The 55,068-nt window shown below is 61.8% G+C and carries 53 protein-coding genes and 1 tRNA gene (1 of these 54 only partly in view); 22 read left to right on the top strand and 32 right to left on the bottom strand.

What is annotated here, in order from left to right; all coding sequences use genetic code 11:
- From BLS51_RS28630 to BLS51_RS28595, 8 genes are all read right to left on the bottom strand, one after another.
- On the bottom strand, positions 1-175 hold the start of the coding sequence (locus BLS51_RS28630; RefSeq protein WP_373994329.1) for a lysophospholipid acyltransferase family protein. The gene continues 518 nt to the left of window position 1, outside the view; 175 of the gene's 693 nt are visible here — the first part of the coding sequence; it begins with the start codon at positions 173-175; the stop codon falls past the left edge of the window.
- 68 nt (positions 176-243) lie between these two features.
- Complete coding sequence (gmhB, locus tag BLS51_RS28625) at positions 244-825, bottom strand: D-glycero-beta-D-manno-heptose 1,7-bisphosphate 7-phosphatase (protein WP_229207557.1); 582 nt, start codon at positions 823-825, stop codon at positions 244-246.
- Positions 826-2,934 carry a glycine--tRNA ligase subunit beta gene (glyS, locus tag BLS51_RS28620; RefSeq protein WP_090183323.1) on the bottom strand — a complete coding sequence of 703 codons (2,109 nt, stop codon included), beginning with the start codon at positions 2,932-2,934 and terminating at the stop codon, positions 826-828.
- A 15-nt stretch (positions 2,935-2,949) separates the two neighbouring features.
- The gene (glyQ, locus tag BLS51_RS28615) at positions 2,950-3,870 is read right to left on the bottom strand and encodes a glycine--tRNA ligase subunit alpha (protein ID WP_090183325.1); all 921 of its coding nucleotides are present in this window, start codon (positions 3,868-3,870) and stop codon (positions 2,950-2,952) included.
- An 80-nt stretch (positions 3,871-3,950) separates the two neighbouring features.
- Positions 3,951-5,522, bottom strand: a complete 1,572-nt coding sequence (gene lnt, locus BLS51_RS28610; RefSeq protein ID WP_090183327.1) for an apolipoprotein N-acyltransferase — start codon at positions 5,520-5,522, stop codon at positions 3,951-3,953.
- The gene (locus tag BLS51_RS28605) at positions 5,522-6,406 is read right to left on the bottom strand and encodes a CorC family transporter (RefSeq protein ID WP_090183329.1); all 885 of its coding nucleotides are present in this window, start codon (positions 6,404-6,406) and stop codon (positions 5,522-5,524) included. The genes lnt and BLS51_RS28605 overlap by 1 nt, the downstream gene beginning before the upstream one ends.
- A 92-nt stretch (positions 6,407-6,498) precedes the next feature.
- Complete coding sequence (gene ybeY, locus BLS51_RS28600) at positions 6,499-6,966, bottom strand: rRNA maturation RNase YbeY (protein ID WP_090183332.1); 468 nt, start codon at positions 6,964-6,966, stop codon at positions 6,499-6,501.
- On the bottom strand, positions 6,950-8,062 hold the full coding sequence (locus BLS51_RS28595) for a PhoH family protein (RefSeq protein ID WP_090183334.1): 1,113 nt from the start codon (positions 8,060-8,062) through the stop codon (positions 6,950-6,952). The genes ybeY and BLS51_RS28595 overlap by 17 nt, the downstream gene beginning before the upstream one ends.
- 106 nt (positions 8,063-8,168) lie before the next feature.
- On the opposite strand from BLS51_RS28595, the gene BLS51_RS28590 reads away from it, so the two are divergent.
- Together BLS51_RS28590 and BLS51_RS28585 are read left to right on the top strand one after the other, a co-directional pair.
- A complete protein-coding gene (locus tag BLS51_RS28590; RefSeq protein WP_139168815.1) occupies positions 8,169-8,492 on the top strand; it encodes a hypothetical protein in 324 nt (107 codons plus the stop codon).
- Positions 8,493-8,803: 311 nt separating this feature from the next.
- A complete protein-coding gene (locus BLS51_RS28585; protein WP_090183338.1) occupies positions 8,804-9,142 on the top strand; it encodes a hypothetical protein in 339 nt (112 codons plus the stop codon).
- 60 nt (positions 9,143-9,202) lie between these two features.
- On the opposite strand, the gene BLS51_RS28580 is transcribed toward BLS51_RS28585, so the two are convergent.
- On the bottom strand, positions 9,203-10,048 hold the full coding sequence (locus BLS51_RS28580; RefSeq protein ID WP_090183341.1) for an HDOD domain-containing protein: 846 nt from the start codon (positions 10,046-10,048) through the stop codon (positions 9,203-9,205).
- A complete protein-coding gene (locus tag BLS51_RS28575) occupies positions 10,041-10,388 on the bottom strand; it encodes a hypothetical protein (protein WP_090183342.1) in 348 nt (115 codons plus the stop codon). The genes BLS51_RS28580 and BLS51_RS28575 overlap by 8 nt, the downstream gene beginning before the upstream one ends.
- Before the next feature lie 119 nt (positions 10,389-10,507).
- On the opposite strand from BLS51_RS28575, the gene BLS51_RS28570 reads away from it, so the two are divergent.
- Together BLS51_RS28570 and BLS51_RS29900 are read left to right on the top strand one after the other, a co-directional pair.
- Positions 10,508-12,088 carry a sensor histidine kinase gene (locus BLS51_RS28570; RefSeq protein WP_090183344.1) on the top strand — a complete coding sequence of 527 codons (1,581 nt, stop codon included), beginning with the start codon at positions 10,508-10,510 and terminating at the stop codon, positions 12,086-12,088.
- A gap of 16 nt (positions 12,089-12,104) precedes the next feature.
- Positions 12,105-12,272 (top strand): hypothetical protein, encoded by a 168-nt coding sequence (locus tag BLS51_RS29900; RefSeq protein WP_175472717.1) that lies wholly within the window; start codon positions 12,105-12,107, stop codon positions 12,270-12,272.
- Positions 12,273-12,318: 46 nt separating this feature from the next.
- Here the strand turns inward: BLS51_RS29900 and BLS51_RS29895 are convergent, their stop codons facing one another.
- Positions 12,319-12,666 carry a PEP-CTERM sorting domain-containing protein gene (locus tag BLS51_RS29895; protein WP_090183346.1) on the bottom strand — a complete coding sequence of 116 codons (348 nt, stop codon included), beginning with the start codon at positions 12,664-12,666 and terminating at the stop codon, positions 12,319-12,321.
- A 255-nt stretch (positions 12,667-12,921) separates the two neighbouring features.
- Between BLS51_RS29895 and BLS51_RS28560 the strand changes: the two genes are divergently transcribed.
- The 6 genes from BLS51_RS28560 to BLS51_RS28535 all read left to right on the top strand — a co-directional run bounded on the left by BLS51_RS28560 (position 12,922) and on the right by BLS51_RS28535 (position 19,152).
- A complete protein-coding gene (locus BLS51_RS28560) occupies positions 12,922-13,761 on the top strand; it encodes a ChaN family lipoprotein (protein ID WP_090183349.1) in 840 nt (279 codons plus the stop codon).
- Positions 13,762-13,793: 32 nt separating this feature from the next.
- Complete coding sequence (locus BLS51_RS28555; RefSeq protein ID WP_090183352.1) at positions 13,794-14,114, top strand: thioredoxin family protein; 321 nt, start codon at positions 13,794-13,796, stop codon at positions 14,112-14,114.
- Between the two features lie 68 nt (positions 14,115-14,182).
- Positions 14,183-15,442, top strand: a complete 1,260-nt coding sequence (locus BLS51_RS28550) for an MFS transporter (RefSeq protein WP_090183354.1) — start codon at positions 14,183-14,185, stop codon at positions 15,440-15,442.
- Positions 15,443-15,581: 139 nt separating this feature from the next.
- Positions 15,582-16,985: an MFS transporter gene (locus BLS51_RS28545; RefSeq protein ID WP_090183356.1), complete on the top strand. Its 1,404-nt coding sequence runs from the start codon at positions 15,582-15,584 to the stop codon at positions 16,983-16,985.
- Entirely contained in the window at positions 16,985-18,079 is a 1,095-nt protein-coding gene (locus tag BLS51_RS28540) for an aldose epimerase family protein (RefSeq protein ID WP_090183359.1), read from the top strand. Before BLS51_RS28545 ends, BLS51_RS28540 begins: the two co-directional genes overlap by 1 nt.
- An 80-nt stretch (positions 18,080-18,159) precedes the next feature.
- A complete protein-coding gene (locus BLS51_RS28535) occupies positions 18,160-19,152 on the top strand; it encodes a LacI family DNA-binding transcriptional regulator (RefSeq protein ID WP_090183361.1) in 993 nt (330 codons plus the stop codon).
- On the opposite strand, the gene BLS51_RS28530 is transcribed toward BLS51_RS28535, so the two are convergent.
- From BLS51_RS28530 to BLS51_RS28515, 4 genes are read right to left on the bottom strand one after another with little or no spacing between them, the layout of a single operon-like run.
- Positions 19,149-20,411: an FAD-dependent oxidoreductase gene (locus BLS51_RS28530; protein ID WP_090183364.1), complete on the bottom strand. Its 1,263-nt coding sequence runs from the start codon at positions 20,409-20,411 to the stop codon at positions 19,149-19,151. The two genes, BLS51_RS28535 and BLS51_RS28530, sit on opposite strands and share 4 nt — an antisense overlap.
- Positions 20,408-20,668: a 2Fe-2S iron-sulfur cluster-binding protein gene (locus BLS51_RS28525; RefSeq protein WP_090183366.1), complete on the bottom strand. Its 261-nt coding sequence runs from the start codon at positions 20,666-20,668 to the stop codon at positions 20,408-20,410. Before BLS51_RS28525 ends, BLS51_RS28530 begins: the two co-directional genes overlap by 4 nt.
- A complete protein-coding gene (locus tag BLS51_RS28520; RefSeq protein ID WP_090183368.1) occupies positions 20,661-21,767 on the bottom strand; it encodes an NAD(P)/FAD-dependent oxidoreductase in 1,107 nt (368 codons plus the stop codon). The genes BLS51_RS28525 and BLS51_RS28520 overlap by 8 nt, the downstream gene beginning before the upstream one ends.
- Entirely contained in the window at positions 21,764-22,696 is a 933-nt protein-coding gene (locus BLS51_RS28515) for a 4-hydroxyproline epimerase (protein ID WP_090183371.1), read from the bottom strand. Before BLS51_RS28515 ends, BLS51_RS28520 begins: the two co-directional genes overlap by 4 nt.
- Positions 22,697-22,788: 92 nt before the next feature.
- Between BLS51_RS28515 and BLS51_RS28510 the strand changes: the two genes are divergently transcribed.
- Entirely contained in the window at positions 22,789-23,556 is a 768-nt protein-coding gene (locus BLS51_RS28510) for an AraC family transcriptional regulator (RefSeq protein WP_090183374.1), read from the top strand.
- On the opposite strand, the gene BLS51_RS29890 is transcribed toward BLS51_RS28510, so the two are convergent.
- Positions 23,536-23,673: a hypothetical protein gene (locus tag BLS51_RS29890; RefSeq protein WP_175472716.1), complete on the bottom strand. Its 138-nt coding sequence runs from the start codon at positions 23,671-23,673 to the stop codon at positions 23,536-23,538. The genes BLS51_RS28510 and BLS51_RS29890 overlap by 21 nt on opposite strands.
- A gap of 59 nt (positions 23,674-23,732) precedes the next feature.
- Between BLS51_RS29890 and BLS51_RS28505 the strand changes: the two genes are divergently transcribed.
- The 5 genes from BLS51_RS28505 to BLS51_RS28485 are packed head-to-tail and all read left to right on the top strand — an operon-like array spanning position 23,733 to position 29,659.
- Positions 23,733-26,366 carry a type VI secretion system Vgr family protein gene (locus tag BLS51_RS28505; protein WP_229207558.1) on the top strand — a complete coding sequence of 878 codons (2,634 nt, stop codon included), beginning with the start codon at positions 23,733-23,735 and terminating at the stop codon, positions 26,364-26,366.
- A 2-nt stretch (positions 26,367-26,368) separates the two neighbouring features.
- On the top strand, positions 26,369-27,178 hold the full coding sequence (locus BLS51_RS28500) for a DUF4123 domain-containing protein (RefSeq protein WP_090183377.1): 810 nt from the start codon (positions 26,369-26,371) through the stop codon (positions 27,176-27,178).
- A gap of 3 nt (positions 27,179-27,181) precedes the next feature.
- On the top strand, positions 27,182-27,781 hold the full coding sequence (locus BLS51_RS28495) for a DUF3304 domain-containing protein (protein WP_090183381.1): 600 nt from the start codon (positions 27,182-27,184) through the stop codon (positions 27,779-27,781).
- Complete coding sequence (locus BLS51_RS28490; protein ID WP_090183383.1) at positions 27,772-29,385, top strand: T6SS phospholipase effector Tle1-like catalytic domain-containing protein; 1,614 nt, start codon at positions 27,772-27,774, stop codon at positions 29,383-29,385. Before BLS51_RS28495 ends, BLS51_RS28490 begins: the two co-directional genes overlap by 10 nt.
- Positions 29,285-29,659, top strand: a complete 375-nt coding sequence (locus BLS51_RS28485; protein WP_307188174.1) for a PAAR domain-containing protein — start codon at positions 29,285-29,287, stop codon at positions 29,657-29,659. Before BLS51_RS28490 ends, BLS51_RS28485 begins: the two co-directional genes overlap by 101 nt.
- Before the next feature lie 26 nt (positions 29,660-29,685).
- Here BLS51_RS28485 and BLS51_RS28480 read toward each other — a convergent pair whose 3' ends face one another.
- From BLS51_RS28480 to BLS51_RS28455, 6 genes are all read right to left on the bottom strand, one after another.
- Complete coding sequence (locus tag BLS51_RS28480) at positions 29,686-32,052, bottom strand: beta-galactosidase (protein WP_090183388.1); 2,367 nt, start codon at positions 32,050-32,052, stop codon at positions 29,686-29,688.
- Entirely contained in the window at positions 32,052-33,332 is a 1,281-nt protein-coding gene (locus BLS51_RS28475) for a DUF2264 domain-containing protein (RefSeq protein ID WP_090183391.1), read from the bottom strand. The genes BLS51_RS28480 and BLS51_RS28475 overlap by 1 nt, the downstream gene beginning before the upstream one ends.
- A 13-nt stretch (positions 33,333-33,345) precedes the next feature.
- Positions 33,346-34,476, bottom strand: coding sequence for a glycoside hydrolase family 88/105 protein (locus BLS51_RS28470; protein WP_229207559.1), 1,131 nt, complete (start codon positions 34,474-34,476; stop codon positions 33,346-33,348).
- Between the two features lie 3 nt (positions 34,477-34,479).
- Positions 34,480-37,353 carry a TonB-dependent receptor gene (locus BLS51_RS28465; RefSeq protein WP_090183394.1) on the bottom strand — a complete coding sequence of 958 codons (2,874 nt, stop codon included), beginning with the start codon at positions 37,351-37,353 and terminating at the stop codon, positions 34,480-34,482.
- A 466-nt stretch (positions 37,354-37,819) separates the two neighbouring features.
- Positions 37,820-38,035 (bottom strand): hypothetical protein, encoded by a 216-nt coding sequence (locus BLS51_RS28460; RefSeq protein ID WP_090183396.1) that lies wholly within the window; start codon positions 38,033-38,035, stop codon positions 37,820-37,822.
- Positions 38,036-38,164: 129 nt separating this feature from the next.
- Positions 38,165-38,241 (bottom strand) — tRNA-Met (locus BLS51_RS28455).
- Positions 38,242-38,373: 132 nt separating this feature from the next.
- On the opposite strand from BLS51_RS28455, the gene BLS51_RS28450 reads away from it, so the two are divergent.
- Positions 38,374-38,778 carry a VOC family protein gene (locus BLS51_RS28450; RefSeq protein ID WP_090183399.1) on the top strand — a complete coding sequence of 135 codons (405 nt, stop codon included), beginning with the start codon at positions 38,374-38,376 and terminating at the stop codon, positions 38,776-38,778.
- Here BLS51_RS28450 and miaA read toward each other — a convergent pair.
- The 3 genes from miaA to BLS51_RS28435 are packed head-to-tail and all read right to left on the bottom strand — an operon-like array spanning position 38,775 to position 42,805.
- Positions 38,775-39,722: a tRNA (adenosine(37)-N6)-dimethylallyltransferase MiaA gene (miaA, locus tag BLS51_RS28445; RefSeq protein ID WP_090183402.1), complete on the bottom strand. Its 948-nt coding sequence runs from the start codon at positions 39,720-39,722 to the stop codon at positions 38,775-38,777. The two genes, BLS51_RS28450 and miaA, sit on opposite strands and share 4 nt — an antisense overlap.
- Before the next feature lies 1 nt (position 39,723).
- Positions 39,724-41,880 (bottom strand): DNA mismatch repair endonuclease MutL, encoded by a 2,157-nt coding sequence (mutL, locus tag BLS51_RS28440; protein WP_090183405.1) that lies wholly within the window; start codon positions 41,878-41,880, stop codon positions 39,724-39,726.
- A gap of 7 nt (positions 41,881-41,887) precedes the next feature.
- Entirely contained in the window at positions 41,888-42,805 is a 918-nt protein-coding gene (locus BLS51_RS28435) for a peptidylprolyl isomerase (RefSeq protein WP_090183408.1), read from the bottom strand.
- A 146-nt stretch (positions 42,806-42,951) separates the two neighbouring features.
- Here BLS51_RS28435 and BLS51_RS28430 point away from each other — a divergent pair, with 146 nt between their 5' ends.
- Together BLS51_RS28430 and BLS51_RS28425 are read left to right on the top strand one after the other, a co-directional pair.
- Positions 42,952-43,596 (top strand): VTT domain-containing protein, encoded by a 645-nt coding sequence (locus BLS51_RS28430; RefSeq protein WP_090183411.1) that lies wholly within the window; start codon positions 42,952-42,954, stop codon positions 43,594-43,596.
- A gap of 128 nt (positions 43,597-43,724) precedes the next feature.
- Entirely contained in the window at positions 43,725-44,753 is a 1,029-nt protein-coding gene (locus BLS51_RS28425) for a carbonic anhydrase (protein ID WP_175472715.1), read from the top strand.
- Here the strand turns inward: BLS51_RS28425 and BLS51_RS28420 are convergent.
- The 3 genes from BLS51_RS28420 to tsaE are packed head-to-tail and all read right to left on the bottom strand — an operon-like array spanning position 44,750 to position 47,414.
- Positions 44,750-45,589, bottom strand: a complete 840-nt coding sequence (locus BLS51_RS28420) for a D-hexose-6-phosphate mutarotase (protein ID WP_090183414.1) — start codon at positions 45,587-45,589, stop codon at positions 44,750-44,752. The genes BLS51_RS28425 and BLS51_RS28420 overlap by 4 nt on opposite strands.
- Positions 45,590-45,600: 11 nt before the next feature.
- Entirely contained in the window at positions 45,601-46,965 is a 1,365-nt protein-coding gene (locus BLS51_RS28415) for an N-acetylmuramoyl-L-alanine amidase (protein WP_090183416.1), read from the bottom strand.
- A complete protein-coding gene (gene tsaE / locus BLS51_RS28410) occupies positions 46,929-47,414 on the bottom strand; it encodes a tRNA (adenosine(37)-N6)-threonylcarbamoyltransferase complex ATPase subunit type 1 TsaE (RefSeq protein WP_090183418.1) in 486 nt (161 codons plus the stop codon). Before tsaE ends, BLS51_RS28415 begins: the two co-directional genes overlap by 37 nt.
- A gap of 54 nt (positions 47,415-47,468) precedes the next feature.
- Between tsaE and queG the strand changes: the two genes are divergently transcribed.
- Complete coding sequence (gene queG / locus BLS51_RS28405) at positions 47,469-48,593, top strand: tRNA epoxyqueuosine(34) reductase QueG (RefSeq protein ID WP_090183563.1); 1,125 nt, start codon at positions 47,469-47,471, stop codon at positions 48,591-48,593.
- Here the strand turns inward: queG and BLS51_RS28400 are convergent.
- Together BLS51_RS28400 and BLS51_RS28395 are read right to left on the bottom strand one after the other, a co-directional pair.
- Complete coding sequence (locus tag BLS51_RS28400; RefSeq protein WP_090183420.1) at positions 48,525-49,376, bottom strand: CPBP family intramembrane glutamic endopeptidase; 852 nt, start codon at positions 49,374-49,376, stop codon at positions 48,525-48,527. The two genes, queG and BLS51_RS28400, sit on opposite strands and share 69 nt — an antisense overlap.
- Entirely contained in the window at positions 49,373-49,855 is a 483-nt protein-coding gene (locus BLS51_RS28395) for a MarR family winged helix-turn-helix transcriptional regulator (protein WP_090183423.1), read from the bottom strand. Before BLS51_RS28395 ends, BLS51_RS28400 begins: the two co-directional genes overlap by 4 nt.
- A gap of 87 nt (positions 49,856-49,942) precedes the next feature.
- On the opposite strand from BLS51_RS28395, the gene BLS51_RS28390 reads away from it, so the two are divergent.
- Entirely contained in the window at positions 49,943-51,694 is a 1,752-nt protein-coding gene (locus BLS51_RS28390; RefSeq protein ID WP_090183425.1) for a DUF885 domain-containing protein, read from the top strand.
- Here the strand turns inward: BLS51_RS28390 and BLS51_RS29885 are convergent, their stop codons facing one another.
- Entirely contained in the window at positions 51,695-51,967 is a 273-nt protein-coding gene (locus BLS51_RS29885; protein ID WP_139169157.1) for a hypothetical protein, read from the bottom strand.
- Positions 51,918-52,202, bottom strand: a complete 285-nt coding sequence (locus BLS51_RS30700; protein ID WP_090183428.1) for a BrnT family toxin — start codon at positions 52,200-52,202, stop codon at positions 51,918-51,920. The genes BLS51_RS29885 and BLS51_RS30700 overlap by 50 nt, the downstream gene beginning before the upstream one ends.
- Positions 52,203-52,607: 405 nt before the next feature.
- Here BLS51_RS30700 and BLS51_RS28380 point away from each other — a divergent pair, with 405 nt between their 5' ends.
- Positions 52,608-54,740 carry a TonB-dependent siderophore receptor gene (locus BLS51_RS28380; protein WP_229207560.1) on the top strand — a complete coding sequence of 711 codons (2,133 nt, stop codon included), beginning with the start codon at positions 52,608-52,610 and terminating at the stop codon, positions 54,738-54,740.
- Positions 54,741-55,068: the final 328 nt, after the last annotated feature.

The following is a 55,068-nucleotide window of genomic DNA, read 5'->3' as shown; positions in this document are numbered from 1 at the left end:
CCTGCGCGTCCGGCAGGTTTTCGCGGCCGCGCACCTCGTAGCGGATGCCGCAGATCACCCGCAGGCACCAGATGATGAACACGTTCCAGCGCGAGGTGATGAAGAAGCGCTGGCGGTAAGGCAGCGGTGCCGCCAGGAAGCACACCAGCGACCAAAGGACGGTCGATACCACCATGACAATGGTGAAAATCAGGGAACGCAAAAATAAAATGGGATGACCCAAGAGCAGACTCCAAAAACTGTTTAGCTGACGACGTGCAGCGCCGGCGGGGTGCTGGTTTTCAGCAGATGCGTGACCATCGCCGCCAGATCGGGGAAGGTCATGGTGCCGGGCGGCAGGCCGCCGGTGGCCTGGGTCTTCTCGCCTTTGCCGGTGAGGACCAGGTAGGGCACGCAGCCGCTGACATAGCCGGCTTGCAGGTCGCGCAGCGAATCGCCCACCACCGGCACGCCTTTCAGGCTGATTTTATAGCGCTGCGAGATTTCTGTGAACATGCCGGGCTTGGGCTTGCGGCAGTCGCAGTTGTCGGCGGCGGCATGTGGACAGAAGAACACCGCGTCGATGTCGGCGCCGACTTGCTGCGCCAGGTTGTGCATCTTCTGGTGGATGGCGTTGAGGATGGTCATGTCGAAGAACTCGCGGGCGATGCCCGACTGGTTCGACGCCACCACCACCCGGTAGCCGGCCTGATTCAATTTGGCGATCGCCTCCATCGAGCCGGGGATGGGTATCCACTCTGCCGGCGATTTGATGAAGTCAGGCGAATCGTGATTGATAACGCCGTCGCGATCAAGAATGATCAGTTTGATGGACGGCGCCCCCATTTAAGCCGCCAGCTTGGAGATGTCCGCCACGCGGTTCATCATCCCGTGCAGGGAGGACAGCAGCGCCAGACGGTTGTTACGCAGGGCGACATCTTCCGCCATCACCATGACGTCGTTGAAGAAGGCATCGACTTCTTCCTTCAGCTGCGCCAGCGTTTTCAGCGTGCCGGCGAAGTCGCCCTGGTTGAAGGCTTCGTCGATGGCCGGCAGCACGCGCACCACGGCGGCGTTGAGGTTCACTTCCGCCACATCCTTCAGCAGCGTGACGTTGACACCATGTTCGCCGACGGCGGCCAGGGCTTCTTCGTTCTTCTTCAGGATGTTGGTGATGCGCTTGTTGGCGGCGGCCAGCGAGGCCGATTCCGGCAACGCGGCAAAGGCTTGCACGGCTTCCAGGCGCTGCACGATGTCGTCCAGGCGGTCCGGGTTCTGTGCGACGACAGCTTCGATCTCGTTGACCGAGAAGCCGCGCTCACGCAGGATGCCGCGCAGGCGGTCGAACATGAAGGTGGCGACGTCGGCGCTCGGGTCCTTGAAGCCGGCGACGGTGGTGAACTGTTTCGCGGCGTCGGCCAGCAGGCCGGTGATCGACAGCGACAGGCGCTTTTCGATCAGCATGCGCAGCACGCCCAGCGCGTGGCGGCGCAGCGCGAACGGGTCTTTGTCGCCGGTTGGCGCCAGCCCGATGGCCCAGATGCCGACCAGGGTTTCCAGCTTGTCGGCCAGTGCGACGGCGGTGCCGGTGACGGTCGATGGCAGCGCGTCGCCGGCGAAGCGCGGCTGGTAGTGTTCCGAGGCGGCCAGCGCGACGTCTTCTTTTTCGCCGTCGTTGCGGGCGTAGTAAGTGCCCATGATGCCTTGCAGTTCAGGGAACTCGCCCACCATGTCGGTCAGCAGGTCGGCTTTCGACAGCTTGGCTGCGCGCTCGGTCAGCGCAACGTCGGCGCCCAGCTTGGCGGCGATGGCGCCGGCCAGCGCGGTCACGCGTTCGCTGCGTTCGGCCTGGGTACCCAGCTTGTTGTGGTAGACCACGTTCTTCAGCAGCGGCAGGCGCGATTCCAGGGTTTTCTTCTTGTCTTGCTCGAAGAAGAATTTGGCGTCGGACAGGCGCGGACGCACCACGCGCTCGTTACCGCCAATGATGGCGGCCGGCGTATCGGTGGCGATGTTGGAGACGATCAGGAAGCGCGAGCGCAGCTTGCCGCTGGTGTCGGTCAGCGCGAAGTATTTCTGGTTGGTCTGCATGGTCAGGATCAGGCATTCCTGCGGCACGGCCAGGAATTCGTCTTCGAATTTGCATTCGTAGACCACTGGCCATTCGACCAGCGCGGAGACTTCGTCCAGCAGCGATTCAGGCATCAGCACCTGGTCGGCGCCGGCCTTGGCCAGCAGTTCGGCGCGGATCTGTTCCTTGCGCTCTTCGACCGAGGCCAGTACCTTGCCGTCGGCTTTCAGCGTGGCGGCGTAGGTGTCGGCATTGGCGATGGTGACGGCACGTTGACCTGGCGCGGTCAGGAAGCGGTGGCCTTCGGTGACGTTGGAGGCGGTCAGGCCCAGCAAGGTCAGTGGCAGAACAGCGTCGCCATGCAGCGCGACCAGCGCGTGCGCAGGGCGTACGAACTGCACGGTGGCGCCGTCCGGACGCTGGTAGCTCATCACTTTTGGAATCGGCAGCTTGGCGACCGAGTCTTCCAGTGCTGCTTGCAGGCCGCCTTGCAGCGCGCTGCCGGCGGCGGTGTAGGTGTAGAAGAAGCTTTCGGCCTTGCCGTCCTGCGCGCGTTCCAGATCGGCCACGGTCAGGTTCGGGAAGCCCAGCGCGGCCAGTTTCTTGGCCAGCGGTGGCGTGCCGTTGCCGGCGGCGTCCAGCGCCACCGAGACCGGCAGCACTTTTTCGCGGATCGATTTGTCCGGCGACACAGCACGCACTTTGGTGATGGAGACGGCCAGGCGGCGTGGCGTGGCGTAAGCGGTGGCGATGCTGTCGGCTTCCAGGAAGTCGCGCGATTTCAGGCCGTTGACGATGCCGTCCGCGAAAGCCTTGCCCAGTTTGGCGAGCGCCTTCGGCGGCAGTTCTTCGGTCAGCAGTTCGATGAGCAGAGTTTGAGTCATATCGTTTATATCGTTTTATTCAGCGGCGGCAGCGGTGGCCAAGGCGGGGGCCATCGGGAAACCGAGGCGCTCACGCGATTCGTAGTAGGCCTGCGCGACCAGGCGCGACAGCGCGCGCACACGGCCGATGTAGGCGGCGCGTTCGGTCACCGAGATGGCGCCGCGTGCGTCCAGCAGGTTGAAGCTGTGCGAGGCCTTCATGATCTGCTCATAGGCCGGCAGTGTCAGCTGCGCTTCGATCAGGCGCTTGGCTTCCGATTCGTGGTTGTTAAACTGCGCGAACAGCAGCTCGGTGTTCGAGTGCTCGAAGTTGTAGGCCGATTGTTCCACTTCGTTTTGATGGAACACGTCGCCGTACTTCAAGACTTTAGTCTCACCGTTCTCTTCCCAGGTGGTCCACACCAGGTCATACATATTCTCGACGCCTTGCAGATACATGGCAAGACGCTCGACGCCGTAGGTGATCTCACCTAGCACCGGTTTGCAATCCAGGCCGCCGACTTGCTGGAAGTAGGTGAACTGCGTCACTTCCATGCCATTCAGCCAGACTTCCCAACCCAGGCCCCAGGCGCCCAGCGTAGGCGATTCCCAGTCGTCTTCGACGAAGCGGACATCGTTCTGTTTCAGGTCCAGGCCCAGCGCTTCCAGCGAACCCAGATACAGGTCGAGGATGTTTTCCGGCGCCGGCTTCATCACCACCTGGTACTGGTAGTAGTGCTGGCCGCGGTTCGGATTTTCACCATAGCGGCCATCTTTCGGGCGGCGCGATGGCTGGACGTAGGCGGCGCGCCAAGGCTCAGGGCCGATCGCGCGCAGGAAAGTACCCGTGTGGAAGGTGCCGGCGCCGACTTCCATATCGTATGGCTGGAGCAGGGCGCAGCCTTGCTTGTCCCAGTAGGTTTGCAAGGTCAGGATAATTTGTTGAAATGTCAGCATCTTGTATCGTCGGTGGCGCGCCTTGGCAAGGGCCGACGGGCGCGCGGTTGCAGTTTCGCTAAAGGGATGATTTTAGCGGGTTAAGCGGTTTTTGGCTGATTTTTCGAGCGTTTCGCCCAAAACCATGCGCCCGCCAGGGACAGCGCGGCCAGCGCGAGGAACAGCTTGTTCCCCCAGATGATATAGGGCGTGCTGCCGGCCATGCCCTGGACGTTGGCGGCCAGCGTGCCGAAGGTGTTCACCGGCAGCTGTTCGACCACTTTGCCTTCGCCATTGATGATGGCGGTGGCCCCGGTATTGGTGGCCCGCAGCATCGGACGGCCGGTTTCCAGGCTGCGCATTTGCGAGATCTGCAAATGCTGCGGGATGGCGATGGTGTCGCCGAACCAGGCCAGGTTGGAGATATTCAGCAGCAGCGTGGCCGCTTGCTGGCCATGCGCCGGGGTGTTCAGCTGGGCGGCGATTTCTTCGCCAAACAAGTCTTCGTAGCAGATGTTCGGCAGCACGCGCTGGTCCTTGATCGTGAACGCCGGCTGGATATCGCGGCCGCTGGTCTGGTCGCCCAGCGGGATTGACATCAGGTTGACGAACCAGCGGAAGCCGTAAGGTATGAACTCGCCATACGGCACCAGGTGGTGCTTGTCGTAGCGGTAGTAGCCGTCGCTCTGGCGCGGCGTGATGCCGATCGCGCTGTTGAAATAGGCGGTCTGGCTGTCGGCCAGCGGAATGCCGAGGATCAGGTTGCTATTGGTCTTGTTCAGGAACTGGGCGATGCCCGGCAGGTAGTCGGGCGGCAGCTGCTGCGGCAGCATGACGATGGCGGTTTCCGGCGTGGCGATCAGGTCGGCCGGCGTGGCAGTGATGGCGTCCTGGTACAGCTTCAGCGTCGACAGCACCTTGTTGCCGTTGAATTTCTCTTCCTGCGGGATATTCCCTTGCAGCAGGCGCACCGAAATCGGCTTGCCTTCAGGATGGGTCCACTGGATGAAGCTGAGGCCCACGCCGACCGCCGAGATGGCGATCACCAGCCCGGCTGCACGCAGGCGGCTGCGGTGCAACAGCAACAGCAGGGCCCCGGCGATCACCGCCGCCAGCCATCCCAAACCGTACATGCCGATGATCGGGGCGTAGCCGGCCAGCGGTCCATGGTTGTGGGCGTAGCCCGACGACAGCCACGGGAAGCCGGTGAACAGCCAGCCGCGCACCCATTCGAACAGCGCCCACATGGCAGGCAGCACCAGCAGGTTGGCGGCCGGCAGCGGTAGCGCCCAGCGCTTGCGCAGCCAGGCGGCGCCACCCATGGCGGCGGCGCCGTACAGGCCCATGGCGGCGCCCAGCATCAGCACCGCCAGCGCGGCCAGCGGGGCCGGCATGGCGCCGTAGGTATGCATCGACACGTACAGCCAGTGCACGCCGGCGGCGGTCCAGCCGGTGACAAAGGCCCAGCCGATCAGCGCGGCAGCCTTGATGCTGCTGCTGCGCAGGGTCTGATAGAACAGCGTCGCCAGGCCGAGGATCTCCAGTGGCCACCAGCCGAACGGCTCGAAGGCGAGCACGCACAGCGCGCCCGCCAGACCGGCGATGATCATCCGGCCTCGGGTCGAGCGTTGCGGCTTGGGGGGATCGTTGGGATTGGCGCGGCGAAAGCGCATTATGCGGCGTCGTCTTGGACGGGCGCGGGCGGCAGCTTCTCCACCGTCAGCACATGGATCTGGCGGGCGTCGGCGCGCAGTACTTCAAAGCGCAGGCCTTCGAAATCGAAGGTGTCGCCCTTGTGCGGCATGCGGCCGAGGTGCTTGGCGACCAGACCGCCGATGGTGTCGACGTCGTCGTCCGGCAGCGCGGTGTCCAGCTCTTCGTTGAACTGTTCGATCTCGGTCAGCGCCTTGACGCGCCAGCGCGGGCCGAACTGGCCTTCGCGGATGGAGAGGATGTTGTCCTCTTCTTCGTCGAAATCGTATTCGTCCTCGATATCGCCGACGATCTGTTCCAGCACGTCTTCGATGGTGATCAGGCCGGCGACGCCGCTGTATTCATCGACCACGATGGCCATGTGATTGTGGTTGGCGCGGAAATCGCGCAGCAGCACGTTCAGGCGCTTGGACTCGGGGATGAAGATGGCCGGGCGCAGCATGTCGCGCACGTCGAAGCTTTCTTCGGCGTAGTAGCGCAGCAGGTCCTTGGCCAGCAGGATGCCGATCACCTTGTCGCGTTCGCCCTCGATGGCAGGGAAGCGCGAGTGGGCGGTTTGCAGCACCAGCGGCATCCATTCTTCGATCGGCTTGGAGATGTCGATCACGTCCATCTGCGAGCGCGGGATCATGATATCGCGGGCAGACAGGTCGGACACCTGGAACACGCCTTCGATCATCGACAGGGCGTCGGCGTCGATCAGGTTGCGTTCATGGGCGTCGTGCAGAACTTCGAGCAGCTCCGATCGGTTCTCGGGCTCGGGGGAAATCAGGGCGGTCAGCCGTTCAAACAGCGACCTGTGAGGTTTAGCGTCAGTCTTGACGCTACTAGAGTGCTCTTGCATAGTTGGCGTGAGCCGGTTGTTGCGGAGGGGTATAGGATACACCAAATGGGAAAGCAGGGCCGCTTTTGTCAAAAAGACAGCCCTGGCATACCTTATTCCGCGTAAGGATCGGCGTACCCCAGTTCTGCCAGGATCTCGGTTTCGATGGCTTCCATTTCGGTGGCTTCCTCGTCGTCCATGTGATCGTAGCCCTGGGCGTGCAGCACGCCGTGGACGATCAGGTGGGCGGTGTGTTCTTCCACGGTTTTCTTTTGCTCGGCCGCTTCCTTCTGCAGCACGTCGGTGCAGAGGATGATGTCGGCCTGGGTCGGCGCGTCGTCCGGCAGTTCCTCCTCGCCTTCGTTGTAGGCGAAGGTCAGCACGTTGGTGGCGTAGTCCTTGCCGCGGTATTCGCGGTTCAGTTCACGGCCTTCATCGGCGTCGACAAAGCGGATGGTCAGCTCGGCCGGCGCGAACAGCGCGGCCTGCACCCACTTGCGGATTTTCGGGCGGGTCATGCTTTCCTGCAGGCGTGGATCGGCGTACTGTACCGACAGCGTCAGTTTATTTTTTGCGGACATTTTTGAGCGCCGTGGCTTTCAATAAGGGAGCGATTTCCGCTTCGTGGTTATGGGCGGTTTCGTAGGCGTCGACGATGCGCGCCACCAGCGGGTGACGCACCACGTCTTCGCTATTGAAGTGACTGAAGGCGATGCCGCGCACTTCCTTCAGCACCTGGATGGCGTCCACCAGGCCGCTCTTCTGGCTCTTGTGCAGGTCGACCTGGGTGACGTCGCCGGTAATCACCGCCTTGCTGCCGAAGCCGATGCGGGTCAGGAACATCTTCATCTGCTCGACCGTGGTGTTCTGCGCCTCGTCGAGGATGACGAAAGCGTGGTTCAGCGTGCGGCCGCGCATATACGCCAGCGGGGCGATTTCAATCACCTGCTTCTCAAACATCTTTTGCGTGCGGTCGAAGCCGAGCAGGTCATACAGCGCGTCGTACAGCGGACGCAGGTAAGGATCGACCTTCTGCGACAGGTCGCCCGGCAGGAAGCCGAGGCGCTCGCCGGCTTCCACCGCAGGGCGGGTCAGGATGATGCGCTTGACGGCATCGCGCTCCAGCGCATCGACGGCGCAGGCCACCGCTAGATAAGTCTTGCCGGTGCCGGCCGGGCCGACGCCGAAGCTGATGTCGTGATCGAGGATGTTGCGCAGGTAGCGAATCTGGTGTGGCGTGCGGCCGCGCAGATCGGCGCGGCGGGTCTTCAGGACCGGGCTGTTGATCTCGATCTCACCGGTCGGCACAGGCTCCACCTTGCGTGGCTTGGCGGTGCGTGCGGCCGGGGCGCTTTCGGCAGCGACGGGTGCCTCATCGACAGCAGCGGCATTACCGGCGTGCATGCTGGCGCGTTGTTCGACCAGCGCCAGTTGCACTTCCTCGATCGGCACGATCTTGTTGGCGATGGCGTAAAAATGGTCGAGGATCTCGACCGCGCGTTCGGCGTTATGGCCGCTGACGATGAACTTCTCGCCGCGGCGGAAAATGGTGACGTCCAGCGCGGCAGAAATCTGCCGCAGGTTTTCGTCGAGCGGGCCGCACAGATGGGCCAGGCGCGCGTTATCGAGCGGCTCCGGGACGAAGTAGTGCGGCTGGACTGGAGTTTTGGTTTTCAATGGGATGCTTTGTCAGAGAAGGCCGCTGAAGCGGCACAGGCGATAGTTTATCGTATTTGCCGGAACGGGAACTTGATTTTGCTTGCCTTTGCGCTACAGTAGAGTCATGGCAATTAATGTTACCTCCACTCTCAGGCCCGACGCCGTGCAGCTGAACCTGCGCGAGACCCGGGCCAACCGTACCGAGCAGCGTACCGAGCAGACGGCGGAGACGCGTCGTGCCCAGCAAGCGTCGCGCAACGAGAAGGACGACGCCATCACCCGCCAGCAAGTGAAGGAAAACCGCGAAGCCACGCGCAGCGAAGCGCGCGGCAACGACGAAGCTGCCGCCGCCGACCGCCGCGCCGCGCAGCAAGCCGACAAAAAAGCCGACACCCAGCGCCGCGACAACGAAAAAACCCTCGGCCGCAACATCGACACCACCGCCTGATTCCATTCCGGGGTCAGTTCTGCCAAACGTACACGAGCTCATGTACGTTTGGCAGAACTGACCCCGGAATTGCTTTGTAACAGTTTCCTACAAGTTCTTGCGTGCGACATCCTCCGGGCCCATGTGATGAAATAGCATTGTTGCTAAGGTTTCTAGCCACTGATTGATGTCGAACAATCTTAGCGCGGTGTGCACTGGTATCTTGCTTGAAAGGCAATCAAGCCAAGGCAAAACAAAGTTGAAAGTTTCTAAGTTTTGCTTAAGTTCGAACCAGCACTATCTGTTCACCCCAACCAACGAGGAAATTTATCATGGCACATCATGCTCTCGCTTCGCAGGAAAGCTACAACCCTAACCACCTGCTGGATATCTTGCTCGGCAAGATGCAGCTGAAAAACGATGCCGCGCTGTCGCGCCTGCTGGAAGTCGCGCCGCCGGTCATCAGCAAAATCCGTCACCACCGCCTGCCAGTCGGCGCCTCGCTGCTGATCCGCATGCACGAAGTGACCGGCATGAGCATCCGCGACCTGCGCGACCTGATGGGCGACCGCCGCACCAAGTACCGCCTGTCCGACGCCCAGGGCCGTCCAAAGCCGGAAGACCGTGTAGCTGCTGACAAGGCTCAGGCCGGAAGCGCGGCACATCATTGATGCGCGCCCAGCGCATGCGCCTGCCGGCGCGCGGATAAGCCGTGCCGGCAGGACGCCACTTCAGGCGAGTAGCACCATAGAGATCTCTTCATACTGCAACTCCGTCTCACGGAAGATCTGCAGATACACTTCCTCATCAAGGCCTAGCGCAGTCCAGGCCACCGTGGACACAGGCGGCACCAGGTCGTCCTGTACCTGCGCCAGATCGAGTGCATGCACAATTGCATCGGCCACGTGAATGATGGCCGCCAGGAATCCCGCGCCCGGCGCTTCCGGGTCGTGGTGGCCGCCGATGGCCAGCCGCATCGTGTCTGAAAAATTCCAGTGCTCGGCCAGCGCCAGGCCGGCGTCGACGTGGTCCACACCCAGCACCGCGCGTTCCGCTTCCAGCAGGTAGCAGTCATGCTGCTCGCGGTAAGCGATGGTTTCCGAGTAGTGGTTCGGGAAGCAGGACACCAGCACCAGCCGGCCGATGTCATGCAGCAGCCCGGCGGTGAAGGCGTAATCCTGGTTGAAGCGCATCTGCCGCGCCAGCACCTTGGCACAGGCGGCGGTGGCGATCGAGTGGCGCCAGAACGCCTTGTGATCGAAGCCGGGGCAGTGGCCTTCGGCAAAGCAGCCGGTGACGGCGGCTGCGGTGATCAGGTTGCGCGTGGTCTGAAAGCCCAGATAAGTAATCGCCTGCTGGATGGTGGTCACCTTGACCTGCAAGCCGTACAGCGAAGAGTTGGCCAGCCGCAGCGTCTTGGCGGTCAGCGCCTGGTCGTAGCTGACTTTCTTGGCCAGCACCGAGATGTCGATATCTTCCTGGTCGATGCTGTTCAGCAGTTCCATCACCACCGCCGGCAGCGATGGCAGGTCGTCCAGCGTGCGCACCACGTCGTCGTAACTGAGGGTGTTACTCATGTTCCGGCGTCTCCTCTACACCCAGGCGGAAGTCGGTGACAAAGCGGCGCAAGGTGGCGGTGGCCCAGTCGCTGTCGCTGTCCGCATCGTTCTTGCGGAACAGGTGGGCAATGCGGGCATCGTGATGCTCCAGCGTCGCCGCCACCATTTCCGGCGTCACTGCTGCGCGCACGATGGGCAGCACCGAGATGCCATGGCGCGGCATCAGCGCCAGCATCGCTTCGGTCAGCACCGTCCCCTGCGGCAGCAGCACATGGCCTTGCACATCGAGCAGCACGTCGGACAAGACCATGCCCGGTCGCACCTCCGCCAGTGTCAGTTGATGGTAATTGCCTGTCATGCCGCCTCCCGGTTGCTTCTGAACTATATTTGCTGATCTTACCATTGTCTTGCCAAGACGCAGCCCATACCGTACATTGGGACGTTGCCGTCCAATCCGTGTTGTCGGGAGATTGCTAGATGTTTGGTATTCAAGGCCGCTTGACGCTGCTTTTCGTGGTCATTGTCACGCTGGTGCTGGGCATCTCGGGCACCTATGCACAATACAGCCTCGGCCACGAACTGGAGGTCAGCAGCCAGCGTTTGCGCCAGGGCGTGCTGACGCGTTTGCAGACCAGCCTGCCATCGGCGCTGTGGGATCTGGACAAGGCCAAGGTCGACAACATCGTCGCCGCCGAAATGATGCCGCCGGAGCTGGTGTCGATCCGCGTCTATGATACCTCGGTCGGCCTGTTCTCCGGCAAGCTGCGCAATGAAAACGGCACGATTTCCTCGATCGAAAACGACGCTGCCGTCAGTGGCACGCCGGTGGTGGCTGACCTGGCCTACCGCGATTCCGGCGCCGCCGGCGCGGCGCTGAAGCCGGTCATCGTCGGCCGCGTGGTGGTCAATTTCAGCCGCGCACAAATCGACGCCACGCTGGCGGCCGAGGTGCGCCGCAAGGTCACCGAAGTGCTGCTGCTGGACCTGATCCTGGTGGCGGCGCTGGCGCTGTCGCTGCGCATCGTGTTCGATCCGCTGAAACGGCTGCGCGACGGCCTGTTCGACCTGGCCACGCGCGGCAGCGACGAGGTCGAGGAGTTGCCGGATGACCGCCAGGATGAGCTGGGTGAGGTGATCCGCGGCTTTAACGCCATCCAGCGCAAGATCAAGTCCAATATCCAGCGCATCCGCGAGGCCGAGGATGAGGCGCGCAAGTCGGCGGCAACCACCGCCAAGGCCATGGATGATTTGCGCCGCACGCAGGAATCGCTGCTGCAGGCCGAGCGGCTGGCCTCGCTGGGCGGGCTGGTGGCGGGCGTCGCGCACGAGATCAACACGCCGGTCGGCATCGCGCTGACCAGTGCTTCGGTGCTGATGGAGGCCACCGAGAAGGTGCAGGCATCGGTCGATGGCGGCAACATCAAGAAGTCCGACATCACGCGCTACCTGGAGACGGCGTCGGAAAGCACGCGGCTGATCATGAACAATGCTTACCGCGCGGCGCACCTGATCCACAGCTTCAAGCAGATCGCGGTCGACCAGGTCAGCGAGGCGCGCCGCCGCTTCGAGCTGCGCGACTATATCAACGAGGTGGTGTCCAGCCTGCAGCCGAAGCTGAAGAAGACGCATATCACGGTCAGTATTTCCTGCCCGCCGGACATCATGCTGGACAGCTATCCGGGCGCGCTGGCGCAGGTCATCACCAACCTGACGCTGAATTGCGTCGAGCACGCGTTTGAACCGGAGGACGAGGGCCGCATCATCATCGGCGTGGCGCAGCAGGGCGACTGGATCGAAATGCAGGTGACCGACAATGGCAAGGGCATTCCGCCGGACATGCTGGACAAGGTGTTCGATCCCTTCGTCACCACGCGACGCGGCCAGGGCGGTACAGGCCTCGGCCTGAATATCGTGTTCAACCTGATCGCCAAGCAGTTTGGCGGCAGCATCACCGTGTCCAGCGTGCTGGGGCAGGGCGCCAGCTTCGTGCTGCGCATGCCTTGTGTGACGCCTGTAGACGACGCCGCCTTGCACGCAGATAGCCGTCTGCACGCTTAGGGACTAAAATGTCTGCATGGACAAGGAAGTTATTAAAGGCGCATTACTTCTGCTGGGCGTGACGCTGGCGGTGACCCTCTTTTGCATCATCGCTACCGACGACGGCTGGCGCAAGCTCGGCTGCGTGTTCCGCGCCCTGTTTCATGGCATCGCGATTAGCAGCATACGCGGCATCTGCATGTAAAAAATCCCGCACACGGCGGGATTTCGGGGACGGCCGCGCGGCAGCTTCAGTCCTTGAAAAATTTATCAGTTGCCTGGCCACGGCGCGAGGCGACGCCCAGTACAACCAGACCCAACATGAGCATGATGAAGGTTTGAGGCTCCGGTACTGGCGAGGCAGGATCGTTTTGCGCATGCTTGGCGTTTTCCGATGCCATGACATTCGCATCGGGCTCGGCTTCCTTGGCGGCAGGCGCGTTCATGTCGCACTTGGCGGTGTCGTTAGCCTCGCATTGTGCGAGTACAATTGTTGCAGGTGCAACATGATTAGTTTCCGGTGCGGCAGGCTGAGCCTGTACGGCGCCGGCAAGGCTTAAAGCTAGTAAAGCAGTCGAGATCAAGGACGGTACTTTCACGGTTTCACTCCTGGCGCAGTAGCATGAACAGGGAGTTAAGGACGATTTAATGCTGTTATTGTAAAGTTGTTGCGCAAACTGCCGCAGTTGCTACGGTTCTGCTATTAAACCATGATGGATAATAAATTACCATCATTTTTTCAATTGTCACAACGATTTTTTGCGCCGCAACAACACCCGCCGGCAGCTTGCCAGTGGCGTAGAAGAATGACACTTCTTCAACAAATAAACTTTACGTATATGAGCGGTCATCAGATGATTTTTACATATAGAGTGCTGGCGGCAGCGGCGATCACGCTATTGGCGGGCTGCGCCAGCAGCGGCAAGCAGGCGGCATTGCCGGCGGCGGATTTGCTGGGACCGGCCAACCCGCAGGTGCTGTTGCTGGGCGAGGTGCATGACAATGCCCAGGGGCACAAGCTGCGCTACGAGCTGCTGCGCCAGCGGGTCGAGGCGGGCTGGCGCCCGGTTATCGTGATGGAACAATTCGACCGCGAGAACCAGGACGTGCTGGACAAGGCGCAGAAGAGCTGCCTGGATGCGCAGTGCGTGATCCAGGTCGCGGGCGGTGCGCGCTGGGACTGGCAATTGTATTATCCTGTGCTGCAACTGGCGCTGACTTACCATCTGCCGCTGGTGGCCGGCAACCTGTCGCGTGCGGATGCGTCGCGCGTGGTGCGGGATGGCGTGAAGTCGAGCTTCGATCCGCAAAGCGTCAAGGATTACCAGCTGGACCAGCCGCTGCCCGAGGCCGTGCGCAGCGCGCAGCAGAACGAGATTGTCGCCGGCCATTGCAATATGCTGCCGGAGATGATGGTGGGCGGCATGGTCGACGCCCAGGTGGCGCGCGATATCTGGATGGCCAAGATCGTGCGCGATCAGCAGCCCAAGGATGTGGTGCTCATCGCCGGCAACGGCCATGTGCGCAAGGACATCGGCGTCGGTTATTGGCTGAACCGGGTGACGCCGGCGCTGACCGTGCGCAGCATCGGCTTTGCCGAAGGCAGCGACAACGGCGGCCGCTATGACAGCCTGCAGGTGCTGGCGCCGCAGCAGCGTGACGATCCGTGCAAGCAGGTGAAGAAGACCAAATAAGAAGACCAAATAACCGCTCAGCGAAAGGCTTCATGAAAACACGTTACATTCCCGAGGCGCCGCAGCGCGCCGAGTTTGACGCCATGCCGGGCCCTGTGTTGCTGGAATTCGGCGCCAACTGGTGCGGCCATTGCATGGCGGCGCAAGCGCCGCTGCAACAGGCATACGCCGGCAGCGAGAATGTAACGCACTACAAGGTCGAGGATGGCCCCGGCCGGCCGCTGGGGCGCTCGTTCCGCGTCAAGCTGTGGCCGACCTTCATCTTCCTGCTGGACGGCGAGGAAAAGGCGCGCGTGGTAAGGCCGCTACGCTCTGACGACTTATCGGTTGGCTTTGCGCAAATAGACCCATAAGCCAGCTTGGCAATCCTGCAAGGTGGTGTGTATGATGGCCCGCACACCCCACTGCAGGAGCGCCCAGCATGAGTCAGCACAAGACCAATTCGGCCGGCACCGTGTTGTTTGCCAGTCTGATCGGCACCACGATCGAGTTCTTCGATTTCTACATCTATGCCACCGCTGCGGTGCTGGTGTTCCCCAAGCTATTCTTCCCGGCCAGCGATCCCGCTGCCGCCACCTTGCAATCCCTCGCCACCTTTGCCATCGCCTTCTTTGCGCGGCCGGTCGGTTCTGCGGTGTTCGGCCACTTCGGCGACCGCGTCGGCCGCAAGGCGACGCTGGTGGCGGCGCTGCTGACCATGGGCATCTCGACCATCGTGATCGGCCTGCTGCCGACCTATGCGTCGATCGGCACGCTGGCGCCGGCGCTGCTGGCGCTGTGCCGCTTCGGCCAGGGCCTGGGCCTGGGCGGCGAGTGGGGCGGCGCGGTGCTGCTGGCCACCGAGAACGCGCCACCGGGCAAGCGCGCCTGGTACGGCATGTTCCCGCAGCTGGGCGCGCCGATCGGCTTCTTCCTGTCGGGCGGCATCTTCCTGCTGCTCAGCGAAACCCTGAGCGACGCCGAGTTCTTCAGCTACGGCTGGCGTATTCCCTTCCTGGCCAGTTCGCTGCTGGTGATCGTCGGCCTGTACATCCGCCTGAAAATCCATGAGACGCCGGATTTCCAGAAGGTGCTGGACAAGAACGAACGCGTCAAGGTACCGGTGCTGTCGGTGTGGCGCGACCATCGCCGCGTGCTGGTGCTGGGCACGCTGATCGCGCTGGCCACCTTTGTGCTGTTCTACCTGATGACGGTGTTCGCGCTGAGCTGGGGCACCACGGCGCTGAAGTTCTCACGCCAGAACTTCCTCATCCTGCAGCTGTTTGCCGTGCTGTTCTTCGCGCTGACGATACCGTTCTCCGCTGTCTGGGCCGACCGCAAGGGGCGCCGCTCGACGCTGATCTGGGTGTCGGCCGCGATCGCGGTGTTCGGCCTGGCGCTGGGGCCGATGTTCGGCTCCGGCAGCAGCGTGCAGGTGACGGTGTTCCTGTCGCTTGGCCTGGGCCTGATGGGCCTGACCTACGGGCCGCTGGGCACGATGCTGTCGGAACTGTTCCCGGCCGAGGTGCGCTACACCGGCGCCTCGCTGACCTTCAACCTGGCCGGCATCCTCGGCGCGTCGCTGGCGCCATACGCTGCCACGTGGCTGGCCACGCACTACGGCTTGCAGTACGTTGGCTACTATCTGTCGGCGGCAGCCGTCATCAGCCTGGTCGCCTTGCTCATGGTTAAGACCAGGTAAGTCGTCATACAACAGTTGAAGGCCGGCGCATCTTTCTGCTTGCCTCAACCGTTTTATGGTTGTACGATGACATACGACTAAGAGAATGATCTCGTGGAGACCGAGAGATCATCACCATAAACACAATATAAGTGATGCCATGAACCTGAGCGAGCCTGTCAATGCGCAAGCGGTGGCCCAGTCCGTCGGTAAGTACCGCTGGACCATCTGCGCCCTGTTGTTTTTTGCTACCACCGTCAACTATCTGGACCGCCAGGTATTGAGTCTGCTAGCCCCCGCCTTATCGACGGAATTTGGTTGGACGAATACCGATTACGCCAACATCGCCGCCGCCTTCCAGTTTGTCTACGCCATTTCGATGCTGTTTGCCGGCCGCGTGGTCGACAAGATCGGCACCAAGACCGCCTATGTGGTGGCGATCACCATCTGGTCGCTGGGCGCGCTGCTGCACGCCTTCTCGGTGCCGATGGGCGAAGTGGCGGTGTCCTTCCTCGCCATCTTCGGCGTGGCGGCGGTGCCGTCGATTATCGGCTTCATGATTTCGCGCGCGGTGCTGGCGGTGGGCGAGGCCGGCAACTTCCCGGCCGCGATCAAAGCCACTGCCGAATACTTCCCGAAAAAGGAACGCGCTTTCGCCACCGGCATCTTCAACTCCGGCGCCAACGTCGGCGCCATCCTGGCGCCGATCACCGTGCCGCTGCTGGCCGCCATCTGGGGCTGGCAGGCTGCCTTCATCATGATCGGCATGATCGGTTTCATCTGGATGGCCTTCTGGCTGTGGCTGTACGACAAGCCGGAACAGCAGAAGCGCCTGTCGGCTGAAGAACTGGCTTACATCCGCAGCGACTCCGTGGCGCCGGTGGAAAAAAGCGAAGAGGCGTCGATTGCCGCCGCCAAGAAAGTCTCCTGGTTCCAGCTGCTGAAATATCGCCAGACCTGGGCCTTCGCCTTCGGCAAGTTCATGACCGACGGCGTCTGGTGGTTCTTCCTGTTCTGGCTGCCAACCTATCTGTCGGCGCAGTACGGCATGAAGGGCGAAGCCATCGTGCTGCCGCTGGCCGTGTTGTACAGCATGACGATGATCGGCTCGATCGGCGGCGGCTGGTTCCCAAGCTATTTCATGGCGCGCGGTTATGCGCCGTATGACGGCCGTATGAAAGCCATGCTGCTGATCGCCTTCATTCCGCTGGTGGTGTTGCTGGCGCAGCCGCTGGGCGCGATCAGCTACTGGATACCAGTGCTGCTGATCGGTGTCGGCGCCTCGGCGCACCAGGCCTGGTCGGCGAATATCTTCACCACCGTGTCTGACATGTTCCCGCAAAAGTCGGTGGCCTCGGTGGTCGGCATCGGCGGCATGGCCGGCGGCATCGGCGGCGTTGCGCTGACCAAGCTGGGTGGCTGGGTGTTCGACTACTATAAAACGATCAACGACATCCACACCGGCTACATGATCATGTTCGCGATCTGTGCGCTGGCCTATCTGGCGGCGTGGGTAGTGATGAAGGCGCTGGTGCCGCGCCATATGGAAATCACCGACCTGTGATGCGCCTGGCGCCACTGGCCGCGCTGCTCGCGGCCTCTGCTTCCGCGCTGGCTGCCCCAGGCATCCAGGTGGAGGCGTATGGCGTGACGCAAGCCGGCCAGAAGGTCGAGAAGGTGGTGCTGGAAAACGCCCGTGGCATGAAGCTGGCGTATATCGACTACGGCGCCACGCTGGTGCAGGCCGATGTGGCCGACGCCCAAGGCCAGCGCCGCAATGTTATCCTCAGCCTGCCGGACCTGGCCTCGTTTGAACGCACGCGCGGCCGCTACGGCGCCATCATCGGCCGCTACGCCGGGCGTATCGCCAACGCCCGCTACACGCTGGAGGGCAAGACCGTGCAACTGGTCGCCAACAGCAAGGGCATGGCCATCCACGGCGACCCGGCGCCGTACGACAAGCGCGTCTGGCAGCGCGAGGACTTCAGCGATGCCGGCTCGCTCGGCTCCATCTACCGCCTGCATAGCCCGGACGGCGACCAGAACTTCCCCGGCGCGATGGATATCAGCGTCACCTATCGCCTGTTGCGTGATAGTGACGAATTCCGCATCGAGTACCAGGCCACCAGCAGTGCGCCGACAGTGCACAACCTGACCAATCACCTGTACCTGAACCTGGCCGGCGCCGCCGCCAACACGCTGGAAGGGCATCAGTTCCAGATCGCCGCCGACCGCTATCTGGACACCGACGCCCTGCGCATTCCGTCCGGCGCGCTGCTGGATGTGAAAGGCACGCCGTTCGACTTCCGCAAGGCCGCCAGCGTGCATGCGCGGCTGCCGTCGGTCCCTGGCGGCTATGACCATAGCCTGGTGTTTTCCAAGCCGGTGGGCGAGTATGCGCAGGTGGCGGTGGTGACCGGCGGCGGGCGCCGCATGACGGTCAGCACCAGCGAACCGTCGGTGCAGCTGTACACCGTGAATGGCTTCAACGGCACGGAGATCGGCAGCGAGGGCGTCGGCTACCAGCGCTATGGCGCATTTGCGTTTGAAACCCAGCATTTGCCGGACAGCCCGAACCACGCCAGCTTCCCGACCACGGCGTTGTATCCGGGTCAGGTATTCCGTTCGCGGACCAGCTTCCGCTTCGACGCCGACTGACTCCGGGATAAGCCAGCATGCCGTCATGCTAAGATTGTCCCTTTGGCGCAGCCGCTGCCACGCTTTCCGACAGTCTGAAAATGAAAAAAAACGTAGCAACCATCCGTGACGTCGCTGCCGCCGCCGGCGTCTCGACGGCGACCGTCTCCAAGTTCGTCAATGGCGCGCAGCGCTTCTCGCCGGCGGTGGAGGCGACCATCACGGAAGTGATTGCCAAGCTGGGCTACCGATCCAACCCGTTGGCGGCCTCGATGATCACCGGCCGCACCAAGAGCATCGGCCTGTCGGTGCTGGACGTCAGCAATCCGCACTTCACCAGCATCGTCAAGGGCGCCAACCGCGTGGCGCAGGCGCATGGCTACACGCTGCTGCTGGTCGACACCGAAGAGAATCCGGGCCGCGAGCGCCAGTTGCTGGAAGCCTTGAGCCGCCGCGTCGACGGCATGATCGTTTTCTCGCGCATGCTGGAAGATGAAATGGACTGGATGACGGAACTGGGCAAGCCGCTGGTGTTCTTCGGCCGGCTGGACCGGTTGCCGATACCGTGGGTAATCAGCGACGACCATCGCGGCGCCTACATGCTGACGCGCCACCTGATTTCGCTGGGCCACCAGCGCATCGCCTACCTCAGCTTCCCGCGCTCGCGCCGCGACGAGGAACGGCTGGGCGGCATCCGCGAATGCATGACCGCGCACGGGCTGGAACTGATCGTCCACGAAGGCGGCGCGCCGACGGCGGCGGAAGGGGAGCGCATGTGCTCCTCGATCATGCTGGGCGCCGAGCATCCAGATGCGCTGATCTGCTACAACGACCTGATCGCGCTCGGCTTCATGAAAGCGGCGCAGACGCTGGGCTTCCAGCTGCCGGAACAGATGTCGGTGGCCGGCTTCGACAACATCCAGTACGGCCTGTACACCTCGCCGGCGCTGACCACAGTGGACCTGCAAAGTGAACGCATGGGCTCCGCCGCGATGGAAAAACTGATCGCCACGCTGGACGGCAAGGAGCCGCCGGCCACCACCATGATCGAGCCGCAGCTGATCCTGCGCGGCTCCACCATCAAGCGCATTTAGTCGATGATGCTGGAGATGCGGGTTGGCGAGATCGGCAGGCGCACCGCGTCGGGACGCCAGCCGTAAAGCACTTCGGTGGCGCCGCCGCAGATGCGGCCCTGGCACGGACCCATGCCGCAGCGCGTTTGCAGCTTGGCGCTGCGCCACGAGGTTTGTGTGCGCAGGTCGCCATGGCAGACATCTTCGCAGCGGCAGACGATGGTTTCATCGCCGGCCAGCGTGCGCAGTTCTGAACGCAGCACAAAAGAGCGTGCCAGCAGATCGGCGAACTTGCGCCAGCGCGCACGCGCGGCAAACACGCTGCGCGCTTGTTCCTGATGACCGCTGGCCGCCAGGCCGGCAATCCGTCCCTCGGCCAGCGCCAGGTCGACGCCGCCGACGCCCGTGCCTTCGCCAGCACAATACACGCCGGGCACCGTCGTTTGTTGCCACTCGTCGACCTGCACCACGGTTTGCGCATCGCGCACGACGGTGGCGCAGCCCAGCGCCTGCGCCAGTTCGACATTGGGCAGCAGGCCATAGCCGCATGCGAGGTAGTCGCATTGCAGAATGTCGAGTTCATGTTCGAAGCCGCGTTGCACCTGCACCGATTGCAGCGTGCCGTCGCCGTGCGCCGAATGCACGTAGCTGTTGCGCCAGTAAGGCACGCCGCGCAGCTGCGCATTCAGGCGCAGCGCCTGAACGATCTTCGACGGCGTTGCCAGCAGCCCCAGGCCGAAGCGCAGCAGCGCCGGTGTCGCCGCCTGCTCGATGATGGCGACGATGTGCGCACCCTTGCCCTTCAGCGTGGCGGCAGCCGCCAGCAGCAGCGGGCCGCTGCCGGCCACCACCACGCGCTTGCCTTGCAGCGGATAGCCGCCCTTGGACAGCGCTTGCAGGCCGCCCGCGCCGGTGACGCCGGGCAGCGTCCAGCCGGGGAAGGGCAACAGCCGCTCGCGCGCGCCAGTGGCGATAATCAGCTGCTGGTATTGCAGCGTGTCCGAGGTGCCAGGCGTTTGCACCAGCAGCTGTTGCGGTTGCGGCGCGTACATCACGCGCGTCTGCGGCAGGAACTCGACGTTGTCGAAGCCGCGCAGTTCGCCCAGCAATTGCGGTGCGCGTGCGTCGGTCTGCGTGTCGGGCGCGCCGCGCCAGATCTGGCCGCCCGGATAAGGATTGTCGTCGACGATGCCCACCCGCGCGCCATGCGACGCCGCTGCATGCGCGGCAGCCAGGCCGGACGGGCCGGCGCCCACGACGATTACATCAAAGTGTTTCATGCCACGGCCTCGCTGGCGGTGACGATGTGCATGCCGTCGGCGCACAAGGTCTGGCATGACAGCTGGTGCGGCATGCCGTCAATGGTGACGCGGCATTCCTGGCAGATGCCCATGCCGCACAGTGGTGCACGTGCAGCGCCGCCGACCGAACGGCGGGTGATGATGTTGCCCGCCATGGCGACAGCTGCGGCCACGGTGACGCCGGGCGCCACGCTGATGCTGCGGGCGTTGATGCTGATGGTGATCTGGTCAGGCATGGAAGCGCCCCGGTAAGTACGGCGCAAACGGGATGCGCGTTTTTTCATTCTGGATCTGGCCGGCCAGCAGTTGCGCCGTCGCCAATGAGGTGGTGATGCCCAGGCCTTCATGGCCGGTGGCCAGCCACAGGCCGCGCCGCGCGGCGCAAGGGCCGATCAGCGGCAGGCCGTCCGGCGTGGCGGCGCGGAAGCCGGTCCAGGTGCGCAGCACGTTCAGCTCCGCCAGTCGCGGCGTGAAGCTGGCGGCATGGCGCAGCATGCGTTGCAGCATGGCCGGCTCCACCGCCGGATCGATCGTGTCGAACTGGCGGGAGGAGCCGATCAGGATTTGTCCGGTAGGACGGGGCTGCAAATTGAAGGCCACCGAGTCGCCGCTGGAAGCGTGCGCACTCTTGATGTAGCCCAGTTCCACCAGCTGGTGCTTGACGAAACCGGGATAGCGGTCGGTGATGGCCAGGTGTCCTTTTTTCGGCTGCACCGGCAGTTCGGGCAGCAGTGCGCTGGAGCGCGCGCCGGCCGCCAGCACGATGTGCTGCGCCTGATGGCGTGTGCCATCACTCAGCAGCACGCCATGATCCTCGATGGCGGCGACGGTGGCGCGCTTGGTGATGGTGCCACGGCGCATGGCGCGGTCCAGCAGGATGCGCGTGGTCTTCGGCGGATACACCAGGCCATCGCCCTTGACCAGCAGGCCGCCGGCCAGGCCGGCGCGCAGCTGCGGTTCGCGCGCGTACAGGGCGGCCGGCGTCAGCACTTCGCACAGCAGGCCGTGGCCGGACAGCGTGTGCGCCTTGGCCAGCGCGGCATCCATTTCCTCTTCATCGGCGGCGACCCAGATGGTGCCGCAGCCGCTGTATTCGTGACGTTGCGGGCGCTCGCCCACCAGGTCCTTCCACAGCGCCACCGAGTAGGCCGACAGCGCCAGTTCGGCCGCGTTGTCGTCCATGACCACCAGGTGGCCCATGCCGGCTGCCGTGGCGCCGCCGCCGGCGATGTCCTGCTCGATGACCGCCACCCGCAACCCGCGCTCGCTGAGCGCGTCCGCACACGCGGCGCCGACGATGCCGGCGCCGATGACGATCACTTCGGCATTATTCACCGGATGCCCCAGACGAAGGGATCGGTCGGATCGAGGATCAGCTGCGCCTGCGCATTGACCCAGGCCTTGCCGCGGATGCTAGGCAGCAGCTGGCCGTCGCGCACGCGGTAGGAGCCGTCAAACACGCTGCCAATGACGCTTTCCTGCTTCCAGATCGCACCTTCTGCCAGCTTGCCGTCGGCCGCCAGGCAGGCCAGCTTGGCGCTGGTGCCGGTGCCGCATGGCGAGCGGTCGTAGGCTTTGCCGGGGCACAGCACGAAGCTCTGGCTGTCGGCGCCGGTGCGCGAATCAGCAAACAGTTCGATGTGGTCGATCACCGCGCCATTGTCACCGGTGATGCCCTGGTCGGCCAATGCCTGCGCCACCGCCACGGTATAGTTGGTCAGTGCTTCGACATTGCCCACGCCCAGCGCCAGGCCGTGGCCGGCCACCAGGAAGAACCAGTTGCCGCCGTAAGCGATGTCGCCAGTGACTGGGCCGATGCCCGGCACCTCGACGGTGACGGCGGCGCGGCTGCGCCAGGAGGCGACGTTGTCGACGGTGACGCTGCCATCGGCGTGCAGTTCCGCTTCCACCACGCCAACCGGCGTATCGATGCGGTGGCGGCCCGGCCCGATGCGGCCCATGAAGGCCAGCGAGGCCACCAGGCCGATGGTGCCGTGGCCGCACATGCCGAGATAGCCAACGTTGTTAAAGAAGATCACACCTGCCACGCAGTCCGGCGCATGCGGCTCGCACAGCAGGGCGCCCACCAGCACATCCGAACCGCGCGGCTCGCAGACCACCGCCGAGCGGAAGTTGTCATGGGCGGCGCGCAGCCGTGCAACGCGTTCGCTGAGCGGGCCGGCGCCGAGGTCAGGACCGCCTTCGGTGACCAGGCGGGTAGGTTCGCCGCCGGTATGGGAATCGATGATGGAGATGGTTTTCATGCTATAAATCTTAGGCGCGGCGCCGCAAACTGTCTTGCACCGGCTGCGCACAATGAGTGACGAAATCTGCACAATAACGCACAATAAAGTTCATGCATACTGAATCCGACAACAATCTCGCCGCGCGCCGTGGTATGGGCGCAAATATTGCCGATCCCTTCTTTGCGGAAGGGCTGTTCGATGCCTTGCCGGACGTGGTGTTCTTCGTCAAGGATGTCGAGGGGCGCTATGTGGTGGTCAATCAGACGCTGGTGCAGCGTTGCGGCCAGCGGCACAAATCCGCGCTGATCGGCAAGACCCCGGCGGAGGTGTTTGCCCAGCCCTTCGGCCACACCTATATGGCGCAGGACTTGCAGGTGCTGGCCGGCGAAGCGGCCATCGAGGACCAGCTGGAACTGCACCTGTATCCGAACCGCGATCCCGGCTGGTGCCTGACACGCAAGCACGCGCTGCGCGACCCGCACGGCCGCATCGTCGGCCTGACCGGCATCTCGCGCGACCTGGCGATGGCGGACAAGAAGAACCCGGCCTACCGCAAGGTGGCGGCGGCGGTGCATGTAATCCATGAACAGTACGGCCAGCCCTTGCAGCTGCCGGAGCTGGCGCGCATCGCGAATATGTCGGTGGCGCAGATCGAACGCTACTTCCTGCGCATCTTCCACCTGACGCCGCGCCAGATGATTATCCAGACACGCGTGGACGCCGCCTCGCGCATGCTGAACGGCGGTGCCAGCGTGGCGGAGATCGCGCAAGCCTGCGGCTATGGCGACCACTCCGCTTTCACCCGCCAGTTCAAGGCAACCACCGGGCTGACGCCCAGCCAGTACCGCCAGCTGGCCTCACACCGCGCCAGCGATTGAGGAAATGGATTCAGCGTCCGCCAGTTCCACGCGGTTGCGGCCCAATTGCTTGGCGCGGTAAAGCGCCTCCACCATCGCCGGTGCATGCGCTTCGTCGGTGGACTGCTTGCTCGACATCAAAATCTGCTTTTCCCATCGTGACACCATAGGAGACTGCGCGGCTAAGCGGAGACACCATGGAAAATGACAACGGCTTGTTCGACTTTATGGCGTTGGACAAGGAACTGATCACGGACAATCGGCCGTTGCGGCTGCGCCTCGATCTGCCTGGCGGCGTCAATGACGACATGCTGCTGCCGCAGCGCGTGTATGGTTCAGAGACCATTTGCGGCGGCATCGAATACCGCGTGTTGTGCGTTTCCTCCAACTCGCGGATGCCGCTCAAGCAGCTGATCGCCGTGCCAGGCGTGCTGGAATTCGTCACCGATCGTGGCGGCTTGCGCAGTGTGTGCGGCATCATCACCGAAGCCAGCTCCGGCGATAGCGACGGCGGCCTGGCCAGCTATCAACTAGTGCTGCGCGACGCGCTGGCCATTCTGGAAAAACGTAGCAACACACGCGTGTTCCGCAACATGGACGAAGTCGAAATCGTCCAGCGCATCCTCAACGAGTGGCGGCAGAAAAGCCCGATCCTCGGAACGTGCTTCAAACACGAGACCAACGATGCCTTCAGCCAGCGCAGCTACCCCAAGCGCGAGTTCACCATGCAGCACAATGAATCGGACGCCGCGTTCATCCGCCGCCTGCTGAAACGGCGCGGCATCGGCTGGACCATTCGCGCCGATGGCGATAGCCACACGCTGGTGCTGTTTAACAATGCCGACTGCCTGGAGCAGAATGCCGCCGGCACCATCCGCTACCACCGCGACAGTGCTACCGAAGAACGCGACAGCATCACCGCCTGGAGTGCGGTGCGCAGCCTGCAACCCGGCACGGTCACGCGTCACAGTTGGGACTACATGAACCTACAGGGCCAGGACTTGATGCTGGTGGATGCCAGCAGCGGCATCGACCAGGGTGTGAGCGGCAACGAACTGGCCGCCAGCCTGGACGACTACCTGATCCTGCCGCCGCACGCCGGCAATGACAATGAAGACCTGTTCCGCCTCGGCCAACTGCGCATGAGCCGGCACGACTATGAATCGAAATGCTTCCACGGAGAAGGCAGTGTACGCGACCTGTGCGCTGGCGAATACTTCACGCTGGCCGAGCACCCGGAAGTCGACGCGCATCCACCGGAGGAGCGCGACTTCATCGTGACCGCGTTGCAGGTGCTGGCGCAAAACAACCTTCCCAACGCGCTGGCTGCGCGCGTGGAGCGTCTGTTCGCCCGCAGCCGCTGGATGCAAGGCGTCACCGAACTGCAGATACTGCGCGACGTGGCGGACAAGGTGGCCAGCGGGCCGCTGCGCATGCACATCCAGTTCACCGCCGTGCGGCGCGGCGTGACCATTGTCCCCGCCTTCGATCCGCGCTGCGACGTGCCACAGGCGCAAATGCAAAGCGCAGTGGTGGTCGGTCCTGAAGGCGAAGAAGTGCATTGCGATCAACTAGGCCGCGTAAAAATCCGCTTCCCAGGCACCCGCATGGCCGATCACGAGCAAGCCGCCGGCAGCGGCGCTTCGGACACCCAGACTGATTCTGCCTGGGTGCGAGTCATGTCCAACTGGGCCGGCAACGGCCCTGGTCACTTCCAACAGTGCGGCACTATCGGCCTGCCACGCGTAGGCACGGAGGTGATGGTTGCTTTCCTCGATGGAGATCCTGATAAGCCAGTGATCATCGGTCAGCTTTACAACCAGACCGCCGCACCCGCAGCCCTAAGCAGTGGTGGAGGCCTGCCAGGAAATCGCTACCTTTCTGGCAGCAAGAGCCGCGAAATTAAGGGCGGACGCTCCAGTCAACTTCGGTTTGATGATACGAATGGCGAGATTAGTGCCCAGTTGGCGAGTGATCACGGCGCCAGCCAGTTGAATCTAGGCTGGTTATCTCAACCACGGTCAGATGGTCAAGGCACGCAGCGGGGCGCTGGTGCGGAGCTGCGTAGCGACATGAGTGTGGCAGTGCGCGGTGCGCAAGGCGTTCTGATAACCGCCGAGTCAGCCGAAGCGGAAAAAGGAAAGCACCTTGAGCGCTCTGAACTTATCCGTATTGCGGAAGGACTGCAGAAGCTGATCGCGCAGCTAGGCGAACAAGCTGGGCAGCATGCCGGCGAGAAAGCGCCTGGCAAAGACTTTCCCGACTTGATCGACAGGCTAAAAACACTTGAAGATGCAGGCGCGCCGATTATCGGACTTAGCGGCCCCGCAGGTGTGATTTGTACCAGCGCCCGGAGTATCGCAGTAGGTGCAGCCACGAGCATCGATATTGTCAGCGCAGCCGCCACTTCACTGACATCCGGCGAGACCACGGCAGTGCGTTCTGCACAAGCGATGAGTCTTTTTGCCAATGAAGGCGGCATCAAGGTCACCGCAGCGAGTGGCAAGGTGGATCTGCAGGCGCAGGACGATCAGCTACAGATTTTGGCCCGTAAAGTGATTGAGATTATCAGCAATACCGACTGGATCACACTCAAAGCGAAGAAGGGAGTGCGTCTGAATGGCGGTGGCACCGAACTGGAGCTAAGTGCTGGTGGCATCAGGGGCTATACCTCCGGGAAGCATGAAATGTACGCAGCCGATCATCAGACGTTTCCTGGCCAAAGTCGTCAGGCCTCATTTGCCGGGGATAAGGTTCCGCACAAAATATGTGTTCCATGCTTGTTGATCGCTGCTGACGCACACAGTGCGCTGGTTAAATCTGGAGCTTAACCATGGCCTCGACCTATATTCTTATCGACACCACGCTGATCGGAAATCCATTGAATAAGCCGTGGCTGAAGAAGCGCCGCAAGCCTGGCTGGGTTGTGGCGTTGTACGGCCGAGAGGCGATTTCTGTCAGTCCGATCCTGATTGATGTCGAACGCGCCATCCTCTGTAATGCGCTGGATGCCGTCATGCGGCTCGTCAACGCGCAGCATCCTCAATTAGGCATTTCGTTCATCGAAACAGCGTTGACGTTGATTGAGCTACAGAATCATCTTCGGGAGTTTGTCCATATAAAAGCGCCCGATGGCATAGAACTTACGCTGCGGTTTGCTGACTGTGCGGTGCTACCTGTACTGTCTGCTGTCCTGACAGCGGAGCAGTGGTCGGCGATCGTGGCGCCGTTCAAAGGCTGGAGAATTCATGGCCGCGATGGATTGCTAGCGTCGCTCCCGGTATTCAAAACTGAAGTCGTACTTAGACCTCCGCTGGTATTCAGTGACGCTCAAATCGCCGCGTTAAGAAGCGCGATGGAGACAGATCAACTTCTAGCAAATCTGCGCAAGATGCGACCGGGAAACCACGCAGAATATTCAACACCGAAAGCGTTTGAATATGCAAAGCGAGCTCGTCAAATCTGGGTCTCTGCAGGGTGCGAAGAGAACACGGAACTACTGCTATTTGTCCGTGACGTTTTTGATACCGATGGCCGGCTGCTACACCACGCAGCACTAGATAAAGTGCTGGCGCAGACAGATCCGGTTTTGCGCCGCAAAGATCTGCACCGCATGGCAACCACCTATTTGAGGGAGTGCTGAACCATGAAAAAATATTTGATCCTATCGATACTCTCCGCAGTATTCGGCACCGCGATTTGGTTTGGATACGCAAAGTTTTCAGCCATATCACCCAACGATGAACTCGTTCCAGTTGCGCTCACTGGTGTACAGCATCTCGGACCTGGCTATATGATTTCGAGGTTCTACGTGAATAAGTATGGAGGAGACAGCGTCGGGAGACAGGGCGGCGGTGGTTCGATAGTCTGTTGCGCCATGCTCCCTGCAAAGTGGCGACCTGGGCTAATTGTCGACATCAGATGGGGAGTCGAAGATTGGACCCACGCGAACGATGCTGAGATCGCAAAGGGAAATTATGACAGCGTTATTGATGCAAAGTTGTACATAGCAAAGGTGCCGGTGGAAAAGTATGACGAACCCTATGATTTAATTGTCCACTTCTTTCCCCGTGGCAGAGTACGCGCGGTGTCCAGTGTGTACTCGGTTTCTAGTCCGCTACACCCGGTCCCTTACGGCCCAAGGGAAGGCGGCCCGATGGCTACTGCCGGATGGCCTATAGGTGAAATGTTTTCTCAAGCCGAGTTGGAAAAAAGTAAGTCTGAGGAGAGGAACCCATGGAAGTGAAAGATCTCGGCGGGAAATTTCCTATCGCCAGAATCCCACCTGTCGACAATGTGAAACCTCCAAAGCCGTCACCGCTTCCTCAAGCTTCCTCTTGCGAAATGACAGTCCAGATAGGTATTTTTTTTGATGGCACGGGCAATCGACTCGCTCCTCTTAGCGGGCCATCAGCCGTCTCCAATATCGCTCGACTTCACTATACATACCCCGACTTCCCGTCGCTCGGTAGTCACCGCATATACGTTCCTGGCTTGGGTACAAGCTTTCCATCAATAGGTGAAGATTCCGACACGAGGAGTGGAGGTGCTTTTGCAAGTGGAGGTGATGGGCGAATTATTTTTGCGATGTTGCGGGTTATTGATGCGTTACATTGGAGTCTTTTTAACACATTGATGTTTGGTAAGGAACGCATCAAGGCGCTTTGTAAGGCCAGTCCCTCCAAGCCTGAGAAAGAAATTATTCAACAATTGGGGCTACTGGGCAATCTGGTTGACGACGCTGATGGAGCCAGACGAAAGAAGTTCTTAAGTGTATGCTTACAGGACATTCGAAACAGAATGCAGACTGCAAAGGTTCCCAAGATTTGCACTTGTTTTCTGGATGTGTTCGGGTTCTCTCGTGGGGCGACTGAGGCGCGAGTCTTTTGCCACTGGATGAATGACTTAATGATTAGTTCATCGCTGGGCGGAATCCCAGTTCGATTTCGCTTCCTGGGCCTGATGGATACCGTCGCATCAGTGGGCGTGGTGGAAGGAATAACGAACAGACGAGCAACAGGAGGCCATTCTGAGTGGGCGATGCCTGATGTTATGCGCATCCTTCAGAGTGTCGAAAACTGTGTCCACTTCGTCGCCATGCACGAATTGCGAAAGAGCTTTCCGCTCGATACGGTATCGATTGATTATGCGCTTCCCTCAAATTGTTTGGAATTTGCCTATCCAGGTTCGCACAGTGATGTCGGTGGTGGATATGCTTTTGGGGAGCTAGGTGTTTCAGCACGTGATTCCCTTAAGCTTTCCCAGATACCGCTGAACCACATGTTTGACTGCGCGGTGAAGGCAGGTGTCCCCTTGTCAAAACAGCTTTTACCAAAAGACTATAAGAACCTCTTTGCAGTCGATGAAGCATTGCAAAATGCCTTTGATCTGTTTCTCAATGAATCCACCGAGGCGCCGAGACTATTGCCAGATTGGTCGCTTCCCTACCTCGTTTGGCGCTGGCAGGTAAGGCGGGCGTATCAAAATACAGAGCAGGTCAAGAAGGCGAATGCTGAAGATCGTGGACTCCTATTGGAAGCCAACGCTTACTTCTGTATCTCCGATGAGCAAATTAAAAGCTCCCCGGCCTATTCAAGAATATCCTTGCGCCCAACACTCTCTTTTAACCGTGGCGACAATTTAACGAGCTTGCTGCATCTTGAGCTGGAAGCCCCAGCTCTGCGAGCCCGTATCGAGGCGCAACCCAAGATTTCCCCCGCATTGGCAGAGTTCTTCGACAAGTTTGTGCATGACTCTGTTGCCGGTTTTCGCAACCAATTCGTGGAGGCATCCGGACATTGGCGCTATCGTCGAGTGTTCCGTGGTTCCGCAACGCCATACATCGAGTAGCGGAGGGGCAATCACTATGAAGAACAGCAAAGGGCTCGGCGTCATTCGCTTAGGCGACCAGACTACTCACGGAGGCAAGGTAATTTCTGGCCAACCATCCCTCAAGGCGCTAGGGAAAACGGTCGCCGTGGAAGGCGACTTAACGATGTGTCCTCAATGCAAAGGAACCTTCCCGATACAGGTCGCTTCCAGCGACAGACATCACCACGGCAAAGCCGTAGCTTACGATGGCGACAAGGCTGCTTGCGGGGCCAGGTTGATCTCCTCAATCTGAACGCAGCCTCGCCGCCGTCTACAGCGTCAGTTTTCCTTCACTAGTTGATTGCCGACGTAGGCGCGGAAGTGCTTGATGCGGCCGGTGACGCCTTCCGGTCCCTGGCGTGGCGTGTAGCGCAGGCCGGCCACCACATCGTCCTTGCCAAGGTCGATGATCAGGCGATGCGGATGCTTCGCGCCCGGCGCCATGGCGGCCTTGCCGCTGTAGGCGGTATGCCAGAAGTCCGAGGCCTGTCCGTTGATGGCGTTGAGCGCGCCGCCATCCTCCTTGGTGAACTCCTCGCTGCTGACCCAGGCGATGGTCCAGTTGGACTGGTTGAGCGGCTTGCCGTCAGTGCCCAGCAGCGCCAGTTCGGCCACGGCGGCGTACTGCTTGCCGTCGAAGGCGTCCAGCGATTCAAGGCAGAACTGGCGGCCTTTGATTGGCTGCGCGAACTTCACGTCCTGCACCGTCGAGCCTTGAGCGAATTCGCCTTCATAGACCGGCTTGACGCCATCCAGCGCCGGCTTCACCTTGCTTGGTGGACGCGGCAGATCCAGCTCCGGACGCAGCTTGTCGAGGATAGGCGTCTTCAGGCCTTCAATGCGCGCGCTGCGCGGGCCGGTCAGGTCCAGCACCACGACTTCGTTGCGGCCTTGTTTGAGCCATGGGCCGGGCAGGTACATGGTCTGCGTCGGGCCGATGCTCCAGTAGCGTCCCAGGCAGCGGCCGTTGACCCAGACGATGCCCTGGCCCCAGCCGCTCATGTCGAGGAAGGTGTCGCCATTCTGCGTGACGTCAAAGCTGCCACGCCAGAAGGCGGCGCCTTGTGCGCGGCCGGTTTTCCATGTCAGCGGTGGCAGTACGGCGTCGGCGTCAAAGTCGATGGCACGGATTTCCCAGTTCTCCAGCGGCTGACCGTTGAAACGCACCGGCCCATGCAGGCCTTTGCGGTCATGGATTTCGACGCCGAAGTTGACGCGGGCGATGGTGTACAGCAGGATCTCCAGCGTGGCCGGCTTGCTGCGCGCTGGCAGGTCGATGCTGAAGCGGCGGTGGCGGGTGTCGAAGGTGCCAACCTGCTTGCCGTCGATGCTGACCCAGGCCAGGTCGCGTACCTTGGCTGCTTCCAGCGTGCCGGCCGGACCGGCAGGCAGCGTCACACGATAGGAGACGATGCCACGGCTGATGTCGTACTGCTCGATCGGCTGTGGCGACACGGCGCGAATCACTTTCGCCGGCAGCGCTGCGGCCACGGTGCAGGACTCCTTCAGCGCAAACGGCTTGATGGCGATGACCGGATTCGGCGCCGGCGCGGCGGGCAGTGTTTCACCGGCGTGCAGGAAGGGCTTGATGCCTTCGCGATAGGCCTGGAATTTCTCGCCGGTCCAACCGGCTTCGCTGATTGGTGCGTCGTAGTCGTAGCTGCTGGTGTCCGGACGGAAGGGACGGTCGCAGCCGCCCCACAGGCCGAAGCTGGTGCCGCCGTGCGCCATGTACAGGCTGAAGGAGCCGTTCATCTTCAGCATGGTCTGGATGTCAGCGACGGCGCCGTTGGCCGAGCCACGGCGGTGTGGCGCGCCCCAGGTGTCGAACCAGCCGGAGTAGTATTCGCCGCACATGCGCGGGCCTTTTTGTACCTGGTCCAGCGCCTTGAAGCCGGTCAGCGGATCGCTGCCGAAGTTCACCACGTCGAACAGGCCGTCGATGTGCGATTTGACCACCGCGTTGGTTGGATTGCACTGGAACAGCGGCACGTCGAAACCGGCATCCTGCAGCATGGCCTTCATGTCGCGCATGTAGTCCAGGTCTTCGCCGAAGAAGCCGTATTCGTTCTCGACCTGCACCATCAGTATCGGGCCGCCGTGGGTGATCTGCTGCGGACCAAGCACGCGGCCGACTTCCTTCATGTAGCGGCGCGCGGGTTGCACGAAGTTGGGATCGCGCGTGCGCAGGAAAGCGTCGCCCGGTTTCTTCAGCAGCCACCACGGCAGGCCGCCCATTTCCCACTCGGCGCAAGCGTAAGGACCGGGACGCAGGATGACCCACAGGCCTTCCTGCTGTGCGAGCTTGCAGAATTCCGCCGCATCGCGCTGGCCTTGCCAGTCGAAACGGCCTTCGCGCCACTCGTGGTAGTTCCAGAACAGGTAGGCGCAGACGGTGTTCAGGCCCATGGCCTTGATGGCTTTCAGGCGGTGCTGCCAGTATTCGCGCGGCACGCGGGCGAAGTGCATTTCGCCGCAGCGGATTTGCAGGCGCTGGCCGTCCAGCATGAAGTCGGTGTCGGAGATGCTGAAGCGGGTGGCGGCTTGCGCCGACAGCGGCAGCAGCATGCTGCCGATGGTGCCCGCTGCCGCCGCCGCACCTGCGCCGCGCAGTACGCGGCGGCGGGATTCGGATTTGATCGTCATTAGTAATTCACTGGATAGTCTTTAGGGAAGCGGGCGCCGGAGAAGGCTTTCTTCTGCGTCCAGTCCTGTGCCGGCGCGGTCCAGTAGCTGTCGCTGGCCGGCAGGCCCAGTGGCAGCAGGCTGGCGGAGGCGATGTACATGCTGCCGTTGTTCGAGTACCAGTCGCCCAGCTCCGGCTGGTGGCCGACAAAGCCGATGGTCAGGTAGCCGTCCTTGGTGAAGTTGGACGGCGCCGACCAGACAATGTTGTGCACCGCTTGCAGCGCAGCGCGGATCTGGCCTTCAGGCAGACTTTTCGGCAGTTGCTTGCGCAGCGCCAGCAAGGCCAGTGGCTGGAAGGCGGCGGTGCGGTAGGTGAGCGAGCGGCCGATCGGCGGGAAGCTGCCATCGGTGGCGATGAAGCGTTCCAGGTGTTCGCTGTAGCGCTGCATGCGCTTGATGGCTTGCGCGCGCAGCTCTTCCGGCTTGCCATTCCAGAACGCGCCTTTTTTTGCATCCAGCACGTCGAGGATTTCGACCATCATCGGATGCATGACGAAGGCATTGTAGTAATCGAAGTGGAAGGCTTCGCCGTCCTTGATCCAGCCGTCTCCGACATACCATTCGTTGATTTTGCGGATGGCGACGTTCATGCGCAGCGGGTCGAATTCCTCGCCGATCGACATCAGCCAGGCTTCGTTCATGGCGGCGAACAGCATCCAGTTGATGTACGGTGGCTCGATGCGGCGCAGGGCTTTGATTTCGGCGATGATGCGCTGTTTGGTCCTGGCGTCCAGCGGGTCCCACAGCGCTTGCGGTGCGCGCATCAGGGCGTTGGTGAAGTAGGCGGAATCGACCAGCGTTTGGCCGGGTACTTTCCATGACAGGTAGTCCGGATTGGCCGGGTCGACCGAGTTGGTGTAGCTTTGCAGGGCCAGCTGGTGAAGGCGCTTGCGCGTGCGGCCTTCCGGCGTGCCATCGTCCGGCAGCGCGAGCCACGGAGCGATGCCGGCGATCAGGCGGCCGAAGCATTCGAGGTAGGTCACGCCTTTGTCGCGGCCATCCCAGGTCGGGCTGACTTCGAGGTTGAAGTTTTTTTTCAGTGTGCCGGCGGCCATATTGGTCAGCACCGGGTCGGACATTTTTTGCGCCAGTGCGGCGAGTTGCGCGCGCGCTGCGGCGCCGCTGGTGTCAGCTGCCGCAGGTTTGGCGGCTACCGCAGCAGCGGCGCCCTGGCTCGCCGCCATGCCGCCAGCGGCGGCGGTGGCGGCGAGGCTATGAATAAAGTGTCGTCGTTCCATTCAGTCTCCGTTGTTATTGACGCAGCAGGCGCACCATCTCGGCGGACGCCAGCAGGTAGGCGCCGACGCCAAATGGCGTGGTCGAATTCTGGTCCACCACCTGGCCAGGAATCGCGCGTTCGCCGATAGGTTGCACGTAGCCGATCTTGCCGTCCGGTTGCAGCGCGGTCTTGCTCAGATAATGCCAGCCTTTGCGCACCACTGGCAGATACTCGTCGCGCTCCAGCAGGCCGTTGTTGATGCCCCACAGGTAGCCGTAGACAAAGAAGGCGGTGCCGCTGGTTTCCGGGCCTGGCGCGTGTTCGGCATCGAGCAGGCTGCGGGTCCAGTAGCCGTCGCTGGTCTGGGCTTTCTTCAGCGCCTGCGCCATGCCCTGGTACTTGGCGATGTAGGCGTTGCGGTGCGGGTCGTCCTTCGGCAGGTCTTGCAGCACTTTGGCCAGGCCGGCGAATACCCAGCCGTCGCCGCGCGACCAGAAGTCCTTCTTGCCGTTGGCGCTCTTGTGTTTCGGGTAGACGTAGCGGGCATCGCGGTAGTACAGCTGTTCATCGCTGTCGTACATGATGCTGTTGGCGTATTCGAAGTACGCATTGAGCTTGTCGAGATACTGGCGATTGCCGGTGAGGTTGTACATCTTGGTCATCACCGGCATCACCATGTAGAGGCCATCCGACCACCACCAATAATCCTTGTTCGGTGTGCTCATCTGGTATTCCATCACCTCGCGGGCACGGGCGATTTTCTTCGGATCGGGATCGAGCTTGTACAGGTCGGCGTAGGTCTGGAAGCAGATCTGCCAGTCGCCGAACAGCACGTGTTCGTCTGTCTCGCCATACTGGTACTTCCACACTGCCTTGTTGGTGGATTTGGCGCCTTGCCACTGGTTGTGGACGGCCCAGTCTTCGGAATACTTGCGCCATGCCGGATTCCTGGTGATCTGGTAGGCCTCCATATTGCCGGTGTGGTAGGCGGCGATATCCCAGAACGCCCACTGCTGCGGCTTCTCGCGCTGCTGCCAGTAGTTGTTGACCTTGTTGATAATGCCGACAACCTCCTGTTCGGAGGTGTCGACTGCCGGCGGCGCCGAAGCGCAGCCGGCCAGGCTAGCCGCCACCAGCGTGACGGCGTAGAGTCGTTTCATCATGGTTTACAGTTTCCCCCGGATGCCGAATTTGATCGTGCGGCCATCATACTTCGCATAGTCCATGCGCGTCTTCTTGCCGCTGCCGTACTGGCCGGTGGCGTCCTCGAAGTAGTCGTAGGCCAGCGTGTTGCTCAGATTGAGCGCGTCGATGCGGAACTCCAGGTTGTCGTTGAACTTGTAGCTGATGTTGGCATCGAGGTAGCCACGGCCCGCGCGCCAGCGGATCAAATCATCGCCATTGTTGCGCGGGTTATCGCCGTGCAGCGACTTGCCCTTGTAGTTGTACGACATACGCGCCGCCCACTTGCCTTGCTCGTAGTAGATCGTGCCGCTGTAGGCGTACTTCGGCACCGAGTTGACCTCGATCTCCTTGCCCGCATTGGTGATCCATTTCGCACTGTTGAACGGATCGATGTGGGTGTAGCTGGCCAGCCCGCCCATGCCGTTGAATGGCGCCGGCAGGAAGGTGAAGGCCTGCTGGTAGGACAGCTCGTAGCCTTTCAGCTTTTGCTCGCCGGCGTTGGTATAGGTGCGCAGCGTCATTGGCAGGTTAGGATCGACGCGGCCGCTGGCGTCCTGGAACAGTGGGCCGAGGGCAGTATCCGGCAGGCCGAGCGAACCGAAGGTCACCACGCGGGTATTGGCCACGGTGGCATCGGTCAGCGTCTTGTGGAAGATGCCGGCCGACAGCAGGCTGCCAGGCTGGAAGTACCATTCCAGGCTGGTGTCCAGGTTCTTCGATTGCTGCGGACGCAGGTTAGGATTGCCCGACGTGGCGCTGGTGTCGAACTGGTTCGGGATCACTGTCTGCGCCGCGATGATGGACAGCGAGGCGCGGGTGATGGTTTTGCCCCACGAGGCGCGCCACATCAGGTTGTCGGTGACATCCAGCGCCGCGCTCAGAGCCGGCAGCACGTTGTGGTACGAGCCTTGCTCATGATTCGGGGCGTAAGCCAGGCTGGCGCCTTGCTGCTTGAAGTTGTCGATCTTGGTGTCGGTCTTCGAGTAACGCACGCCGGCGTTGATGCGCAGTTCGCGGCCTGCGACCTCGCCCTTGAAGTCGGACTGCACGTAGGCGGTCTTCACGTCTTCCTGCGCTTCAAAGCTTTGATTTGGCTGGAAGGTCGAAGCCGGGTTATACACTTCCGGATCGAACTGCGAGTAGAAGTAGCTGCTGTTCCAGGTGGCCCAGCTGTGCGGCCAGCCAGCGCCGAAGTCCAGATTATCGATCGGCAGCTGCGAGGTCATGGCGTTACGCAGGCCCGCCGTGCCGATGCTATTCAGCTTGGCGGTGGCCAGCGAGGTGCCATTGCGCTTGTCGACACCCTTGACGGTGGAGACAAAGGTCAGGCCGGTCTTCAGGTGGCCGGTCCAGCCGCCCCACAGGTCGTAGTCGTAATCGGCGGCGACGCGTGCCTGCTTGCCCTTGTCGGTTTCCTTGGTCTTGGCGCTGCTGATGGTGAAGCCGCTCCAGCTATTTGGATCGGTGTAGCTGGTCGGCGACGAGATCGATGGGTAGACGTGGTCGTCACCATAGTCGATGGTCGAGTCGGCGCCATAGATGTAGCCGGACAGCTGGCCACCGGCGCTGGTGGCGGTGCTTTGATTCAGGCTGGCCTGTCCGCTCAGCGTCAGTTTCGGACTGGCTTTCCAGCTGGCGTTCAATGCGCCGTAGCCGAATTTGGTTTCGTCCTCGTTGTAGCCGGCGCCGGCGTTGTAGGTGGTGTTGCCGAAGGTGCCGGTCAGCAGATTGGTGGCCGGGTCGATCTTCACGTTCAGCGGGATCAGGCCGTTGTTGCCGGAGGCGCCGACCGCCGCGTTGCGGTTGGTGGTGGCGGTGCTGCGGATCAAAATGCCGAACAGCTGTTCCGTGCGGGTGTTCTTCAGCTTCGAATACATGGTGTCGAAGCTGACGTTCAGCGTCGGCGTTTTCCACTGCAACGACGATACCAGGCCGTCACGCTTGCGCTCGTTTTCCGAACCGTAGAAGCGGTAGATACGCGGCAGGTAGGCCTTGGCCACCTGGTCGCGCGTGTAGCTGCCCAGATTAGCGCGCGGGCTGTCGAAGTCCAGCGCGAAACCGAAGTTGCCCTTGACCGGGCTGGCGCTGCCGTTGGCGGAGCTGTTGTAGCCGCCGGTCGATTCAAAGCCGGAACGGGTGTTGACGCTGCCCGAGTGCGAGGCGCCGATCAGGAAGCCGAGGTTGTCCCAGGTGTTCGAGTACAGCACGAAGCCGTTCGGGTCGGTGTTTTTGGAGGCAGTGTTGTAGGTACCGGTCAGGCCGTAGCGGATGGTGCGCTTTGGATTGTCGAACGGACGTGGGGTTTGCAGGTCGACTATGCCACCGAGGCCGCCTTCGGTCAGTTCGGCCAGCGGCGATTTGTAGAAGTCGACGCGGCCAAACAGTTCGGAGGCGAAGACATCGTAGTTGAAGCCGCGCGCGGCCGAGCCGATGGTCGAGGTGGAGGTGGTGTTGACTGGTGCGCCGTTGAGCGTGGTGACCACGTATTCGGTCGGCAGACCGCGCACCGAGATGCGCTGGCCTTCGCCGGAGGCTTCGTCGCGGTTCAGGATCACGCCTGGCACGCGTTGCAACGATTCGGCGATGTTCGCTTCCGGGAACTTGCCGATGTCTTCGGCGACGATCGAATCGCGCACGCCGATCGCTTGCTGTTTCAGGTTCAGCGCTTTTTGCAGGCTGGAGCGGAAGCCGGTGACGACCACGGTGGTGGTGTTCGGATCGTTGGCTGCTGCCGGGGCTGGCGGTTCGCTGCTGTTGGCGGCTGGCGCCGCAGGGGTTTCCTGGGCCAGGGCCGCAGGTGCATACATGGCCGCTAAGGCGAGCGGAACCAAGGTCTCCAGTATTTTCTTTTTCATAGTGTCCTCAGTGATTCGTTCTGGGAGTGCAGGTTGTCTGATGACCTGTCACAAACAAGACTAATCACTTCGGGTTTGGGGAGCAAGCTGATCAAAAACTGATTTATTGCGCCGCATCAGAGCAGGAAATTGCGCAGCTTGTCTATGAAAAGGGTCTTTTTAGTCATGTGGATAAAGTGGAAACAATCAAAATGGTGATTATTTCGCAGGGCTGGTATGCCCACTTCGTATAGGCGGATGCAAATTTTCTATACGATTTTGTGGAAAAAAACCGACGAGCCATATCAAACCAACGGTGCTGGGCGAACGTTGATGACGCGGGTGCCATTTTGCGGTAATCATGCCTGCAGTTCTATCAGAGTGATCGCGCTGATGGCTGGTTGTCGCCAGCATCTGAATTCGATAAATGCCTCTTGATAGCCATTTATGGCATCAATAAGAATATTGGTATCGAAGAGCGCAGCTTTCACTCAACTTCATCCGTATTGTCACGCATGAAGTTGAGACCGTCGGCAGGGATATCTGGACTGTCCCGAAAAATCTCATGAAATTCCATGATGGCTGCCATTCTTCTTGCGCAGCCTTCAGCATATCCGGGGCTCTTTGCCATTTCCTGGACGATCATCGCGAAGTCTTCGTCGGACATCATTTCCTGGACAGGTTCGGTCAGGCGGTCGTTCATGGGACACCTCCGGTCAGACAGCGTAGTTTATGCTGTTTGCGGAGGGCCGGCTTGATTTCGCGCAGGAAAAGGAAACTACAACGGAAAAAGCCGTAAATCATTTATCATGATTTACGGCTTCCGGAATTCTGGTGGTGATAGGTGGACTTGAACCACCGACCCCAGCATTATGAATGCTGTGCTCTAACCAACTGAGCTATATCACCTGCAACGCGAAGCATTATCGGGGATGGGGGCTTAACTGTCAAGGAAGGCCCCGAACTTTTTTGAAAAAAGTGACCACTATCGCGTGATCGGCGTCGGAACGTTGGCATATTGGTATTTCGAACGGGGACAACATGGCTACCAACATTTTTGTGAACCTGCCGGTGCGGGACTTGCAGCAGTCGATCAAGTTCTTCACCCACCTGGGTTACAGCTTCAATCAGCATTACACCGACGATAGTGCCACCTGCATGATCGTGGCCGAGAATATTTTCGTCATGCTGCTGACCGAAGCCCGCTTCAAGGAGTTTACGCCGAAACCGGTCAGCGACGCGCGCACTTCAACCGAGGTGCTGCTGTGCTTGCAGGTGGAATCGCGTGAGGCGGTGACGGCGCTGGTCAACAAGGCCATCGAGGCCGGTGGCAGCGCTTACAAGGAACCGCAGGACCATGGCTTTATGTACGGCCACGGCTACCAGGACCTTGACGGCCACTTGTGGGAACTTGTCTACATGAGCGGCGAGCCGCCGAAGACTTAACCGAGGCGTTCGGCGATCTGCGCCAGCATGATGGGGGCGGGATCGGCACCCAGGCAGTCGATCACCACGCGCTCCGGCATCGAGCGCAGCCACGTCAACTGCCGCTTGGCCAGCTGGCGCGTGGCGATGATGCCGGTTTCGCGCACGGCCGGATAGTCAATGGTGCCATCCAGGTATTCCCACGCCTGGCGATAACCGACGCAGCGGATCGATGGCAGGCCCAGATGCAGGTCGCCGCGCCGGCGCAGCGCTTCCACTTCGGTGATCAGGTTACCGTTCGGGCCTTCTTCGAGCATGATGTCGAAACGGCGCGCGATGCGCTTGTGCAGCACGGCGCGGTCCGACGGCTCCAGCGCAAACGACAGCAGCTCAAATGGCAGCTCGGTCTTGTCGCGCAAGGCCAGCAGCTCGGACATCGGCTTGCCGCTCAGCGTGTAGATCTCCAGCGCGCGCTGGATGCGTTGCGAATCGGCTGGCGCCAGGCGTGCGGCGGTTTCCGGATCGACGGCAGCCAGGCGCGCGTGCATCGCGGGCCAGCCAAGGCGCGCGGCTTCTTCGTCCAGCGCGGCGCGCACGGCGGGATCGGCGCCGGGCAGGTCGTCCAGGCCATCGGCCAGGCCTTTGAAGTACAGCATGGTGCCGCCGACCAGCAAGGGCAGCTTGCCGCGCGCGCGGATCTCGTCCACCAGGCGCAGCGTGTCCTTGCGAAATTGCGCCACCGAGTAGGAGTCCAGCGGATCGATGATGTCGATCAGGTGATGCGGCACGGCGGCCAGTTCTTCCCTGGTCGGCTTGGCGGTGCCGATGTCCATGCCGCGATACACCAGCGCCGAGTCGACCGAGATGATCTCGGACGGGATGCGTTCGGCGATGGCCAGTGCGGAGGCGGTTTTGCCCGACGCCGTCGGGCCCATGATGGCGACGGCCAGTGGTTTGCTGCGCATGTTATTGACCGCGCAGGAAGAGCTTGTCGAGGGCGCCGATTTCAACCTGCACCCAGGTCGGGCGGCCGTGGTTGCACTGGTCGGCGCGTTCGGTGATTTCCATCTGGCGCAGCAGAGCGTTCATTTCCTGGACTGCCAGGATACGGTTGGCGCGCACGGCGGTGTGGCAGGCGAGGGTGCCGAGCAGTTCGTTCTGGCGTTCGATCAGCACGCGCGAGCCGCCGAATTCGCGGACGTCGCGCAGCACGTCGCGCGCCAGTGTCTGGGCGTCGGCGTTTTTCAGCAGGACCGGGACGGAGCGCACGGCCAGCGTGGTTGGCGAGAGGACGGCGATGTCGAAGCCGAGGGTTCTCAGCGTGTCCTGGTGTTCTTCGGCGGTGCCGACTTCCACTGCGTCTGCATAGAAGGTGATCGGGATCAGCAGCGGCTGCACTTGCATTTCTTCGCCGGCGACGCGGCTGTCCAGGGCGGTCTTCAGTTGTTCGTACAGGATGCGCTCGTGGGCGGCGTGCATGTCGACCAGTACCAGGCCTTTGGCGTTTTGCGCCAGTATGTAGATGCCGTGCAGTTGCGCCAGTGCGAAGCCGAGCGGGAATTCTTCCTGCGCCATGGCGGCGGCGGAGACGGTGAAGGAACTGGCTTGCGGCAGCGTCATGTCGGCGGCCGAGCGGTCGCCAGGGCGGTCCGGGTCGCGGAACATGGCCCCGTATCGTTCGGTGCTTTGGGCGACGCCGCCGTTGGCGTCAAAGCGTGGGCCGGCGTAGCCTGCCGCGCCGTTGCCGCCAGCATAGCCATTGCCGGATGGGCCGCCGAAGCTGCCGCCAACAGGGCCGCCGAAGCCATTGCCGGATGGGCCGCTCGAGCCATCGCCAGCCGCGCCGCTGAAGCCGCCGCCTGCCGCGCCATCGAAGCCGCCGCCGGTCGTGCCATCAGCCGCGCCGTAACCGCTGTGGGCGCGATAGCCGGCCGGCGAGCCGTCCGCTGCGCCAGTGGCGTCCGCGCCACGCGGGCCGAAGGGCGATGGCGAGAAGGTTGGTGCGTAGTCCGGCGCCAGCAGTGGGCCGAACGAGGTCTGCTCGCCGCGCCACATCGGCGTGGTGGCCAACGTGTCTGCTGCTGGCAGCGGTGAAGGCACGCTGCCGTGCGCCGTTGCCGAGGTCTGCGCCAGCGCGCGCTGCACAGCATGGAACACGCACTGGTGCACCGCGCGGCCATCGCGGAAGCGCACTTCAATTTTCGATGGATGCACGTTGACGTCGACCAGTGCCGGGTCCATGTCCAGCGACAGCACATACGACGGGAAGCGGTCGCCATGCAGCACGTCCTGGTAAGCCGCCTTCACGGCGTGCACCAGCACCTTGTCGCGCACGAAGCGCCCGTTCACGTAGAAGAACTGGCCATCAGCGCGCGCCTTGGAGGCAGTCGGCAAGCCGACATAACCATGCAGGCGCAGAGGTCCGATGGTTTCATCCACCGGCAAGCGCGCATCGGCAAAACCATCGCCGAGGATCTGTGCGCTGCGGCGGGCGATTTCGCTGGTGTTCCAATGCTCGACCGTGCGGCCGTTGTGCGTCAGCGAGAACGACACGTCCGGACGCGCCAGCGCAATCCGGCGCACCACTTCCGCACAGTGGCCATATTCAGTCTGTTCGGATTTAAGGAATTTGCGCCGCGCCGGCGTGTTGTAGTACAGGTCCTTGACGTCGATGGTGGTGCCCAGCGCGCCGGAAGACGGTGTTGGTGTCGCGTTATGCGAACCTTCGATTTCCCACGCATGCGCCGCATCGGCAGTGCGCGAGGTGATGGTCACCTGCGCCACCGAAGCAATCGACGCCAGCGCTTCGCCACGGAAGCCGAGCGTGCCGACATGTTCCAGGTCATCCAGCGAAGCGATCTTGGAGGTGGCGTGACGCGCCAGCGCCAGTTGCATCTGATCGTGCGGAATGCCGCGCCCGTTGTCGGTGATGCAAATACGCTTGACGCCACCTTCCTCCAGCCGCACGGTGACCTGCGTCGAGCCCGCGTCCAGCGCGTTCTCCAGCAGCTCCTTGACCACCGCCGACGGCCGCTCCACCACCTCGCCGGCGGCGATCTGGGAAATCAGCTGGTCAGGCAGGGCCTGGATGGGGCGTGGCGGGCGGAGGTCAGGGGCGTTCATCACGAGATTATAACTTGCCGCGCTCGCGCACCGGCATGGTGGCGTTGCACAGCTCCAGATAGTTGGCCGCGTATTTATTCCACGGGCCGCCGCGATTGCGCTGTGCTTCCAGCACCTGCTGGTAAATCGGTGCATCGCTGCGCATCACCTCCAGATGGCTGCGTTCCGCCTCCGGCACATCCGCCTCCAGCCGCACCGAGATGATCGGCATGCGTGGTTCATTCGCAGCGTAGACGCCCAGCGTGTCGCTGCCGCGTGGCAGGATGGTCAGCAGCGGCATGCCGGAGATGACGCGGCCCACCACCGTGATGTTGCGGTCCAGGTGACGCGGCGCGTGGCCGTTCACCGCATACAGCTCGGCGCCATTGCCGCTGTCGGTGTCATTGTCGCGGCCCACGCCGACCGCGCCGTAGCAGTGCGCCAGCCAGGTGGTGCCGGCTTTCGGATCACGCCCGACCGGGAAGCCGTTCGAGTGGCCGATCTGCGGCGCATAGCCATCCGCATCTTTCTGCAGCACGAAGTGCTTGTCGTTCGCCAGCGGCACGCTGAATTCGCCCTGCACCTTGGCCTTGGCCGAGCCCAGCGCCTTGGGCTTGGTTTCAGCATTCGGATCGCCCCACTGCGCCACATAGTTGTCCTGCGAGCGGTTCACCGCCAGGCCGTCGAAGTAATGCTCTTTTACCAGCGTCTTGATATTGGCGATGTTTTGCGGCGCGAAGTCCGGCGCCAGTTCGATCACCACGCGGCCGGTCGGCAGATCCATGTACAGCGTGTTGGCCGGATCGGTCGGGCGCCAGTCCGATGGCTTGGATGTCTTGATGATTTCACCAGCGCTGGGTCGCACCGGCAGGTCGGCAGCGTGCGTCAGGCCAACGGTGGCCAGTGCGGACAGGGATAAAACACGGAAAGTACGGGATAAAGCCATCCAAATCTCCTTGGTTGATCAAACCCGCTTGCTGCGGGGCGTGTGCCGATTGTAAACTGGATAGTAATCGTCGGGAAAGCGCCGCTATGCGGCCCACAGTGCGATGGCGTGGTGTATGATTCCGGCGCTTACTTTAAGAGAAGAATATGGATTTTATGCAATTCTTCGACATGATTCTTCATGTCGACAAAACTTTGGAAGTGCTCATCCAGCAATACGGGACACTGATTTATGTTGTTCTGTTTGCCATTATCTTCGCCGAGACCGGCCTGGTGGTCCTATTCTTCTTCCCTGGCGATACGCTGTTGTTTATCGCTGGTGCGCTGTGCGCGGTAGGCCAGATGAATCTGCCGTTGCTGATGCTGCTGCTGACTACGGCGGCCGTCACCGGCAACACCTGCAATTACTGGATAGGCGAGAAGGTCGGGCAGCGCATGTTCACCCACGACTATCGCTGGCTGAACAAGGCGGCGCTGACCCGCACTCACGAGTTCTTTGAAAAGCACGGTGGCAAGACCATCGTCATCGCCCGCTTCATTCCGCTGGTGCGCACTTTCGCGCCGTTTGTGGCCGGTGTGTCGGACATGACTTTCGCCCGCTTCCAGCTGTATAACTTCACCGGCGCCATCCTGTGGGTGTGCTCGCTGACTGCCGCTGGTTATTTCTTCGGCAATATTCCTATCGTCCGCGATCACCTGACCGAAATCGTGCTGGTCGGCGTTGGGGTGGTGATTGTGCCGATGATTATCGGCGCGCTGTACAAATTGACGCGCCGCCTGCAAAGCCGCTGAAACCCGCATAAAACCATGCTGCGCGGCCGCCGCAGCATGACAGTTTGCTATTTCTCCGGCGGCACGCCCTCAAGTTTTGCCCAAATGCATCCGTATACCAGAATGTAATTGTCACTTCTGGATAGCCCATGCGTACCCTCCTGACCCTGCTGGCCTGTTGCTGCGTTGTTTCCGCAGCCGTCAGCGCTGAAAAAGATCCGCTGATTTCGCCATCGACGAAAACTGCGCTTCCAGGGGGCGTGGGCGGTGGTTCGGGCTCGGCTTCGTCGTCCGCATCGGCTTCCTCGTCGTCCAGCGCGCCAGCGCGCAAGCTGAGCAAGCGCGAGGAAGAGCAGCAGGCGGAGGCTGACCTGTCGGTGCGCATCCAGGAGCGCCTGGCCGCCATGCGTGCCAACCAGCAGGCGCGTGCCGCCGCAGCAGCCAAGGCGCGCAAGGCGGCGGAAGTGAAGGCTGCCGTCGTGGCTGCCGCGCCCAAGGTGTACAGCAATGTGTGGTCGTATGAGGGGGAGTCCGGCCCGGCCAACTGGGGCAAGATCAATCCCGCCTGGGCCAAGTGCGGCAATGGCAACCGCCAGTCGCCGATCGATATCCGCGATGGCATGAAGGTGGACCTGGAGCAGATCACCTTTGATTATCATCCGTCGTCGTTCAATGTGACCGACAACGGCCATACGGTGCAGGTGATGGTTGGTAACGGCAACTACATCACGGTGGGCAACCGCACCTATGAGCTGGTGCAGTTCCACTTCCATCGTCCGTCCGAAGAGCGCATCAACGGCAAGGGCTTCGAGATGGTGATGCACCTGGTGCACAAGGATGGCGAGGGCCGCATCGCGATGCTGGCGCTGCTGCTGGAACGCGGCAAGCCACAGCCAGTGATTCAGACCGTGTGGAACAACCTGCCGCTGGAGAAGTTTGATACCGCAGCACCGTCGATCACGCTTGATCCGATGGATCTGATTCCGGCGCGCCGCGAATACTTCACCTTCATGGGATCGATGTCGACGCCGCCGTGCCAGGAGAACGTATTGTGGCTGGTGATGAAGGAGCCGGTGCAGGCGTCACCGGCGCAGATGGCGCTGTTCAGCCGCCTGTATCCATTGAACGCCCGTCCTACGCAGCCGAGCAACGGCCGCATCATCAAGGAATCCAACTAAACCTCGATGCGGTGCTTGCCGGTCCAGGTGGCGCCGGCTTCCAGCGGCTGCTGATGGATGCGCGCCGGCTCGATGCAGACAAAGCGCAGGTACTCGTCATCGGCCAGGTCCACCAGCGCGGCTGCGTCTTCCTTGCCCGGATTCCATACCACCCACTGCTGGAAGCCTTGCTGCTCCAGGCGCAGCGTGGCGTTGGCCGTGTTCAGCGTTACCGCCGGCGTGGCTTCCACCATGCGATCGAGCTTCTCGGTGAAGTGCAGCGCAGGCGTATCTTGCACGTGCGTGGTGTTGTGATGGTCGAGGAAGGACTGGTTTTGCAGGCCGCTGATGCTGGTCGCCTCCAGGCTGCCGACATCGTAGTAGGTGTGCAGCGCCACGCCGAACGGATAAGCGTCCTTGCCCGGATTGTGTGCGCTGTAGTCCATCTCCAGCGCATCGCCTTGCAGCGTGAAGCGCAAGGTCAGCGCGAAGTCGTATGGCCAGGCTTGCGCGTGTTCGGCCGAAATATCGTTCGGCGCCAGGCTGAATTCGAGGAAGGAGCTGCCGCCATCGCCGCCCTGGCCGGTCAGGCGCCAGGTGCTGATGCGCGCGAAGCCGTGGCGCAGGCCGGGGCCGCGCACATTAAACTGCGGGAAGATGACCGGCACGCCGCCGCGAATCGCCTTGCTGCCATCCAGCGGCGTTTGCGAGCTGACGAACAGGCGCTCCTTGCCATCGGCGGTTTTCCAGGACAGCAGGTGGGCGCCAAACAGCGACACAGTGATTTGCGCGCCATCGGCAGCGGTCAGGTGTACTGCCGGCAGCGCGCCGTATTCGGTCATCTTGACTACAGCCATGTCTCTCTCTTTCAGGTCAGGCGGTTTTTCGCCAGCGGTGGATTTTTTGCGAAATAACGGCGGATGCCGGTGACGATGGCATCGGCCAGCTTGTTCTGGTAGTCCTCATCGCGCAGCTTGGCCTCTTCTTCCGGGTTGGAGATAAAGGCAGTCTCGATCAGGATCGATGGAATGTCCGGCGCCTTCAGCACCGCAAAGCCGGCCTGCTCGACCGAGCCTTTGTGCAGGCGGTTGATGCCGCCGATTTCGCCCAGCACCGCGCGGCCCAGCTTCATGCTGTCGTTGATCTGCGCGGTGGTGGAGAGGTCGAACAGCACGCTGGCCAGTTGCTTGTCGTGGTTCTTCAGGTTGACGCCGCCGATGGCGTCAGCCGAGTTTTCCTTGTCCGCCAGCCAGCGCGCGGCAGTGGAGGTGGCGCCTTTTTCGGACAGCACGAATACCGAGGAGCCGCGCGCGGTCGGCTGCACGAAGGCGTCGGCGTGGATGGAGACGAATAGGTCGGCTTGCACCTTGCGGGCTTTTTCCACGCGCGTGCCGAGCGGGACGAAGTAGTCGCCGTCGCGGGTCAGCATCACGCGGATGTTCGGCAGGTCTTCCAGCTTGGTTTTCAGGCGCTTGGCGATGGCCAGCACGATGTCTTTCTCGCGGCTGCCGTTGCGGCCCGAGGCGCCGGGATCTTCGCCGCCATGGCCAGGGTCCAGCGCGATGGTAATCATGCGCACCATCTTGCCGGTCTTCTCGACCTTCTCGGCGGCCTTGGTCTGGGCTTCGGCGATTTTCACCTGCGCCTTCAGTTCCTCGCGCGGTTCGGCCTTCAGATCCGGCTTGAGTTCCGCCAGCTGTTCCTTCGGCGTCTGCACCGCCGCCACATCGGCCGGTGGATCGGTCCATTCGCCTTTCTCGATCATGGCGGCGATCGGATCGACTTCCTGTACCGGGTACAGGTCGAAGATCAGGCGGTGCTTGTAGCTGCCGGCTGGCGCCAGCGTGAACACCTGCGGCTTGACTTCGGCCTTCAGGTCGAACACCAGGCGCACCACGTTGGGCCGGTTCTGGCCCACGCGCACCTGCTTGATGTACGGGTCATTGGACTGGATCTTGGCGACCAGGCTTTTCAGCGTCGGATTCAGGTCCAGGCCCTCGATGTCGACCACCATGCGTTCCGGGTCCTTGACGATGAAGTGCGTGGCTTTGAGGTCGGTATCGTTTTCCAGCGTGACGCGGGTGTAGTCGTCCGCAGGCCAGACGCGCACGGCGAGAATTTGCGCGGCATTGGCGCGCAATGGGGCGGTGACCGACAGCAGCAGGGTGGCGCCGGCCTTCAGGACGGTGCGGCGGCTCACATGTTTGGAGCGAATTTGAGGCGTTGAAGGCATGAGTTACCCAAGGCGGTAGACGCCTGCAATTCTACATCACGACCGTGGCCAGCCACAGTCAAAAACACATTCAGGTCCGGCGGCGGCAGCACGCCTTCGGCTTTTTCCGGCCATTCGACGATGCAGATGTTATCCCCGTTGAAGTCTTCGCGGAAGCCGGCGTCGAGGAATTCCTCCGGGCTGCCCATGCGATACAGGTCGAAGTGGATGACGCTGACGGCGCGGCCGTCGAGCTGGATGCTGTACGGTTCGGACAGCGTGTAGGTCGGGCTTTTGACGGTGCCGGTGTGGCCGGCGGCGTGCAGCAGCGCGCGGGTGAGGGCGGTTTTGCCGGCGCCCAGGTCGCCATGCAAGTGGATCGCCAGGCCGGGCACGAGGGCGCGTGCCAGTGCCGCGCCAAGGGCGGCTGTGCCTTCTTCGTCGTGGAGATGGGCTGTGAAGTGCTGCATCAATTAAAATGTCATGTTGGTTTGACCGCCATTGTAACCGTCTACTTCATCCAGATGTCCCTGTCCGAATCCAATTTAGCCGAACTTGCCCTCAGCATCAAGCGCTGGGGCGTGGAACTCGGCTTTGCCGAAATCCGCATCACCGACGTGGACCTGAGCCACGCCGAAGCCGGCCTGCAGGCCTGGCTGGACGCCGGCATGCACGGCGAAATGGACTATATGGCAAGCCATGGCATGAAGCGCGCGCGGCCCGCCGAACTGGTGCCGGGCACCATCCGCGTGGTCAGCGCCCGCATGAACTATCTGCCGAGGGACACGCAAACCGAGGGCGAACATGACTGGCGCGACCGCGAGGCCGCGCGGCTGGCCGATCCCGGCGCCGCCGTCATTTCGGTGTATGCGCGCGGCCGCGACTATCACAAGGTGCTGCGCGCGCGCCTGCAACAGCTGGCCGACAAGGTGAAGGCGGAAATCGGCGATTTCGGCTATCGCGTGTTCACCGATTCGGCGCCGGTAATGGAGCTGCCGCTGGCGGAGAAGGCCGGCCTGGGCTGGCGCGGCAAGCACACCTTGCTGCTGTCGCGCACCGCCGGCTCGATGTTCTTCATGGGCGAATTTCTGGTCGACCTGCCGCTGCCGGTGGATGAACCGACCGGCGCGCATTGTGGCCAGTGCAGCTCCTGTATCACCGCCTGTCCGACGCAAGCGATCCTCGGACCTGGCAAGCTGGATGCGCGGCGCTGCATCTCCTACCTGACCATCGAATTGAAGAATGCGATCCCGCTGGAGATGCGGCCATTGATCGGCAACCGCGTCTACGGCTGCGACGACTGCCAGACCGCCTGTCCATGGAATAAATTCGCCCAGCGCGCGGTGCTGCCGGACTTTGACGAACGCCATGGCCTCGGCAGCGCGTCGATGATCGAATTGTTTGCGTGGAGCGAGGAAGAGTTCAACCGCAATATGGAAGGCAGCCCGATACGCCGCATCGGCCATGAGCGATGGCTGCGCAATATCGCGGTCGGGCTGGGGAATGCGGCGGCGGCTGGTGCCAGGGGCGATGCGGCGATCGTCGCGGCGCTGCGGGCGCGCCGCGAGCATCCGTCTGATTTAGTGCGCGAGCACGTGGCCTGGGCGCTGGCGCAGCATCAGGATGGCGACAGCGCCCCACACGATTAAGGTCACCACCGAGGCTTCGACGCCGTAGCCGCCGCCGGTCAGCCATTCAGGGCCGGACATCGACACCTGCAACCAGCCGCGCGCCGTGTGGCCGGACATCGGCACCGCGAACAGACCATCGTAAGTGGAGTTCCAGGCGAAGTGCGCGCCGATCGGCAGCCACAGGCGGCGCGTCTTCATGTAGCAGGCGCAGAACACCAGCGAGGCGATGCAGGTCATGACGATGGCCATCACGCTGACGTTGTCGTTCGACAGATGGGCCAGTCCGAACAGCAGCATCGAGGCTAGCAGTGCGGCGCGCGTACCCCAGCGCTGTTCAACGATGCGGAACACCACCGCGCGGAACATGATCTCTTCAAAACAGGCCACCATGATCTGCTCCGGCAGGGATTTCAGCAGGAAGCCGAAGCTGTCGCTGGTGCCGGTGATGACGAAGGCACCGGCTGCGGCCAGGATGCCGGCCACGGTCAGACCGAGCGCGGCGCCGAGTGCCACGCCCATGCCGGTTTCGCGCGCCGCGCCACGCAGCGACAATTCAGTGGGCTGGCGCTGTTCGATGCGGGTCACGAACCAGCGGTAGGCCATCACGCTGAACGCCGCCGCCAGCAGCATCGGCCACACCACGCGCAAGGGCTTGGGCACCAGGATGCCGGCCAACATCATGGTCAGCGTGATCGGCAGCATGGTGACGATCAATCCGAGCACGACGCGCGCGGCGGGATGGGCCAGGAGGCGCGAAAAGAACGAAGGAACGGGTGTAACAGCTGGATGGGCGATACTCATGATGTCTCCTTGTTGCTGGTAATGGCGGCGTGCGCGGTGCGGATGCGTTCACCGAAGGGTTGCGTTTGCAGGGCGGCGATGGCGGCTGCCAGCGTGTCCGACAAGGCATGCGGCAGGTCGGCATCCAGGCTGTCGGCGGCGGCGCGCGTGGCTTGCCAGCAGAGGCGCAGTTGCGGCAGCAGGGCTTCTCCCTGGGCGCTGAGGCGGATCACCTTCTGGCGCGCGTCGTGCTCGCCGGGCGCGGCTTGCAGCAAGCCTTCCTTCAGCATCAGCGCCACGGTCTGGGTGGCGGCTGGCTGGGTGATGCCGGCGGCTTCGGCGATCTGGCTGATGGTGTGCGGCCGGCCGCCTTCCAGCGCCCGCATCACTGGCGTGTAGCGCGGACGGTAGGCGATGCCTGCTTCCTCGTAGGAGGCGGCGACGGCGCCGTCGAGCAGGTCGATCAGGTGGCGCAATTGGGTTCCAAGTCCTTGTCTCATGGTTTGACTTTAACACAATGCATAAGTGCTTATGTATTTATTTTTACGTGGCTTTGTATAATCGCCACACATCAATCAGGAGGCTAAATGACCATGAAACTCTTCGCGCTGCTGGCCGGCGCTTCCCTGAGCCTGGCTGCGCACGGCGTCGACTTTGACCGCTGGGCCGACAAGGTCGCCAGCGCCAAGGTGCGCAACGACCCGGAGCAAGCCACGCAGAAGCAGTACTTTGACGCCAGGGAGCAGGATGCGCTGGACCGCAAGCTGACGCCGAACACGGTGGTGTTCCGCGCGGCGCAGGTGGCGGAGGCGAAGCAGTCGCTGGCGGAGCTGGCCAAGATCAACCAGTCGAAACTGACGCCGCAGCAGCGCGCCAGCGCGGCCACCATCGCCTGGAGCTTGCAGGGCACGGTGGATGCGTATCCGTACCGCGATTATCAGTTTGTGTTCAACCAGTTCACCGGCCTGCATGTGCAGATCGTGAACTTCCTGTCGCAGCAACATCCAATCCGCAACCGCCGCGACATCGAAAACTATCTGGTGCGCCTGAAAGCGGTGGCCGGCAAGATGGACACCGGCATCGTGCAGGCGCGCGGCGCCGCCGCCAACGGCATCCTGATGCCGACCTTTATCACGCAGGCGTCGATCGGCCAGCTGGACCGCTTCCTCGACGGCACGCCGGAGAACAATGTATTCGTTGCATCGCTGGTGCAGCGCATGGGCAAGGTGAAGGATGTGACGGCCGAGGAGCAGGCGAAGTTCACCGCCGACGCCACCGCCATCGTGCGACAGTCGGTGATACCGGTGTTCCAGCGCACCCGCGTGCTGTTGCAGGAGCAGCTGCCGAAGACGAATAACGATGCGGGCTTGTGGCGCCTGCCGAACGGCGACAAGGCGTATGCGGTGCAGCTGCGCCAGATGACCTCCACCGATTACACGCCGCAGCAGATCCACGAGATCGGCCTGCGCGAAGTGGCGCGCATCGAGAAGGAGATGAATGGTCTGCTGGTGTCGATCGGCTACACCGAGGGAACGATCAAGCAGCGCATGGAGAAGCTGGAGAAAGACCAGCAGCCGAAGGAAGCAGACCCGCGTCCGCAACTGCTGGCGCGCTATGCGGAGCTGCTGCGCGATTCCGAAGTGCGCGCGAAAGACCTGTTCGACATCACGCCGAAGGCGCCGGTGGAAGTGCGCCGCGAGCCGCTGTTCACCGAGAAGACAGCGGCTGCGCATTACACTGGTCCGGCGCGCGATGGCACGCGTCCGGGCATCTTCTGGGCGCCGATGCCGGGGCCTGAGTTCCGCATTGTCGGCATGCGCACGCTGGTGTATCACGAAGGCGTGCCGGGCCACCACTTCCAGGTCGCGCTGCAGCAAGAGAATACCGGCTTGCCGCGCTATCGCCGCGACCGCGTGTTCGGCGTCGGTTCTGCGTATGGCGAAGGCTGGGCGCTGTATGCCGAGCAGCTGGCGGCGGAGCATGGCTGGTATGGCGATGATGTGGTCGGCCGGCTTGGCCAGCTGGACGCGGAACTGTTCCGCGCGCGCCGCCTGGTGGTCGACACCGGCCTGCACGCGATGAAGTGGACGCGCCAGCAGGGCATCGACTATGGCATCGCGCCGGCGGAGGTGGATCGGTATGTGGTGATGCCGGGCCAGGCCTGCGCGTACAAGATCGGCATGATCCGCATCCTCGACCTGCGCGCCAAAGCGCAGCAAGCGCTGGGCGACAAATTCAACCTGAAAGCCTTCCACAACACCGTGCTGGAAACCGGCAATGTGCCGCTATCGGTACTGGAAAAAGTGGTCGACGAATGGATCGCCACGCAGAAGGGCTAACTACTTCGTGACAGGCTTTCCCGGCTTTGGCGTCGGTGGCTTCCCGGAGGCCATTGTCTGCGGAAGCTTGTGCCGGGTTCGCCATAGCGGGTCTTGATGCGGATGTCCGCCAGGGAAAGTGACGACGGCCTTGGACCAGTAAGCCTCAACCTCTGCTTCATTATTTGGATCATAGGGGCTTTCTGGATCGTAGACATAGTCAGGTGCGGCCGCGATGGCCGCATCAATTTCTTCCTGTGTGAAGTACGGATTTGAAATACTTTCGCGTTTCATAGTTTTCTCCATATCTACAAGAAATGATTCTCGCGTCATCGCCTACTGGCGCCCAAATCATGCGGACAACTCTGCCGCGAAGTAAGCCCAAGCTGCGGATGCGTAATTCTGTGTGATTATCAGTCCGGTCTTCTTCTGAATCCATAGGGTAATCAGATACCGACTCCAGGTCTGCGAAGTCGATTCGATGGCGTTTCAGGTTCTGGCGCCGCTTGTTTTCGTCCCATGTCAGCATGGGATGATGTTGTCACTTCAGAGTAAACACTGATTGAGGAAGATCAAGCGAGGTGAGGTGAGCTTATTGCACTGTGCTCGTGTACTCGGGGTCAGTTCCGGCAAAGTGCCAATGTCGAATTGCAGGAACTCGACGCTTGAGCGAGACAACCTCCAAGATGCGACTGCGGATTACCCAAGTGACGCCTATCTGTCGGCATCGCGATCGCCTTCAGACTAGCATGACAATAAGTCGAGGGGCGAATTAGTTGCCCGACCGGCATTCAAATCCTTCATTACACCCGTTTCATTGCTGGCTTGACCTATATTCATTATAATGAGAATAGAAATCATTCTTATTTAATATCTAAAATCCATCTCAGGACGTCAACAAGACTCTGCGACAAACAATAAGGGAAGCCTGCTCATGTCACACCGTGTATCTCCGATTCAACCGCGCCGTCTGGTTCTCGCGGTCTTGCTGGCCGAACTCACCATCGGCGTAGTCACTCCAGCACTGGCCCAGACCAGTGGCGTCGCAGCTGCCGCTCCCGAGACCGACACTGCCGTATTGCCCCAAGTGGTAGTAACGGGCCAGGGTGAAACGGCCACCAGTGCGGTCGCCGGTTATCTGGCCAAGCGTAGCGCCACCGCGACCAAGACCGATACCAAACTGTCGGAAACGCCGCAGGCGGTCACGGTGGTCACGCGCGACCAGATCATTGAGCAAGGCGCAGGAAATCTGCAAGACGCCCTCAATTACGCGGCCGGCGTACGCTCAGATGCATATGGTATCGATTCCCGCAGCGACGGCATGCTGGTGCGCGGCGTCTCGCCCGATGAGTACCTGGATGGCATCCGCAAGTCGATGAGCTACTACACCAGTACCGCCCGCACCGATCCGTACACGCTTGAGCGCATCGAGGTATTGCGCGGCGCGGCCGCCATGCTGTATGGCCAAGGCGGCACCGGCGGTGTGGTCAACATGGTGAGCAAGCGCCCGCAAGCCCAGGCGCAGAACGAAATCGGCGTGCAGTATGGCAGCTACCAGCGCAAGCAGGTACAAGCTGACTTTACCGGCCCACTGACAGAAGACGGCAAGTGGCTGTACCGCCTGGTCGCGGTCAAGCGCGATGCCAATACCCAGGTCGATTATGTACCTGACGACCACGCGCTGGTGGCGCCGTCGCTGACGTGGAAACCGAACGCTGACACCACGCTGACGCTGCAGGCGCTGTGGCAGGACGATAAAACCAGCTCAACCTCCCAGTTCTTCCCATGGTCCGGTGTGTTGACGAGCAATCCCAACGGCAAGATTCCGGCCAGCCGCTTCATAGGCGAGCCAGGCTTCGACCGCTACAACACCAAACGCAAAACCATCGGCTGGACCTTCGAGACGGCTTTGAACAGCGACTGGAAATTGCGTCAAAACACGCGCTACTCGTACAACAAGAACGACTACCGCTCAATTTACGCCGACTCGTTCTCGCTGCCGGGTGGCTATAACGCCGACCCGGTCAACCAGCGCGTGGTTGACCGTTACGCCTCCGCGTCGCTGACGCAGACCAAAGTATTTGGCATTGACCAGACGCTGGAAGGCAATTTCGTCACCGGCACGTTCCAGCACAAAATCCTGCTCGGCGTTGACTACCTGCATTACAAGCAGACCGGCTCGGCGGGTTATCCGGTAGCGACGCCGATCGACGTCTACAATCCAGTCTATACCGGCTTCACGTTCAATGATCTGTCGCTGCTGGCGGCCAATACCCAGAAGCAGACCGGCCTCTATGTACAGGATCAGATCAACCTGACGTCGAAACTGTTGCTGACCGTAGGCCTGCGCCATGACAAGGCGCGCAACGAGACCGAGGGCGCGGACACCCAGAAGTCGAGCGCCACCACCAAGCGCGCAGGGCTGATGTATCTGTCTGACAGCGGCGTGTCGCCGTACGTCAGCTACAGTGAATCCTTCACGCCGGTGGCCAATAGCGCCCAGGGCCAGGTATTCAAGCCGCTGCGCGGCGAGCAATGGGAGGCGGGCGTCAAATATGAGCCGGCCGGTAGCAGCTTGTCGCTGAACGCTGCTGCGTATCACTGGAAAGAGAAAAATCAGCTGTTCGCCGTTACGCCGGTGCTGTCAGTACAGTTGGGCAAAACCGAAGCCAAAGGCGTGGAGCTGGAAGCACGCGGCCAGGTGGCTAAAGGGCTGGAACTGATTGCCCAGTACAACTATATTGATCTTGATGAGCAACTCAACGGCATCCCGTCACAACAGACGTCGCTGTGGACGAAGTACAACTTTGCTGCGGCCGGAGTGACCGGGCTGTCGGTGGGCGGCGGCGTGCGCCACATGAACTCGTTCCGTGATGGCAGCGCACCAACCACGCCGGACGTGACTCTGGTGGACGCCATGTTCGCATGGGACAGCCCGAGCTGGCGTATTGCGCTCAACATCAACAACCTGAGCAACAAGACTTATGTCGCCACCTGCCTGGGCCGGGGCGACTGCTGGTTTGGCGCGAAGCGCAATGCGGTTTTGTCGGCCACGTATCGCTGGTAAGCATTGTTCCGGCCTCAGATCATGGTGCTGTTGGGATCGTGACTGGGGCTGACATCGCTCAACTAGATTAGCTTGGCTTCGTGCTCTGGGGCGTCTGTTACCCACCAGCTATTCGCATGCATAACCACCACTTGGTGTGCCGTGCGTATTTCAGTTCTAGTGGCAGCTAGCTCGATGAAGTGGACATCTCGGGTTGGGCGACGTGAGCATGGATGTGTACGATAGACGGCTTGCGCCCCATTGCGGACATTTAGATGGTGACCGCGCTTCATACGAAAGCGTGACTCTCGGCATGGCTCCCACTCGCAAGAAACGTAGTACATCTCAT

The organism is Duganella sp. OV510 (assembly GCF_900100205.1).
In the GTDB taxonomy this organism is placed as follows: domain Bacteria; phylum Pseudomonadota; class Gammaproteobacteria; order Burkholderiales; family Burkholderiaceae_D; genus Rugamonas.
This window is presented reverse-complemented; position numbering and strand designations above follow the sequence as displayed.

What these genes read in the sequence shown, in the direction of transcription:
- BLS51_RS28435 (WP_090183408.1), bottom strand. Translation starts at nt 42,805, where the DNA reads ATGGCTTTATCCCGTACTTTCCGTGTTTTATCCCTGTCCGCACTGGCC.
- BLS51_RS28560 (WP_090183349.1), top strand. Translation starts at nt 12,922, where the DNA reads ATGATTTTTACATATAGAGTGCTGGCGGCAGCGGCGATCACGCTATTG.
- BLS51_RS28580 (WP_090183341.1), bottom strand. Translation starts at nt 10,048, where the DNA reads ATGAGTAACACCCTCAGTTACGACGACGTGGTGCGCACGCTGGACGAC.
- BLS51_RS28425 (WP_175472715.1), top strand. Translation starts at nt 43,725, where the DNA reads ATGCGTACCCTCCTGACCCTGCTGGCCTGTTGCTGCGTTGTTTCCGCA.
- BLS51_RS28505 (WP_229207558.1), top strand. Translation starts at nt 23,733, where the DNA reads ATGGAAAATGACAACGGCTTGTTCGACTTTATGGCGTTGGACAAGGAA.
- BLS51_RS28415 (WP_090183416.1), bottom strand. Translation starts at nt 46,965, where the DNA reads ATGCCTTCAACGCCTCAAATTCGCTCCAAACATGTGAGCCGCCGCACC.
- BLS51_RS28525 (WP_090183366.1), bottom strand. Translation starts at nt 20,668, where the DNA reads ATGCCTGACCAGATCACCATCAGCATCAACGCCCGCAGCATCAGCGTG.
- BLS51_RS28430 (WP_090183411.1), top strand. Translation starts at nt 42,952, where the DNA reads ATGGATTTTATGCAATTCTTCGACATGATTCTTCATGTCGACAAAACT.
- BLS51_RS28585 (WP_090183338.1), top strand. Translation starts at nt 8,804, where the DNA reads ATGGCACATCATGCTCTCGCTTCGCAGGAAAGCTACAACCCTAACCAC.
- BLS51_RS28530 (WP_090183364.1), bottom strand. Translation starts at nt 20,411, where the DNA reads ATGAAACACTTTGATGTAATCGTCGTGGGCGCCGGCCCGTCCGGCCTG.
- BLS51_RS28605 (WP_090183329.1), bottom strand. Translation starts at nt 6,406, where the DNA reads ATGCAAGAGCACTCTAGTAGCGTCAAGACTGACGCTAAACCTCACAGG.
- BLS51_RS28590 (WP_139168815.1), top strand. Translation starts at nt 8,169, where the DNA reads ATGGCAATTAATGTTACCTCCACTCTCAGGCCCGACGCCGTGCAGCTG.
- BLS51_RS28510 (WP_090183374.1), top strand. Translation starts at nt 22,789, where the DNA reads ATGCATACTGAATCCGACAACAATCTCGCCGCGCGCCGTGGTATGGGC.
- BLS51_RS28485 (WP_307188174.1), top strand. Translation starts at nt 29,285, where the DNA reads ATGACTCTGTTGCCGGTTTTCGCAACCAATTCGTGGAGGCATCCGGAC.
- BLS51_RS28500 (WP_090183377.1), top strand. Translation starts at nt 26,369, where the DNA reads ATGGCCTCGACCTATATTCTTATCGACACCACGCTGATCGGAAATCCA.
- lnt (WP_090183327.1), bottom strand. Translation starts at nt 5,522, where the DNA reads ATGCGCTTTCGCCGCGCCAATCCCAACGATCCCCCCAAGCCGCAACGC.
- BLS51_RS30700 (WP_090183428.1), bottom strand. Translation starts at nt 52,202, where the DNA reads ATGCTGACATGGGACGAAAACAAGCGGCGCCAGAACCTGAAACGCCAT.
- BLS51_RS28575 (WP_090183342.1), bottom strand. Translation starts at nt 10,388, where the DNA reads ATGACAGGCAATTACCATCAACTGACACTGGCGGAGGTGCGACCGGGC.
- BLS51_RS28570 (WP_090183344.1), top strand. Translation starts at nt 10,508, where the DNA reads ATGTTTGGTATTCAAGGCCGCTTGACGCTGCTTTTCGTGGTCATTGTC.
- BLS51_RS28470 (WP_229207559.1), bottom strand. Translation starts at nt 34,476, where the DNA reads ATGATGAAACGACTCTACGCCGTCACGCTGGTGGCGGCTAGCCTGGCC.
- mutL (WP_090183405.1), bottom strand. Translation starts at nt 41,880, where the DNA reads ATGAACGCCCCTGACCTCCGCCCGCCACGCCCCATCCAGGCCCTGCCT.
- BLS51_RS29900 (WP_175472717.1), top strand. Translation starts at nt 12,105, where the DNA reads ATGGACAAGGAAGTTATTAAAGGCGCATTACTTCTGCTGGGCGTGACG.
- BLS51_RS28465 (WP_090183394.1), bottom strand. Translation starts at nt 37,353, where the DNA reads ATGAAAAAGAAAATACTGGAGACCTTGGTTCCGCTCGCCTTAGCGGCC.
- gmhB (WP_229207557.1), bottom strand. Translation starts at nt 825, where the DNA reads ATGGGGGCGCCGTCCATCAAACTGATCATTCTTGATCGCGACGGCGTT.
- glyS (WP_090183323.1), bottom strand. Translation starts at nt 2,934, where the DNA reads ATGACTCAAACTCTGCTCATCGAACTGCTGACCGAAGAACTGCCGCCG.
- BLS51_RS28450 (WP_090183399.1), top strand. Translation starts at nt 38,374, where the DNA reads ATGGCTACCAACATTTTTGTGAACCTGCCGGTGCGGGACTTGCAGCAG.
- BLS51_RS28545 (WP_090183356.1), top strand. Translation starts at nt 15,582, where the DNA reads ATGAACCTGAGCGAGCCTGTCAATGCGCAAGCGGTGGCCCAGTCCGTC.
- BLS51_RS28400 (WP_090183420.1), bottom strand. Translation starts at nt 49,376, where the DNA reads ATGAGTATCGCCCATCCAGCTGTTACACCCGTTCCTTCGTTCTTTTCG.
- BLS51_RS28380 (WP_229207560.1), top strand. Translation starts at nt 52,608, where the DNA reads ATGTCACACCGTGTATCTCCGATTCAACCGCGCCGTCTGGTTCTCGCG.
- BLS51_RS28475 (WP_090183391.1), bottom strand. Translation starts at nt 33,332, where the DNA reads ATGGAACGACGACACTTTATTCATAGCCTCGCCGCCACCGCCGCCGCT.
- miaA (WP_090183402.1), bottom strand. Translation starts at nt 39,722, where the DNA reads ATGCGCAGCAAACCACTGGCCGTCGCCATCATGGGCCCGACGGCGTCG.
- BLS51_RS28460 (WP_090183396.1), bottom strand. Translation starts at nt 38,035, where the DNA reads ATGAACGACCGCCTGACCGAACCTGTCCAGGAAATGATGTCCGACGAA.
- BLS51_RS28540 (WP_090183359.1), top strand. Translation starts at nt 16,985, where the DNA reads ATGCGCCTGGCGCCACTGGCCGCGCTGCTCGCGGCCTCTGCTTCCGCG.
- BLS51_RS28550 (WP_090183354.1), top strand. Translation starts at nt 14,183, where the DNA reads ATGAGTCAGCACAAGACCAATTCGGCCGGCACCGTGTTGTTTGCCAGT.
- BLS51_RS28495 (WP_090183381.1), top strand. Translation starts at nt 27,182, where the DNA reads ATGAAAAAATATTTGATCCTATCGATACTCTCCGCAGTATTCGGCACC.
- BLS51_RS28490 (WP_090183383.1), top strand. Translation starts at nt 27,772, where the DNA reads ATGGAAGTGAAAGATCTCGGCGGGAAATTTCCTATCGCCAGAATCCCA.
- BLS51_RS28390 (WP_090183425.1), top strand. Translation starts at nt 49,943, where the DNA reads ATGACCATGAAACTCTTCGCGCTGCTGGCCGGCGCTTCCCTGAGCCTG.
- BLS51_RS29885 (WP_139169157.1), bottom strand. Translation starts at nt 51,967, where the DNA reads ATGAAACGCGAAAGTATTTCAAATCCGTACTTCACACAGGAAGAAATT.
- BLS51_RS28480 (WP_090183388.1), bottom strand. Translation starts at nt 32,052, where the DNA reads ATGACGATCAAATCCGAATCCCGCCGCCGCGTACTGCGCGGCGCAGGT.
- BLS51_RS28395 (WP_090183423.1), bottom strand. Translation starts at nt 49,855, where the DNA reads ATGAGACAAGGACTTGGAACCCAATTGCGCCACCTGATCGACCTGCTC.
- ybeY (WP_090183332.1), bottom strand. Translation starts at nt 6,966, where the DNA reads ATGTCCGCAAAAAATAAACTGACGCTGTCGGTACAGTACGCCGATCCA.
- BLS51_RS29890 (WP_175472716.1), bottom strand. Translation starts at nt 23,673, where the DNA reads ATGTCGAGCAAGCAGTCCACCGACGAAGCGCATGCACCGGCGATGGTG.
- tsaE (WP_090183418.1), bottom strand. Translation starts at nt 47,414, where the DNA reads ATGCAGCACTTCACAGCCCATCTCCACGACGAAGAAGGCACAGCCGCC.
- BLS51_RS28515 (WP_090183371.1), bottom strand. Translation starts at nt 22,696, where the DNA reads ATGAAAACCATCTCCATCATCGATTCCCATACCGGCGGCGAACCTACC.
- queG (WP_090183563.1), top strand. Translation starts at nt 47,469, where the DNA reads ATGTCCCTGTCCGAATCCAATTTAGCCGAACTTGCCCTCAGCATCAAG.
- BLS51_RS28420 (WP_090183414.1), bottom strand. Translation starts at nt 45,589, where the DNA reads ATGGCTGTAGTCAAGATGACCGAATACGGCGCGCTGCCGGCAGTACAC.
- BLS51_RS28535 (WP_090183361.1), top strand. Translation starts at nt 18,160, where the DNA reads ATGAAAAAAAACGTAGCAACCATCCGTGACGTCGCTGCCGCCGCCGGC.
- BLS51_RS28555 (WP_090183352.1), top strand. Translation starts at nt 13,794, where the DNA reads ATGAAAACACGTTACATTCCCGAGGCGCCGCAGCGCGCCGAGTTTGAC.
- glyQ (WP_090183325.1), bottom strand. Translation starts at nt 3,870, where the DNA reads ATGCTGACATTTCAACAAATTATCCTGACCTTGCAAACCTACTGGGAC.